The organism is Streptomyces shinuiensis (genome assembly GCF_043660855.1).
Lineage (GTDB): Bacteria > Actinomycetota > Actinomycetes > Streptomycetales > Streptomycetaceae > Streptomyces.
The window spans coordinates 2,497,501-2,554,252 of sequence record NZ_JBIHML010000001.1; the positions used below are offsets into that span (position 1 = coordinate 2,497,501).

The following is a 56,752-nucleotide window of genomic DNA, read 5'->3' on the forward strand; positions in this document are numbered from 1 at the left end:
ACCACCGGAAGGAATGATTCCGGCGGGTGCGCAGCGTCCTCGCTGTGTGTTTCAAAGGAACCTCGCCCCCGGACGACCCTGCGGTCCCGGGAACGGGGCATCAACATATCTGGCGTTGACTTTTGGCACGCTGTTGAGTTCTCAAGGAACGGACGCTTCCTTCGGCACCCCTTCCGGGGCCCCTCCGGGCGCTTCCCTTCGGTGTCTCCGACTCTATCAGATCCCTTTTCGGTCTCCGAATCCCCGGCCGGCGGGGTCCTGCTTTTCCCTCTGCGCCGTTTCCGGCGCCTCCACCACCGTAGCGGATTCCCCGTCCGGCTCCTAATCGAGCCGCCCGGAGCGGAATTACGGCACGCCGCAATTCACCCCCGGAAGGGATTCACACCGAGTGAGTGGTCGCCGCCGAAGGCGACAGAAGAGCTGCCCGGCGTCGAATCGACTCCGTGGCAGCTCGGAGAACAGTACACGACCGCGAGCGGTCCATCAAACAGCACTAGCCGTTGCCGCCGGAGGCCAGCTCGCGGCTGCGGTCACGGGCCGCTTCCAGTGCCGCGATGAGGGCCGCGCGTACGCCGTGCCGCTCCAGTTCGCGGATGGCGCTGATCGTGGTGCCCGCCGGAGAGGTGACCGCCTCGCGGAGCTTGACCGGGTGTTCCCCGCTGTCCCGGAGCATCACCGAGGCGCCCACGGCCGCCTGGACGATCAGGTCGTGCGCCTTGTCCCGGGGGAGGCCGAGCAGGATGCCCGCATCGGTCATGGCCTCCACCAGGTAGTAGAAGTACGCCGGACCCGAGCCGGAGAGCGCCGTGGCGGCGTCCTGCTGGGACTCGGGTACGCGCAGCGTCTTGCCGACCGGCTGGAAGATCTCCTCGGTGCGGACGAGGTGGGCCTCGGTGGCGTGGGTGCCGGCCGAGATGACGGACATGCCCTCGTCCACCAGTACCGGGGTGTTGGGCATGACGCGGACGACCGGAGCGCCCTGGGCGAGGCGTTCCTCGATGAAGGCCGTCGGGATACCGGCGGCCGCGCTGACGACCAGGCGGTCGGCGGGCACGTGGGGGGCCAGTTCGCCGAGGAGGGTGGCCATGTCCTGCGGCTTGACCGCCAGGATGAGTGTGTCGGCCGTCTTGGCCGCCTCGGCGTTCGTGACCGCGGTGACGCCGTGGCGGACACGCAGTTCCTCGGCGCGCTCCGGCCGGCGGGCGGTGACCAGGAGGTCGGACGGGGACCAGCCGGCGCGGATCATGCCCGACAGCAGGGCTTCGCCGATCTTGCCGGTTCCGAGTACGGCGATCTTCTGGCTCATGGGACGGCTCACCTTGTCCGGGTCCGGTACGTGCGTGCTGCGCTTGCGTGTGTGCTGCGCTGCAATCCTCGCACTCGCGGCGGCGGCGCCGCCGGTTCGTCCATCTGGCGGTCAGGGGGTGCGGCGGCGGAGGGTGGCCGCGCCGAGGAAGAGGACGAGCAGGGCGCTTCCGGCGACGATCGCGATGTCGCGGGCGAGGTCGCCGGTGACATCGGGGTTGCGCAGGACCTCGTTCATGCCGTCCACCGCGTAGGACAGGGGCAGGACGTTCGAGACGGCCTCCAGGACGGGCTGCATGGTGTCGCGCGGTGTGAGCAGGCCGCAGAGCAGGAGCTGCGGGAGGATCAGCGCGGGCATGAACTGGACAGCCTGGAACTCGGTGGCGGCGAAGGCGGAGACGAACAGGCCCAGCGCGGTGCCGAGCAGGGCGTCGAGCAGGGCGATGAGCAGCAGCAGCCAGGGGGAGCCCGCGAAGTCCAGATCCAGGAACCAGATGGTCACCCCGGTGGCCAGGGCCGCCTGGGCGACGGCGAGCAGACCGAAGGCCAGTGCGTAGCCCAGGATCAGGTCGGCCTTGCCCAGCGGCATGGACAGCAGGCGTTCCAGGGTGCCCGAGGTGCGTTCGCGCAGGGTGGCGATGGAGGTGACCAGGAACATCGTGATCATCGGGAAGATGCCGAGCAGCGAGGCTCCGACGCGGTCGAAGAGTTCGCGGTCGTCGGCGTAGACGTAGTACAGCAGGACCGTCAGCAGCACGGGGACGAGCAGCAGCAGCGCGATCGTGCGGGGGTCGTGCGCGAGCTGGCGCAGTACGCGGCGGGCGGTGGCCAGGGTCCGGAGCGCGCTCACCGGGTCTCCTCTCCGTCGGTCTTCTCGTTCTTTCCGCGGGCGGTGCCGACCAGGTGGAGGAAGGCGTCCTCGACGGTGCGGGTGCGGGTGCGGGTCCGCAGGGCGTCGGGGGTGCCGTCGGCCAGGAGACGGCCGGCGCGCATCAGCAGCAGGCGGTCGCAGCGGTCGGCCTCGTCCATGACGTGGGACGAGACGAGCAGGGTGGTGCCGCGCTCGGCCGCGAGGCGGTGGAAGAGTCCCCACAGGTCGCGGCGGAGGACGGGGTCGAGGCCGACGGTGGGTTCGTCGAGGACCAGCAGTTCGGGGGAGCCGAGCAGGGCGACGGCCAGGGAGACCCTGGAAAGCTGCCCGCCGGAGAGGTTGCCGGCGAGGGCGTCGGCGTGGGTGGTGAGGTCGACGTCGGTGAGGGCGCGTTCGACCTGTCCGCGGCGGTCGGCGCGGGGCAGGCCCAGGACGGAGGCGAAGTACTCCAGGTTCTGGCGGATGGTCAGGTCGGTGTAGACGGAGGCGGCCTGGGTGACGTATCCGACGCGGGAGCGCAGCGGTGCGGCTCCGGCCGGCCTGCCGAGCACGTCGAGGGTGCCGGTGACCTTCGCCTGGGTGCCGGCGATGGCGCGCATCAGGGTGGACTTGCCGCAGCCGCTGGGGCCCAGCAGGCCGGTGACGGTGGAACGTGGGACCTCGAAGGAGAGGCCGTCGACGACGGTGCGGCCACCGCGGACGACGGTGAGGCCGTCGGCTCCGACGGCCGGCCCCGCAACAGAATTCATCATGCGTTGAATAATGCTCCCGTGCCGGTCCGGGCGTCAAGCGGAGTGGGGCCGGACATGCCGACGCCCCCCGTCCGGGACGGACGGGGGGCGTTGCCGGTGGTGTCGCGGGGCGGGCGCTCCGGCCCGCTTCCCTTCAGCGCCTGCGGCCGGGCCTCCCGGAGCCGCGGCGGGCGGCCGGGTTGCCGCGGCGCGCGGCACGGGCGGCGCCGCGGCGCTCGTACCGTGCGACGGCCCGGTCGTACTCGGCGCGCCGCAGCTTCTCGCCGGGGGCCTCGACCAGGCTGCGCGCGGCGTAGGCGAGCAGGACGCCGAGGAAGCCGATCATCTTGATCGGTCGCATCGCGGCGTCGTCGGAGCGGGCCTCGCCGGGCTCGCGGGTGTAGTCGGTGAGGGTGCGGCTGAAGGCCATGGAGCTGGACAGGCCCAGGGCGACCACGAGCAGGACGCCGATCACACCGCCGTCCGCGAAGGTGCTTCCCCCGTACGCCAGCCGCAGCACCCAGGCCCCGGCGGCGGCCAGCAGCAGCGCCCCGAGTCCGAGGGCGATCCGGCGCAGGAGGTAGCCACCGGAGTGGTCCACCCAGGTGGTGCCGTAGAACCGGATCGGCTCGGGCTCGGGGTGCTCCCGCTTCTCGCTCATGGTGTCGATTATGCGGGCGGGTGCCCGGGAGGCGTCGTGGGCGGGGTCAGCCGAGCTTGGTGACGTCCCGCACCGCGCCCTTGTCGGCGCTGGTGGCCATGGCCGCGTAGGCGCGCAGGGCGGCGGAGACCTTGCGGTCGCGCGCCGCCGGCGCGTACCGGCCGCCGAGCGCCTCGCGGCGGGCGGCGAGGGTGGCCTCGTCGACCTTCAGCTCGATGGTGCGGGCGGGGATGTCGATGCTGATCAGGTCGCCGTCCTCGACCAGGGCGATGGTGCCGCCCGCGGCCGCCTCCGGGGAGGCGTGGCCGATGGACAGCCCCGAGGTGCCGCCGGAGAAGCGGCCGTCGGTGATCAGCGCGCACTCGGCGCCCAGCCCGCGGCCCTTGAGGAAGGAGGTCGGGTAGAGCATCTCCTGCATGCCGGGGCCGCCCCTGGGGCCCTCGTAGCGGATGACGACGACGTCGCCCTCCTTGACCTGCTTGCCCAGGATCTTCTCGACGGCCTCCTCCTGCGACTCGCAGACCACGGCCGGGCCGCTGAAGGTCAGGATGGACTCGTCGACGCCGGCGGTCTTCACCACGCAGCCGTCGACGGCGAGGTTGCCGTGCAGGACGGCCAGTCCGCCGTCCTTGGAGTAGGCGTGCTCCACGTCGCGGACGCAGCCGCCGGCCGCGTCGGTGTCCAGGGACTCCCAGCGCTCGGACTGCGAGAAGGCGCTGGCGGAACGGACGCAGCCGGGGGCGGCGTGGAACAGCTCGACGGCCTCGGGCGACGGGGAGCCGCCACGGATGTCCCAGGTCTTGAGCCATTCGGCCAGGGAGTCGGAGTGGACGGTGCGGACGTCCTCGTTGAGCAGGCCCGCGCGGTACAGCTCGCCCAGGATGGCGGGGATGCCGCCGGCCCGGTGGACGTCCTCCATGTAGTACGAGCCGTTGGGCGCGACCTTGGACAGGCACGGCACGCGGCGCGAGATGGCGTCGATGTCGGTCAGCCCGAAGTCCAGCCCGGCCTCCTGCGCGGCGGCGAGCAGGTGCAGGATCGTGTTGGTGGAGCCGCCCATGGCGATGTCGAGGGCCATGGCGTTCTCGAAGGCGGCGCGGGAGCCGACGGCGCGCGGCAGGACGGTGGCGTCGTCCTGCTCGTAGTGGCGCCTGGTGACCTCCACGACCGTGCGGCCGGCGTTCTCGTACAGCGCCCGGCGGGCGGTGTGGGTGGCCAGCACCGAGCCGTTGCCGGGCAGGGAGAGGCCGATGGCCTCGGTGAGGCAGTTCATCGAGTTGGCGGTGAACATGCCCGAGCAGGAGCCGCAGGTGGGGCAGGCGTTCTCCTCGATGAGCGCCATGTCCTCGTCGGAGACGGCTTCGTCGGCCGAGTCGGCGATGGCGCTGATCAGGTCGAGCTTGCGGACCGTGCCGTCGACGAGTGTGGTGCGGCCGGACTCCATCGGCCCGCCGGAGACGAAGACCGTGGGGATGTTCAGGCGCATCGCGGCCATCAGCATGCCCGGGGTGATCTTGTCGCAGTTGGAGATGCAGATCAGGGCGTCGGCGCAGTGGGCCTCGACCATGTACTCCACGGAGTCCGCGATCAGGTCGCGGGAGGGCAGGGAGTAGAGCATGCCGCCGTGCCCCATGGCGATGCCGTCGTCCACGGCGATGGTGTTGAACTCGCGCGGAACACCGCCCGCCTCCTTGATCGCCTCGCCGACGATCCGGCCGACCGGCTGGAGGTGGGTGTGCCCGGGAACGAACTCGGTGAAGCTGTTGGCCACCGCGACGATCGGCTTGCCGAAGTCCTCGCGCGCTACGCCGGCGGCCCGCAGGAGGGCGCGGGCGCCCGCCATGTTGCGGCCGTGGGTGACGGTGCGGGACCTCAGCTGGGGCATGGTGCTCCACTCCTTCGTGAACCGTGGGAAGACCGTCGGGCGCGGCCTTCGGGCCATGGCTGCCGAGCGTACGCCTCCCGCTCAAGATCTGGACGAAAAGTCCGGATCGTAAGACATGGGGGATGCTGGATTCACCCTCCGCGCAAGTGTTCGCCGGCTGCTCGGGCCGGGCCGTCCGGGGCGCCCGGCCCGGCGGGTCCGGTCAGATGGTGCTGGACGGCCGGTGCGAGGCGGGCGATCAGCTCCTCGGGATCCGCGGAGGCCAGCGGCTCGATCTCCAGGACGTACCGCATGATCGCCACGCCCACCATCTGCGCGGCGGCCAGCTCCACCCGCAGCCGGCGGTCCGGGGCGTCCAGCCGGCGTGCCACCCGGGCCATCAGCTGCCGCGTCACCATGCCGCGGAAGAGCCGGGCGGCGGTCTCGTTGCTGAGCGCCGAGCGGACGACGGCCAGCAGGGGCGCGCGGCCGGCCGGGTCCTCCCAGACGCCCAGGAAGAAGCGGACGAGTTCCTCGCCCAGGCCGTCGGGGCCGTGCGGGGCGAGGTGGCCCAGGCCCTCGGCGGCGGGGGCGAAGGAGACCTCGGCGGCGGCCTCGAAGACCCGTTCCTTGGTCCCGAAGTAGTGGTGGACCAGGGCCGGGTCCACCCCGGCGCCGCGGGCGATGGAGCGGATGGAGGCCTTGTCGTAACCGCGCCCGGCGAACTCCGCGCGGGCCGAGGCCAGGATGCGGTCGCGTGCCGCCTCCCCCGCCGCGGCGCGGTCGGCCGACGCGGGGCGGCCGCGGCGGCGCGCGGGCCGGGCGTCGGCGTCCCGGCCGCTCACGGTCCGGCCTTCCGGGGAACGGGGGCCAGGTGGCGGCGGGTGAAGGCCAGGGCCTCGGCGAGGTCGGCCTCGCGCTCGGCCGACGACATCGCCCGGCGGGTGTTGACCTCGACCACCACGTGCCCGTCGAAGCCGCCCGCCGCCAGGCGCTCCAGGACCTCCGCGCACGGCTGGTCGCCGCGCCCGGGGACGAGGTGCTCGTCCTTGGCGGAGTCGGTGCCGTCGGCGATGTGGATGTGCGCCAGGCGGTCGCCCATGCGGTCCACCATCGCCAGGGTGTCGTTGCGGGCGGTGGCGGTGTGGGACAGGTCGAGGGTGAAGTGGCGGTAGTCGTCCTCGGTCGGGTCCCAGGCGGGGGCGTAGGCGAGCATCTCGCGGTCGCGGTAGCGCCAGGGGTACATGTTCTCGACGGCGAAGCGGATGCCGGTCTCGTCCGCCATCCGCCACACGCCGCGCACGAACTCCCGCGCGTAGGAGCGCTGCCAGCGGAACGGCGGGTGCACCACGACCGTGCTCGCGCCCAGCTTCTCGGCGGCCTCGCGGGAGCGCTGGAGCTTGGTCCAGGGGTCCTTGGACCACACGCGCTGGGTGATCAGCAGGCAGGGGGCGTGGACGGCGAGGACCGGGACGCCGTGGAAGTCGGAGAGCCTGCGCAGCGCCTCGACGTCCTGACTGACCGGATCGGTCCACACCATGACCTCCACCCCGTCGTAACCGAGGCGTGCGGCGGTCTCGAAGGCCGTCGCCGTGGTCTCCGGATAGACGGAGGCCGTGGAGAGGGCGACCTTCGGTGCCGGAAGGGACAGCTCTGGATCGACCACGCACAACAGCCTACGGCGAGCGGGAGGGCGTTACGGAGGTCGTCGTGGGGCCCACGGGGCGGGGTGTGGGGAAGGTCACGGGGTTCCGTTGCCGGACAGGGTGTCCAGCCGGCGCAGGATGACGCCCTCGCGCAGCGCCCAGGGGCAGATCTCCAGCCGCTCCACACCGAACAGGTCCATGGCGCCCTCCGCCACCAGCGCACCCGCCAGCAACTGCCTGGCCCGTCCCTCGGAGACGCCGGGGAGGGCGGCGCGTTCGGCGGTCGGCATGTCGGCCAGCCTGGGCACCCACTCCTCCAGCGACGCGCGTACCAGCTCGCGCTGCGTGTAGGGGCCCTCGGCGGAGCGGGGGGCGCCCGCCAGCCGGGCGAGCTGTTTGAAGGTCTTGGAGGTGCCCACCACGTGGTCGGGGGCGCTCAGCCGGCTGAAGTCCCCGACGACCCGGGCGATCTCGTGCCGCACGTGGCGGCGCAGCGCGCGGATGTCGGCGGGGGCGGGCGGATCGCCGGGCAGCCAGGAGCCCGTGAGACGGCCGGCGCCCAGCGGCAGCGAGGCTGCGGCGTCGGGCTGCTCGTCGATGCCGTACGCGATCTCCAGCGAGCCGCCGCCGATGTCGAGGAGCAGCAGCCGTCCGGCCGACCAGCCGAACCAGCGGCGGGCGGCGAGGAAGGTCAGCCGGGCCTCGTCCTCGCCGGAGAGCACTTTCAGCCCCACGCCCGTCTCGGCGGCGACCCGCTCCAGCACGTGGTCGGCGTTGGCGGCGTCCCGTACGGCCGAGGTGGCGAACGGCAGCAGGTCCTCCACGCCCTTGTCCTCGGCGACGACCATCGCCTCCCGGACGGTCGCGGCGAGTTTCTCGACGCCGGCCGGGCTTATGGAGCCGTCCTCGTCGAGGAGTTCGGCCAGGCGCAGTTCCGCCTTGTGGGAGTAGGCGGGCAGGGGGTGGGCACCCCGGTGTGCGTCCACCACCAGCAGGTGAACGGTGTTGGAACCCACGTCGAGGACACCGAGTCTCATGGGGGGCCACGCTACTGCGGAAGGACGGTGATCTGGAGCCCGCCCCGTGGTGCATACCCTGGGTGCGTGGCGAAGACGAAAACGGTGAAGCCGGACAAAGAGGCGAACGCGGGCGGGAAGCGGCGCCGGGCCGCGGGCGAGGAGGTGGAGCTGGACCACACCCGGATGTGGGTGGAGTTCCCGGACCCGGCGGACGACGAGCAGGTGTTCCGGTGCGACCTGACCTGGCTGACCTCCCGCTGGGGCTGCATCTTCGGCCAGGGGTGCCAGGGCATCAGCGCGGGGCGCGCGAGCGACGGCTGCTGCACGCTGGGCGCGCACTTCTCGGACGAGGACGACGAGAGGCGTGTTGCGGCGCACGTGGCGCGGCTCACGCCCGAGAGCTGGCAGTTCCACGCGGAGGGTTCCTCCGGGCGCGGCTGGGCCGAGGTGAACGAGGACGGCGAGCGCCAGACCAGGCTGCACCGGGGCGCGTGCATCTTCCTCAACCGCCCCGGCTTCTCCGGCGGGATCGGCTGCGCACTGCACACGATGGCCCTGCGGGAGGGCCGCGAGCCGCTGGAGACCAAGCCGGACGTGTGCTGGCAGCTACCGGTCCGGCGGACGTTCGAGTGGGTGGAGCTGCCGGACGGCGAGCAGCGGCTGTACGTGTCGATCGGCGAGTACGACCGCCGCGGCTGGGGTCCGGGCGGGCACGACCTGCACTGGTGGTGCACCGGCGCGCCGTCGGCGCACGGGGCCGGCGAGCCGGTGTACGTCTCGTACCGGCCGGAGCTGACGGAGCTGATGGGCCCGGCCGGGTACGCGCGGCTGGCCGAGCTGTGCGAGGAGCGGCTGGCGGCGGAGCTGCCGCTGGTGGCACCGCACCCCGCGGACGGGCCCGCGGGCGGTCCCGCCAAGGGTGCCGCGGGACCGCCCGCGGGCCGTGCCGAACCGGGACGTGCGGAGCCGGGGCACCCGATGCCGGGGTGAGAGGCGCCGACCCGCGGGCGGCCGCCGGCCCGGGCCGCTAGTCCGGCTGCCCCGCCGGGGGCGGTGAGGGCTCCGCGGGCGGTGTGCTCGACGGCGGCTCGGGGGTCGGTTCGGGCGCGGGCGGCTCGGACGGCTCAGGCTCCGGGGGTGGGGAGGGACGCGGTTCGGCGGGCTCCGAGGCGCCGTGCCCCCGGAGGGTGATCACCGCCTTCGCCGGGGCGACCGAGATCCGCGCGGTCCACGCGCCCGCCGGCTCCCGCGACCGGTCCACGGTGACGGTGATCACGGCCGACTCACCGGGCCGCAGCGTCCCGTGCGCACGGTCCAGCCGCAGCCAGAGGGCGTCCACCGAGGCCGTCCAGTCGACCGGGGAACCGCCGGAGGCGACGAGGGTGACGACGGTGGCGTCCCCGGACGGCTGGGCCTCGACCGTCAGCCGGCCCGGACCCGTGCCGGCGTCCCCGCGCGGCGGGCCCTCATCGTCCGCTCCGTCCGGGCGGCCCGTGCCGGAGGACGGGGCGTCCCGCCCTTTCCCGCCGTCCGTGCCGGCCACGTCGACGCGGACGCCCGATCCGTCGCGGGAGGCTCCGGCGCCCCCCGTCCGGCCCCCGTCGCCCTGGGGGCCGCCGTACGAGCCGCCCGGATCGCGTCGCTCGGACGCCGAGACGGGGGCACCGCCCGGGCCGCCGTCCGCCGGCGCGCCGCGGTACGCGGCCCACAGCGCCAGCAGCGGCGCGGCGACGACGGTGGCGACGACCGTGGTGGTCACCGCCCGGCTGCGCAGCCGGTCGAAGCGCTCGGCGCGGTCCCGGGTGGTGACGGGGAAACCGCGCCGGTCGAAGCGCGGGGTGTGCTGGGCCCGCGCGCGCTGCGCGGCGAGCATCGCGGCGTGCACCTCCGCACGGGGGGCGGGCAGCACGGTGAGCGCGCCGACGTCCGCGGGGGCGGTGCCCGGCCACGGGCCGCCCGCCAGCACCCGTTCGGCGGTGCGGCGGCACTCGGGGCACTCGTCCACGTGCCGCACCAGCTCCCGGCGGAGCGCGCTGCCCAGCAGCACCTCCCGGTCCCCGGCGAGCCGGGCGACTGCCGGGCAGCCGCCCCGGTCGACGACGGCGAGCGCGGTGCGGGTGCGCTCCACCTCGCAGGCCGCGCTGGACAGCAGCAGTTCGGTGCCGTCGTGGTCCGTGCCGAGGACGGCGGCGACCTCGTGGACCGGCAGATGGTGGCGTACGGCCAGCTCCAGGGCCTCGCGCTGCTCGGGGCCGGTGCCGGCGGCCTCCGGCCAGGCGAGTGCGGCCAGCGCGCGGCGGCGCGCGGTGGCCAGGGGGCCGGGAAGCTCCGGGGGCTCGGGGCGGACGCCCTGCCGCTCGGCCAGGAGCCGCAGGCAGGACCAGCGGGCCAGCGCGTACAGCCAGGGCCGGTGCAGCGCCGTGTCGGCGGGGGTGCGGCCTCGGCGGCGCTGCCGCTCGGCGACGGCGAGGGCCTCGCCGAGGACGGAGACGGCCGCCTCGTGCTCGCACATGACGGACAGGCAGTAGGTGAACAGCCCGTCCAGGTGGTCCCGGTAGGGGTCGACGGGCACCGGCGGCCGGGCCGCGGCGCGGTGCGTGCCACGGTGCGCCCGGTGTACGCCGGCGGTGTGCGTGGGGTGCTCGCGCCGAGTGCTCATCACCCAGCCGACCGTAGGCGGAAGGCCGGGCATCGCTGGTGATGCTTGCATGGGTTTAACCCTTACGGGTGACGATCTGCGGTAAAACGCACAAACGCTCAGCGATGGGTGGCAAGGGGGTGTGCGAGGGCGCACGGAGACCGGGAGCGTACGGTGTCCGCCGCCCCACCGGCCCGATCTGCCCCATGCCCGTCCGGTACCCGCCCCGCACCCTGCCTCGCGTCCCGCCTCACGCCCGCCGGGCCCGGTTGTCAGAGGCTCCGGCTACCGTGAGGCCCATGGCTGCCCGCAAGTCGTCCGCCAAGGACCGCCCCGCCCACCGATGCACCGAGTGCGGCTACACCACCGCCAAATGGCTCGGCCGCTGCCCGGAGTGCCACGCCTGGGGCACCGTCGAGGAGACCGGCGGCACCCCGGCCGTCCGCACCACCGCGCCCGGCCGGGTCTCGTCCCCCGCGCTGCCCATCGGCCAGGTGAACGGGCAGGTGGCCACCGCGCGCAGCACGGGCGTGCCGGAGCTGGACAGGGTGCTGGGCGGCGGGCTGGTGCCGGGCGCGGTGGTGCTGCTGGCGGGCGAGCCGGGAGTGGGGAAGTCCACGCTCCTGCTGGACGTCGCGGCCAAGGCCGCCGACGCCGACCGCCGCACGCTCTACGTCACCGGCGAGGAGTCGGCCGGGCAGGTGCGGCTGCGGGCGGACCGGATCGGGGCGATAAGCGATCACCTGTACCTGGCGGCCGAGACGGACCTGTCGGCCGTCCTGGGCCATCTGGACGAGGTGAAGCCCGCACTGCTGGTCCTGGACTCGGTGCAGACGGTCGCCTCCCCCGAGATCGACGGCGCGCCCGGCGGCATGGCGCAGGTGCGGGAGGTGGCCGGGGCGCTGATCCGGGCCTCCAAGGAGCGCGGGATGTCCACGCTGCTGGTGGGCCACGTCACCAAGGACGGCGCCATCGCCGGTCCGCGCCTGCTGGAGCACCTGGTGGACGTGGTCCTGCAGTTCGAGGGCGACCGGCACGCCCGGCTGCGGCTGGTGCGCGGAGTGAAGAACCGCTACGGCGCCACGGACGAGGTGGGCTGCTTCGAGCTGCACGACGAGGGCATCACCGGTCTGGCCGACCCGTCGGGCCTCTTCCTCACCCGCCGGGACGAGCCCGTGCCCGGCACCTGTCTGACCGTCACCCTGGAGGGCCGCCGCCCGCTGGTGGCCGAGGTGCAGTCGCTGACGGTGGACTCGCAGATCCCCTCCCCCCGGCGCACCACGTCCGGGCTGGAGACCTCGCGCGTGTCGATGATGCTGGCCGTGCTGGAGCAGCGGGGCCGGATCAACGCGCTGGGCAAGCGGGACGTCTACACCGCCACCGTCGGCGGGGTGCGGCTGTCGGAGCCCGCGGCCGACCTGGCGATGGCGCTCGCGCTGGCCAGCGCCGCCAGCGACACCCCCCTCCCGAAGAACCTGGTGGCCATCGGCGAGGTGGGCCTGGCCGGCGAGGTCAGGCGGGTGACGGGTGTGCAGCGCCGGCTGGCGGAGGCCGCGCGGCTGGGTTTCACCCACGCGCTGGTGCCCACCGACCCGGGCAGGGTGCCGCCGGGGATGCGGGTGCGGGAGGTGGCGGACATAGGGGAGGCGCTGCGGGTCCTGCCCGCCCGGCCGCCCCGGTCCGGGCGTTCCGAAAGCTCCGAACGGTCCGATCGTGACGGGGCCGATCGGAGCACGCCACACGAGGGCTAGTACCGCCGGTAGACTTTGCCCTGGTCTCGCCCGTACGTACGCATGACCCGAAGGAGTGCCGTGGCAGCCAACGACCGGGCAGCAACCGGCGCCGACGGCCTGTTGCGCGCCTCACTGAGCGCGGTCGCGCCCGGTACGGCCCTGCGCGACGGCCTGGAGCGCGTCCTGCGGGGGAACACCGGCGGACTCATCGTCCTGGGCATGGACAAGCACGTCGAGGCGCTGTGCTCGGGCGGTTTCGTGCTGGACGTGGAGTTCAGCGCGACGCGGCTGCGCGAGCTGTGCAAGCTGGACGGCGCGCTGATCCTCGACAAGGACATCACCAAGATCGTTCGGGCGGGCGTGCAGCTCGTACCGGACGCCTCGATCCCGACGGAGGAGACGGGCACCCGGCACCGCACCGCGCAGCGGGTGTCGATCCAGACCGGCTTCCCGGTGGTGTCGGTGAGCCAGTCGATGCGGCTGATCGCGCTGTACGTGGACGGCCAGCGGCGCGTGCTGGAGGACTCGGCGGCGATCCTGTCCCGGGCCAACCAGGCGCTGGCGACGCTGGAGCGGTACAAGCTGCGCCTGGACGAGGTGGCGGGCACGCTCTCCGCGCTGGAGATCGAGGACCTGGTGACGGTCCGGGACGTCTCCGCGGTGTCGCAGCGGCTGGAGATGGTGCGGCGGATCGCCACGGAGATCGCCGAGTACGTGGTGGAGCTGGGCACGGACGGGCGGCTGCTCTCCCTCCAGCTCGACGAGCTGATCGCGGGTGTGGAGCCCGAGCGCGAGCTGGTCGCGCGCGACTACGTGCCCGAGCCGACCGCCAAGCGGTCCCGCACCGTCGGCGAGGCGCTGACCGAGCTGGACCGGCTGACCCACACCGAGCTGCTCGAACTGCCCACGGTGGCCAAGGCCCTGGGGTACAGCGGCTCGCCGGAGACGCTGGACTCGGCCGTCTCGCCGCGCGGTTACCGCCTGCTGGCGAAGGTGCCGCGGCTGCCGAACGCCGTGATCGAGCGGCTGGTCGAACACTTCGGCGGGCTGCAGAAGCTGCTGGCCGCGAGCGTGGACGACCTGCAGACCGTCGACGGGGTGGGCGAGGCGCGGGCCAGGTCGGTCCGCGAGGGCCTGTCGCGGCTGGCGGAGTCGTCGATCCTGGAGCGGTACGTCTGACGCGTTCGGACGGGCCGGGCCGACGGGCGCGGCGGCCCGGCCCGTCCGGTCCGCGGCGCGGACGGTTCACGGCCGCGGCTCAGTCCTTGGTGAGGACGAACGAGGTGCGCACCTTCTCCAGGCCCTCCACCTCGGCCTCGACCAGATAGGTGCCGGTCTTCGCCCTGGCCCCCGGCGTACCGCACTCGGGTGTGCTGTGCCTGCGGTCCCACTCCAGGGTGCGGACGGCCGTACCGCCCGCCGGGACCTTGTAGAGGGCCGAACGGGCGCCCTTCGGGCAGTGCTCGGACTTCCAGACCTTCTCGTCGCCGTCCTCGGTCTCGATGATGGTGAAGGCCGCGGCATCGGTGCCGAAGTCGACCTTGCAGGCGCCGCCGCCCTCGTTCCGCACGGTCAGCCGGAAGACCGGTTCCTCGCCGGGCGCGTACCGGTTCTCCTCACTGCGCAGCGTCAACTCGACCGAGCCGGGGCGGCAGTCGGGTAGGGCGGAGTCGGCCGGCACGGCCTCGACCCCGCCCGAGGCGACACCGGCGGAGCCGCCGCCCGCTCCCGCGGCACCCGGACCGCCCGAACCGGAACCGTTCGCGCCGCCTTCGCCCTCGCCGTCCGCGCCTCCGCCGCCGGTGCCCCCGGGGCCTCCCGACCCGTCCGATCCGCCCGAACCGCCGGTGCCTCCGCCGGACTCCTCACGCCCGCCGGGGCGTTCGCTGATCAGGGACTCGGACGAGGACGGCCCGGGTGTGATGGTGCCCGGCACCTCGCTGCCGCCCTGTTTCCCGCCCTGATCGCTCCCGCCGCCTCCAGCCGGCCCCCCGGACCTGACGGCCCATATGACGAGCAGTGCCAGGACGAGCAGGAGCACAAGCACGACCGCCCTTCGCCTCCAGTAGATGGAGGAGGGAAGGGGCCCAACCGGATTGCGCAGAGATCCCACGCGCAAACCTTACGAGACATCATGTGCCCCATACGGTCTTACCCGCCGCACAGGAGACCAACTTTTATGATGAACGGCCCGCCGGAGCCCGACGACCATCAGGGGTGACACCCGACTGTCGCGGGGAGTGACCGTACGCTTCCTTTTCGTACCGTTCACGCATGAGCAGTGATCTTCGAAGCGATCCCCCGGACGCCTCCCGGGACGGCCTCCACAGCGACCTCTACCGGGACGTCACCGGCTTCGCGCACGACACCCCGGGCTGGGTGCACTCGCTCGCCGAGTACGGCACCGAGGGCGGGCTGCTGGTCCTCGCCGCGCTGCTGGCTGCGGCGTGCTGGCGGGTCCGGCGCGCCGAGCCGGGGATCCTCGCGCGGGCTCTGCTGGGCGGGGCGGCGGTGGCGGCGGCGTACGGCGTCAGCGAGGCCGTCAAGCTGGTCGTACGGCAGGAGCGGCCGTGCCGGGCCGTGGCGGGCGCGCCGGCCCCGATCGCCCCCTGCCCGGAGCCGGGCGACTGGTCCTTCCCCAGCAACCACGCCACCATCGCCGCCGCCACGGCGGTGGCCGTCGTACTGGTCTGGCGGGCGGCGGCCTGGCTGGTGCTGCCGCTGGCGGTGCTGACGGCCTTCTCCCGGGTGTTCCTCGGGGTGCACTACCCGCACGACGTGGTGGCGGGCGCGTTGCTGGGCGCGGCCGCGGTACTGCTGGTGACCCGGTCGGCGGCGGGACCGGCGACCGCACTGACGGACCGGGTACGGGCCAGGCTCGGCCGCGCCAGACCCGCCTCGTAGGCGGCGATCGCCGCCGGTCCGCGTCACCGCCCGAAGCCGGGCGGCACTCCCCTCGGACGAAAGGGGCGCATCGGGACGGGTGGTGCCTGCCGCCCATCGGCGCGGGCCGCTTCGCTGCCGCGCCCCTCCGTGTCAGGATCGGAGACGCCATGACTGCGACCACATCCGAGCACAGCGCCACCGGTCTGACCGCGACCGGCCTCCGTCCCCCCGAGTCCCCCGCCCCCTCCGATCTCCACGGACCGGTCATCGACTGGTTCGGCGAACACGCCCGCGACCTGCCCTGGCGCCGCCCCGAGGCGGGCGCCTGGGGTGTGATGGTCAGCGAGTTCATGCTCCAGCAGACACCCGTCAGCCGGGTGCTGCCCGTGTACGAGCAGTGGCTCGCCCGCTGGCCGCGCCCCGCCGACCTGGCCGCCGAGCCGCCCGGTGAGGCGGTGCGCGCCTGGGGCCGGCTGGGTTATCCGCGCCGGGCCCTGCGGCTGCACGGCGCCGCCGCCGCCATAACGGAACGGCACGGCGGCGACGTACCCAAGGAGCACGCACAGCTCCTGGCGCTGCCGGGGGTGGGCGAGTACACGGCGGCGGCCGTGGCCTCCTTCGCCTACGGCCAGCGGCACGCGGTGCTGGACACCAACGTCCGGCGGGTCTTCGCCCGCGCGTTCGGCGGCCGCGAGTTCCCCCCGACCGCCACCACCGCCGCCGAGCGCAGGCTCGCCCGGGCCGTCCTGCCCGAGGAGGACGCGACGGCAGCGCGCTGGGCCGCGGCCACGATGGAGCTGGGCGCCCTGGTGTGCACGGCCCGCAAGCCGGACTGCGAGAACTGCCCGATCATGGACCTGTGCGCCTGGCGCCGCGCCGGCTCGCCCGCGCACGACGGCCCGCCGCGCCGCGGCCAGAGCTACGCGGGCACCGACCGCCAGGTGCGCGGCAGACTGCTGGCCGTGCTGCGCGAGGCCGTCGGGCCGGTGCCGCAGGCCGCGCTGGACGCGGTGTGGGACGAGCCGGTGCAGCGGGCGCGCGCGCTGGACGGGCTGGTCGCGGACGGCCTGGTCGAGCCGCTGGAGAACGGCGTCTACCGGCTGCCCCAGGGCCGGGGACCGGCCATGTGAGGCGGGGTGCGGCGGCCGTGACCGCCGCACCCGCCCGCCGCCCCGCGGCGGGGCCCCCGGGGATCAGTCGCAGACCTCCGACCACTCCCGGCTCAGGACCGGCCCGCTCTCGTGCCCCTCTGCCAGCGAGTACCGGTTGCCGGACTCGTCCCGGAAGACCGCCTCGGTGCCGTGGGGCCCCTCGCGCGGCTCCTGGAGGAACTCCACGCCCCGCTCCACCAGCCACTCGTACGCGGAGCGGCAGTCGTCCGTCCGCAGCACACCCGCTCCCAGGACCCCCTTGCGGACCAGCCCGGCCAGCGCCTCGGCCGACTCGGGGTCGATGCCGGGGCCATGTGCCGGTATCAGCGTCAGCCCGACGTCCGGCTGGCCCCTGGCCCCGACGGTGACCCGGCGCGTTCCGTCCTCGGTGACGTCGCCGCGTACCTCGAAGCCGAGCTTCTCGGTGAAGAACCTCAGATCCCGCTCCTGGTCGGTGGACCAGACGGTGGCTGCGGCCAGACCCTTGATCACGGTGCCTCCCATGGTCGCGGACGTGCGGTCCCACCGTGGGCAGCGCGCCCACCGGCCCGTCCCTCCAGGATCGCGCCGTGTGCGGCGGTCCGTCCACAGTGCGGTGCGGCGCCACGGTGCGATCTACGAAACCCCTTACCTATCAAAGGAGTTGGCCTAGCCTTGGGAGCGAGCGGGGCGGGTGCCCGCCGAGCCGCCCGCCACCGCACAACGCCGCACAACGCCGCAGACCACAGGGCCATCGGGGGAGGGCCGAATGGAAGCCGTCGCGAGAATCCCCTCGGCCAGGGCCGCGCCCCTGGTCCGCGAACTGTTCGCCGACCTCCCGCCGGCCTGCGACAGCCCCCGGCTGGTGGCGGGACTGGTGTCGTTCCGGGGCCTGCGGCCCGAGCGGACGTACGACGACGTGGCGCGGATCGCCCGGGAACTGGTGCGGCTCGCCCGGCCGGGCGGCGGCGCCGGGGCGGCACAGGACCCGGCCGACCGGCCCGTGGCCGTGGTCCTGGGGCGGACCCTGGCCGCGCTCGGCGAGCTGGACCTCGACGACGCGGAGGCCGTCGGCATGGGACCGCAGGACTGCGCGCGACGGCTGCGCCGGGCCGTCCCCGGAGCCGACCGGGAGCTGACCGGCGAGCAGGCCTGGTTCCACGACCAGCTGCTGGACAACGTCTGCCTGCACGTCCTGCACTTCCTGATCCGGCGCTCGCCGTACGTCGCCGGGAACCTGGCCGAGCAGAGCCACCGCATACGGCAGCTCGTCGACCTCAACGACGCCGACGCCGTGCGCCGCCCCCGCCCCTCCCCCGAGGACATCGCCTTCGAGGAGGAGTACGCCGCGTTCCTCGTCCGGCGGCACAACCGCCTGACCATCCACGGCATCGACCTGCCCAACGCCCCCGGCAGCTGGCCGCTGGACGCCACCTACCTGAGTCTGGGCGCCGAGTTCGCCACACCCGTCGAGGGGGCCTCCGGGCAGCCGGCGCTGCCCGCCGACCGCGCCCTGGCCGGACAGGAGCGGGTGCTGCTGCGCGGGGTGGCGGGATCGGGGAAGACCACGCTGGTGCAGTGGCTGGCCGTGGCGGTCGCGCGGAACGACCTGCCGGGGGAGCTGGCCGCGCTGCGCGGCCGGGTTCCCTTCGTGCTGCCCGTGCGGCACTTCGCACGCGAGGGCTTCCCGGCGCCCGGGGAGTTCCTGTCCGTGGGGCGCTGCCGGACGGCCCTTCGGGGCGGCGAGCCTCCCGGCTGGGCCGTCCGGGTGCTGGTCGAGGGGCGGGCGCTGCTGCTGGTGGACGGGATCGACGAGGCGCCCGAGGCACGCCGGGAGGAGCTGCGGGCGGGGCTGCGCAGACTGCTGCACATCCACCCCGGCACGGTCTGCCTGGTCACCACCCGGCCGTCGGCCGTCGAGCCCGACTGGCTGGCCCGGGAGGGGTTCGGCGAGCTGATGCTGGCGCCGATGAGCCGCGACCAGGTGGCGGGGTTCATCCGCCACTGGCACCGGGCCGCCCGGCACGACGGCGGCGGTGACCGGGACCGGCTGGCCGGCTACGAGCAGCGGCTGCTGCACTCGGTGCGGGTCTACCGGGAGTTGCGCCGGCTGGCCACCAACCCCCTGATGTGCGGTCTGATCTGCGCGCTGAACAGGGACCGCGCCGGGACGCTCCCACAGGGCCGCAAGGAGCTGTACGACGCGGCCATGGACATGCTGCTCCAGCGCCGCGATCCGGAGCGCGACGTGCTGCACGCCGACGACGTCGAGCTGCAGCGCGCGCCGCGCGAGCGGCTGTTGCAGAAGCTCGCCCACCGGATGCTGACCGAGGACCGCACGGACCTGGACCGGGAGACCGCCGTCGCGGTGCTCGACTCCCATCTGCCCGCCATCCCGGCCGCCCGCGGCCAGGGGGACGCGGAGAAGATCTTCGGCCATCTGCTGCACCGCACCGGGCTGCTGCGCGAGTCGGACGACGGCCGGGTGGAGTTCGTGCACCGGACCTTCCAGGACTATCTGAGCGCCAAGGAGATCGTGGCGCGGGGACGGTTCGAGGATCTGGTGGACCACGCCCACGAGGCGGGGTGGGAGGAGATAGTCCGGATGGCCGCCGCCCACGCCCGGCCCGACGAGTGCGCGCGCTTCATCGAGCGGCTGCTGGCTCCCAGCGGGCATCTGAAGACCTCCGAGACCAAGCACCGCAGGCTGATGGCGGCGGCCTGTCTGGAACACGTCACCGAGCTCGACCCGGAGACGCGGAAGCTGGTGCGCGACCGCACCGAGAAGATCGTCAACCCGACCGATCCGCTGGGCGCCCGCAACCTGGGGTGGATCGGGCCCGTCGTGCTGGAGCTGCTGCCCGACCCGGCGGCTGTTCCGGACGACAAGGCGTATCTGCTCGCCGTCACGGCCACGCGGGTGCGGGACGAGGCGGCCGTCGACTACCTGGTACGGCTGCGGGACCGGTCGTCGCTGAGGGTGAGGGCGGAGCTCGCCCGGGCCTGGCGCAACTTCGACACCGCCCGCTACGCCCGTGAGATCGTCTCCCGGCTGGATCCGGAGGGGCTGTACTTCCCCGTCTCCGACCTCTCCGAGCTGCGGGCGCTGCGCGACATGGGCGGCCGGGACCGCGTCCAGATCGCGGGCGGCTTCACTCCGGAGGAGCTGCTGCGGGACACGGTGCTCGACCGGCTGACGCATCTGTGGCTCGCCTACGACCTGGGGGTGGACATGGGGTGGCTGAGCGCCTTTCCGCGGCTGCACACCATCCGGGTGAACCCGCGGCTCCCCCGGGTCGGCGGGGTTCCGGAGGGCATCCGGATCATCGCTCGCTGAGCCGGCCCCGCGCGGGCGCCCTCACGCGCACGGGCGCGGCCCGGGACCGTACGACGGTCCCCCGGGCCGCGCCCGTGCGGCTGCCGCGTGGTGTGCGGCTCGGTGGAGTGGTGCCGTGACGGCTCCCGCCTGCCGGCGGGAGCCGCTCACACGTCCCCGCGCCTCACGCGTCCTTGGAGAGGTTCGGGCCGCCGCCCGCCGCCGACTCCACCGGAGGGGCGTCCGGCAGGGCCGACTTCTCCTCGCCGCGGAAGGTGAACTTCTTCGCCTCGCCCTCGCCCTCGGTGTCGACGACCACGATGTGGCCGGGGCGCAGCTCACCGAAGAGGATCTTCTCCGACAGCACGTCCTCGATCTCCCGCTGGATCGTCCGGCGCAGCGGCCGGGCGCCCAGGACGGGGTCGTAGCCCTTCTTGGCGAGCAGCTTCTTGGCCTCACCGCTGAGCTCGATGCCCATGTCGCGGTCCTTGAGCCGCTCGTCCACCTTGGCGACCATCAGGTCGACGATCCGGATGATGTCTTCCTCGGTGAGCTGGTGGAAGACGACGGTGTCGTCGACACGGTTGAGGAACTCGGGCCGGAAGTGCTGCTTGAGCTCCTCGTTGACCTTGGCCTTCATCCGCTCGTAGCCGGTCTTGGCGTCGCCCTGGGCGGCGAAGCCCAGGTTGAAGCCCTTGGAGATGTCCCGGGTGCCGAGGTTGGTCGTCATGATGATGACGGTGTTCTTGAAGTCCACGACCCGGCCCTGGGAGTCGGTCAGGCGACCGTCCTCCAGGATCTGCAGCAGCGAGTTGAAGATGTCCGCGTGGGCCTTCTCGACCTCGTCGAACAGGACGACCGAGAACGGCTTGCGGCGGACCTTCTCCGTGAGCTGGCCGCCCTCCTCGTACCCCACGTAGCCGGGGGGCGAGCCGAAGAGCCGCGAGACGGTGTGCTTCTCGCTGAACTCCGACATGTCGAGGGAGATCAGGGCGTCCTCGTCACCGAAGAGGAACTCCGCCAGCGTCTTGGACAGCTCGGTCTTACCGACGCCGGACGGGCCGGCGAAGATGAACGAGCCACCGGGACGCTTGGGGTCCTTCAGGCCCGCCCTGGTGCGGCGGATGGCCTGGGAGAGCGCCTTGATGGCGTCCTCCTGCCCGATGACGCGCTTGTGCAGCTCGTCCTCCATCCGCAGCAGGCGCGAGGACTCCTCCTCGGTGAGCTTGAAGACCGGGATGCCCGTGGCCGTGGCCAGGACCTCGGCGATCAGCTCCTCGTCCACCTCGGCGACGACGTCCATGTCGCCGGCCTTCCACTCCTTCTCCCGCTTGGCCTTGGCCGCCAGGAGCTGCTTCTCGGTGTCGCGGAGGGAGGCCGCCTTCTCGAAGTCCTGCGAGTCGATCGCGGACTCCTTCTCCCGGCGCACGTTCGCGATCTTCTCGTCGAACTCGCGCAGGTCCGGCGGTGCGGTCATCCGGCGGATGCGCATCCTGGAGCCGGCCTCGTCGATCAGGTCGATCGCCTTGTCCGGCAGGAAGCGGTCCGAGATGTAGCGGTCGGCGAGCTGCGCGGCGGCCACCAGGGCGGCGTCCGTGATGGACACGCGGTGGTGCGCCTCGTAGCGGTCGCGCAGACCCTTGAGGATCTCGATGGTGTGCGGCAGCGACGGCTCGGCGACCTGGATGGGCTGGAAGCGGCGCTCCAGGGCCGCGTCCTTCTCCAGGTGCTTGCGGTACTCGTCCAGCGTCGTCGCGCCGATGGTCTGGAGTTCCCCGCGGGCCAGCATCGGCTTGAGGATGCTGGCGGCGTCGATCGCGCCCTCGGCGGCGCCCGCACCCACCAGGGTGTGGAGCTCGTCGATGAACAGGATGATGTCGCCGCGGGTGCGGATCTCCTTGAGGACCTTCTTCAGGCGCTCCTCGAAGTCACCGCGGTAGCGGGACCCGGCGACCAGGGCGCCCAGATCCAGCGTGTACAGGTGCTTGTCCTTGAGCGTCTCGGGCACCTCGCCCTTGACGATGGCCTGGGCCAGGCCTTCGACGACCGCGGTCTTGCCGACGCCGGGCTCGCCGATGAGGACCGGGTTGTTCTTGGTACGGCGGGACAGCACCTGCATGACCCGCTCGATCTCCTTCTCGCGCCCGATGACCGGGTCGAGCTTGGACTCGCGGGCCGCCTGGGTGAGGTTGCGGCCGAACTGGTCCAGCACCAGGGAGGTCGAGGGAGTGCCCTCGGCGGGGCCGCCCGCGGTGGCCGCCTCCTTGCCCCCGGAGTAGCCGGAGAGCAGCTGGATGACCTGCTGCCGCACCCGGTTGAGATCGGCGCCGAGCTTGACGAGGACCTGGGCGGCGACGCCCTCGCCCTCGCGGATCAGGCCGAGCAGGATGTGCTCGGTGCCGATGTAGTTGTGGCCGAGCTGAAGGGCCTCGCGGAGCGACAGCTCCAGGACCTTCTTGGCACGGGGGGTGAAGGGGATGTGGCCGGACGGGGCCTGCTGGCCCTGGCCGATGATCTCCTCCACCTGCTGGCGGACCGCCTCGAGCGAAATCCCGAGGCTCTCCAGTGCCTTAGCGGCGACACCCTCACCCTCGTGGATCAGGCCCAGGAGGATGTGCTCGGTGCCGATGTAGTTGTGGTTGAGCATCCGGGCTTCTTCCTGAGCCAGGACGACAACCCGCCGCGCGCGGTCGGTGAACCTCTCGAACATCGTTAATCGCTCCTCAGAGCGGTCAGGCAGTAAGGGGTCGGTCCCCTCCCTGTCCTTCCGCAGCTTAGTCCCGCAAGCGGGGACCGCTCATTCCAACTGCCGACACCCGTCCGGATCGCTCCCGCGCTGGCGGGGAGGAGAGCCCGTTGCCTCTCGCTCTCGTCCCGAACAGCCGACAACAGTTCCAACCCGATGGTGCGAGACGATGTTCCCGCAGGCCAGACATATCCGCCCGCTTCCACTACGCCGACGGCGAACGCTCCTGGGCCGCCACGTCCGTCCACCGCTCCATCGCCGGTGCCGCACCCCCGTTCCACGTGGGATTTCTTCACCGACTTCTTACCCCGGGACACCGACAGTCCATGCCGGGCAGGGTGGGTGCATCCGCTACTGGCGAACACCCTTGCGTGAGGTGCCGCACCTTCCCCACCCGCCCGCCGGGCACCTGGAGTAGCGGTTCGTCACCTTTTGTGACCGGCATGCGGGCCGGTGCGCGGCCCGTTCGCGGACCGGTGTCCGCGCCGCACACGGTGCATGTGACGCACACGACGCGCACGGGCACTCCCGAAGGCGCCCGGCGGCCGCCCGGAGGGCACGGCCCGGGAGGGCGCGGCGGGACGGGACGCGGGCCGGCGCCGTCCGGACCGGGACGGGACGGGCCCGGCAGCACACGCCCCCGGGAGGCCGCGGCACGGCTGCGGCCTCCCGGACGGGGCACGAGTCGGATCTCGCCGGTCCGGCGAGCGTGGCGGCGGCGGAGCGGAGCGCCACCGCACGCGGCTCGCCCGCGCGACTCAGGCGTTCGCCTTCTCGTAGGCCTCGCGGATGTTGGCGGGGACACGGCCGCGGTCGTTGACCTCGTAACCGTTCTCCTTCGCCCAGGCGCGGATCTTCGCGGTGTCCTGGCTCGCACCGCCGCCGGCGGACGGGCGGGACTTGCCACGAGCCGAACGGCCACCGGTGCGGCGGCCGTTCTTGAGGTAAGGCTCCAGCAGACCGCGGAGCTTGTCCGCGTTGGCGGTGGTGAGGTCGATCTCGTAGGTCTTGCCGTCGAGAGCGAACGTCACGGTCTCATCGGCCTCGCCGCCGTCGATGTCGTCGACAAGAAGGACCTGAACCTTCTGCGCCACCGGTTACTCCCATTCGTCGTGTGCGGTCAGTCACCGAAAACCGATTACTGATACTGACGGTGAAAGCAAACCGCTTTTCCCGGGAAAACACAAACCCTCCGGGAACATTGCCGGGCCGGTCCGGCCGGATTGGAGGGACCTTTCGGACATAGGGCGCACGAAGCGGGTGCCTCATAGGTCCAGCAGCATCCGCGTGTTGCCCAAGGTGTTGGGTTTCACTCGTTCGAGACCCAGGAACTCGGCTACACCTTCGTCATAGGAACGCAGCAGCTCGCTGTAGACATCCCCGTCCACCGGCGTCTCGCCGATCTCGGTGAAGCCGTGCCGGGCGAAGAAGTCCACTTCGAAGGTGAGGCAGAAAATGCGCCGGACTCCCAGCCAGCGCGCGGTCTGCAGCAACTTCTCCAGCACCAGGTGCCCCACTCCCGTGCCCCTGAGCGCGGGGTCGACCGCGAGCGTGCGGACCTCGGCCAGGTCCTCCCACATCACGTGGAGGGCCCCGCAGGCGACGACCTCGCCGTCATGGTCCCGTTCGGCGACCCAGAACTCCTGGATGTCCTCGTAAAGCGTCACCGTCGCTTTGTCGAGGAGGATGCGGTCGCGCGCGTAGGCGTCGATGAGACGGCGCACGGTGCGCACATCACTGGTTCTCGCCCTGCGGACGGTGACCTCGCTTACGGGGCTCGCGGGGCTTACGCGACTTACGGCTTCAGGCATGTCGGGGACGCTATCGCTCCGGAGAACCACGGCTCTCGGCGGGGGCACCGGGGCGCGTGTCGTCGAGATGCGCGACGCGCAAGGCGTCCCGCAGTGCTTCCGTCTGTTCCGGCGACATCATCCCGAAGAAGGCCACCAGTGCCGCCGCGGGGTTGTCACTCGCCGCCCAGGCATCGTTCATGAGTGCCGCGGAGTAGGCGGCCCGGGTGGAGACGGCTTCATATCGATAGGCCCGGCCCTCGCGCTCTCGCCGCAGCCACCCCTTCTCCCGCAGGTTGTCCATTACGGTCATGACCGTGGTGTAGGCGATCGGCCGTTCACGCCGGAGGTCGTCGAGCACTTCTCTCACCGTGACCGGGCGGTTCCACTGCCACACCCGCGTCATCACCGCGTCTTCCAGCTCTCCCAGTGGCCGAGGCACACCAAGAACGATAGCCGCATTTGAACGGCATTGAGCGCTTTGTTTTGGCCGGACGGTAAACAAAGAGGAGCGCACGCCGGGGAGGTGAACCTCCCGGTGTGCGCTCCCGCGCCGCCACGGCATCCGCCGTCCGGCGGTACGCGCCGCCGGTGCGCCGCCTAGCCCCTGGACGCGCCGTCGGCCGGCGACGCGGCGCGCGCGGCCTCGGCCCGTGCCAGGGCTCTGTCCACCGCGGCGTCCTCCTTGGACTTGTTGGCACCGCCCTGACTCTTGACGATCGTCACGATGAGAGCGGTGAAGGCCACGGCCATCACCACGGACGGGGTGAGTGCGGCGATGTACTCCATGCCGGATCAGCCTCCTTGGATACCGGACCTCCAGCGTACCGGCGGCTCCGCCGGGGCCCGCGGGGGCCCGCCCGGCTGTGCGCGGGGCCGGGAACGCGGGCCGCGGGCGGGCCGCGCGTCAGGCCGGGAGCGCCTGGCGGCACGCCCGGGACGGGCCGCGGGGCGGGAAGACCTCGGCCGGGGTGGGGACCGGACGCGGTACGGCGGCCGGCCGGCCGCGGCCCGGGGGTTCGAGCGCCCGGGAGGGCTCCGGAGGCGCCGCCAGTCGTTCGCAGCGCCGCAGCAGCACGGCGCGGCGCCTCGTCTCCGCCTCGCCGGTCCTGTGGGCGCACAGCTCGCGCAGCGCCCTCAGGTCCTCCGTGCGCGGCGTGCAGCCCAGCGTGACGGCCTCCTCCAGCCGCGCGAGGTACCCCGGGGCCGAGCCAGGCAGTGCGGCGCGATAGCGGTCGAGGTCCGCCGGAAGGAAGGCCCCCAGCCGGTCCGACTCACGGCTCGCCTCGTCCAGCGCGTCGGCCAGCCACAGACACGCGCGCACCGCCTCGGCGCGCCCCTCCACCGGCCCCTCCGGGTGCCGGGCGCCGGAGTGCGCGGACGGCTGGGCGCGGACTGGGTGGAGGACGAGAGCGAGGGCACTGCGCAGGACGCACAGCTCGTCCGGGCCGAGGACCATGGCGCCTCGGGAGCCATAGGGTGTGGGCATACGGCGACATTACGTCAGAAATCAGCAAAACAGACATATCGCCGTCTACTGTGTCCCCGGTCCCGTGCTCAGCCCCGTGCCATGTTCCGCTCGTAGACCAGGCGCAGTCCGATCAGCGTCAGCCACGGCTCGTGCTCGTCGATCCCCGTCGCCTCGCCCAGCACCATCGGGGCCAGGCCGCCGGTGGCGATGACGGTCACGTCGTCCGGGTCGTCGGCCAGTTCGCGGGCCATCCGCTCCACCACGCCGTCCACCTGTCCGGCGAAGCCGTAGAGGATGCCGGACTGCATCGCCTCGACGGTGTTCTTGCCGATGACGCTGCGCGGTCTGGCCAGCTCGATCTTGCGCAGCTGCGCACCGCGTACGCCGAGCGCCTCGACGGAGATCTCGATGCCCGGGGCGATGACGCCGCCGGTGTACTCCCCCCGCGCGGAGACCGCGTCGAAGGTGGTGGCCGTGCCGAAGTCCACGACGATGCTCGGGCCGCCGTACAGCTCGACCGCCGCCACCGCGTTGATGATCCGGTCCGCGCCGACCTCCTTGGGGTTGTCCATCAGGATGGGCACCCCGGTCTTGACGCCCGGCTCGACGAGGACGGAGGGGATGTCGCCGTAGTGGCGGCGCGTCACCTCGCGCAGCTCGTGCAGGACGGAGGGGACGGTGGAGCAGATGGCGATGCCGTCGATGCCGTCGCCCAGATCCTCGCCGAGCAGCGGATGCATGCCCATCAGTCCCTGGAGGAGGACGGCCCACTCGTCGGCGGTGCGGCGGGCCTCGGTGGAAATCCGCCAGTGCTCGACGATCTCGTCGCCGTCGAACAGGCCGAGGACGGTGTGGGTGTTGCCGACGTCGATCGTGAGCAGCATCAGTCGCGCTCCTGTCCGCCCGCGCCGCCGCGGGCCTCGTCACGCAGGTCAAGGCCGATGTCGAGGATCGGGGAGGAGTGGGTGAGCGCCCCGACCGCCAGGTAGTCCACGCCGGTGTCCGCGTACGCGCGGGCGTTCGCCAGGGTGAGGCGGCCGGAGGACTCCAGCTTCGCCCGGCCGGCGACCAGTGCGACCGCCTCGGCCGTCTGCCCGGGGGTGAAGTTGTCCAGCAGGATCAGGTCGGCTCCCTCGGCGAGGACGGGCTCGATCTGGTCCAGCCGGTCCACCTCCACCTCGATCGGCACACCGGGGAACTCCTCGCGCACCCGCTTGAACGCCTCGGCCACCCCGCCCGCGGCGATCACGTGGTTGTCCTTGACCAGCGCGGCGTCCGACAGCGACATCCGGTGGTTGACCCCGCCGCCGCAGCGCACCGCGTACTTCTCCAGGGCTCGCAGCCCGGGGGTGGTCTTGCGGGTGTCGCGGACGGCCGCGCCGGTGCCCCGGAGTGCGTCGGCCCATGCGCGGGTGGCGGTGGCGACACCGGACAGCCGGCACAGGATGTTGAGGGCGCTGCGCTCACCGGTGAGCAGATCGCGGGTGCGGGCGCGCACCGACAGCAGGCGCTGTCCCGACTCGACGCGGTCGCCGTCCTCGACGTGCCGCTCGACCTCGAACTCCTCGGTGCAGACCACCGACAGCACCGCCTCGGCGATCCGCAGCCCGGCGACGGTGCCCGCCTCCCGGGCCGTGAAGTCGGCGGTGGCGACGGCGTCCTCGGGGATGGTCGCGACGGTGGTGACGTCCACGCCCTGGTCGAGGTCCTCCTCGATCGCCATGTGCGCGATGTCCTCGACCTGCACCGGGTCCAGGCCGGCCTCCGCGAGCAGCGCGGCCAGGTCCGGGTCCAGGCCGCACTCCAGCGGATCCAGGTCGGGTCCGTCTTCCGCACCGCCGCAGCCGCAGGCGTCGCCGCAGCCCCCGCCGGTGCCGTTCACCGCCTCGCCGGGACGGCCGAAACCGATCTGGAGCAGCGGAAGTTCGTCGGGCGTGGGGCTGTTCACTGCATCTCCTCGTGAGCTTCTCCACCCACGCGGCACAGCGGCGCGGGCATCGTGATGACATACGGCCCGGCGGCCGCGCGCGCGACGCTCACCGCGCCTTCCCCGTGAGCTTCTCCGCCCGCGCGGCACGAAAGCGCGACTCCGCCCACCGTCTGCGGCCCGGCGGCCGCGCGCGCGACGCTCACCGCGTCCCCCCGCCTGTGACCGGGGGAAACGCGGTCGAGCCGGTCGTGCGGACGACGAGCGCGGAGCCCTCGGCCGTGGGACGCAGGGCGACGACCAGGTGTCGGCGCCAGGACTCGTCGTCCCGTTCGGGATGGTCCTCGCGCCAGTGGCAGCCGCGGGTCTCGGCACGGCGCAGGGCGGCGGCGACCAGAACCCCGGCGACGAGGTGCAGGTTGGCCGCCTCCCAGGTCTCGACGCCGGGCTCGGCCGGCTTGCCGGCCGCGTCTCCGGCCTCGTCCGGGGCCAGCTCCGCCAGTTCCGCCGCGGCCCGGGTCAGGCTCTCCGCGGAGCGCAGCACCCCGGCCCCGGCGGTCATGGTGCGCTGGACCGCGCACCGCGCCTCGGCCGGCGGCAGTGGAACGGTCCGCGTGCCCGCCGGATCGGCGGGATCCGCGGGCACCGGGACGCGCGCGGGGGTGCGGGCGATGTCGGCGGCGATCCGCTCGGCGAAGACCAGGCCCTCCAGCAGGGAGTTGGAGGCAAGCCGGTTGGCGCCGTGCACGCCCGTGCAGGCGACCTCGCCGCAGGCGTACAGGCCGGGCACGGTGGTACGGCCCGCCAGGTCGGTGCGCACCCCGCCGGAGGCGTAGTGCGCGGCGGGCGCGACCGGGACCGGCTCGGTGACCGGGTCGATGCCGTGGGCGCGGCAGGCCGCGAGGATGGTGGGGAACCGCTCGCGCCACATCCGCGCGCCGAAGTGCCGGGCGTCCAGGTACATGCAGTCGGCGTCCCGCTCGCGCATCCGCCGCATGATGCCCTTGGCGACGATGTCACGCGGCGCCAGCTCGGCCAGTTCGTGCTGCCCGGCCATGAAGCGCTCGCCGTCCGCGTCGACGAGGTGCGCGCCCTCGCCGCGCACGGCCTCCGACACCAGCGGCTGCTGACCCTCGCTGCCCGGGCCCAGGTAGAGCACGGTCGGGTGGAACTGGACGAACTCCAGGTCGGAGACCTCCGCGCCCGCCCGCAGCGCCAGTGCGACGCCGTCACCGGTGGAGACCGGTGGATTGGTGGTCGCGGAGAACACCTGGCCCATGCCGCCGGTGGCCAGCACCACCGCCGGGGCGTGGACGGCGCCCACGCCGTCGTGCCGCCCCTCGCCCATCACATGGAGGGAGACGCCCGCGGCGTGCCCGTCGGCGTCCTTGAGCAGGTCCAGGACGAGGGCGTTCTCCACCGTCCCTATCCCGGCGTCGCGTACGGCCGCCACCAGGGCGCGGGATATCTCCGCGCCGGTCGCGTCGCCGCCCGCGTGGGCGATGCGGCGGCGGTGGTGGCCGCCCTCGCGGGTCAGGGCGATCTCGCCGGTCTCGGCTGAGGTGTCGAACCGAGCCCCGGCGCCGATCAGCCGCCGTACCGCGTCCGGCCCCTCGGTGACCAGGGCGCGCACCGCCTCCTCGTCGCACAGGCCCGCGCCCGCGACCAGGGTGTCGTCCAGATGCTGGCCGGGGGTGTCGCCCTCACCCAGCGCGGCGGCGATCCCGCCCTGCGCCCAGCGTGTGGAGCCGGCGTCCAGCCGGGCCTTGGTGACGATCACCGTCTTCCGGCCGGAGGCCGCGCAGCGCAGGGCGGCGGTCAGACCGGCCACTCCGGAGCCGACCACCACCACGTCCGCCGCGATGGCCCAGCCGGAGCGCGGCGCGTCCAGCCGCAGGCCTGTCATCCCGTTCACCGAACCCCTCCGGGGCGTCCGAGGCGCAGCCGGACGTTGTCGATCAGTCGTGTGGTGCCCACCCGCGCCGCCACCGCGAGCACGGCCTCGCCCTCGTACGCGCCGGGCTCCGCAGGGACCTCCGTGAAGTGGGCCGGGTCCACCAGCGCCAGGTAGTCCAGCACCAGCGGCGGCCGTGCCCGCCCGGCCTCCGCCAGTACGGCCCCGGCGGCCTGGCGTACCTCCCGCGGGCCCGCCCCGCCCGCGGCCACCGCGTCGCGTCCGGCGAACAGGGCGCGCGAGAGGGACAGGGCGGTGGTGCGCTCGGCGTCCGACAGGTAGCGGTTGCGGCTGGAGAGGGCCAGGCCGTCGGGCTCGCGCACGGTGGGTACGCCCTCGATCTCCACGGGGAAGTTCAGGTCGCGGACCATCCGGGTGATCAGGGCGAGCTGCTGCGCGTCCTTCTCCCCGTAGAGCGCCAGGTCGGGGGTGGTGAGGTGGAGCAGCTTGGCGACGACGGTGAGCATCCCGTCGAAGTGGCCGGGGCGGCTGGCGCCCTCCAGGCACTCGCCCATCGGGCCCGCGCCGATCCTCACCTCCGGCTCCCCTCCGGGGTAGACCTCCTCCACCGGCGGCGCGAAGACGGCGTCGGCGCCCGCGCCCGCGGCCACCACGACGTCCGCGTCCAGGGTGCGCGGATAGCGGTCCAGGTCCTCGCCCGCGCCGAACTGCAGCGGGTTGACGAAGACGGTGACCACCACCTGCCCTTCGGGCCCGGCCTTCTCCCGGGCGGCTCGGACCAGGGCCGCGTGACCCTCGTGCAGGGCGCCCATCGTCATCACCACCGCCCGCCGCCCCCGGCGCGGCAGGGCGCGCAGCCCGGCGGCGGTGTGCAGGACGGGCACGGGCGCGGGCGCGGGCACGGCCGGGCTCCTGTGGCCGGCGGTCGGCCCGGTCACCGGGTGTCCCCGTCGGAGAGCACTTCCAGCAGGTCCTCGGCCAGCTCCGGCCTGAGCAGTCCGCCGGCCAGGGCCCGGTCGGCGGTGGTGCGGGCCATCGCGAGGTAGCCCGCCACCGCCTGCGGGGCGTGGCGGCGCAGCTCGGTGATGTGGGCGGCGACCGTGCCGGCGTCGCCCCGGGCGACCGGGCCGGTCAGTGCGGCGTCGCCGGAGCGCAGGGCGTTGTCCAGGGCCGCGCCGAGCAGCGGGCCGAGCATCCGGTCGGGTGCGGAGACCCCGGCGGTGCGCAGCAGTTCCAGGGCCTGGGCGACCAGTGTGACCAGGTGGTTGGCGCCGAGGGCCAGAGCCGCGTGGTAGAGCGGGCGGGCCTCCTCGGCGACCCACTCGGGCTCCCCGCCCATCTCGATGACCAGCGCCTCGGCGGCCAGCCGCAGCTCCTCGGGCGCGGTGACGCCGAAGGAGCAGCCCGCCAGCCGCTGCACGTCCACGGGTGTGCCGGTGAACGTCATCACCGGGTGCAGCGCAAGCGGCAGTGCCCCGGCCCGCGTCGCGGGTTCGAGCACGGCGGTGCCGTAGCGGCCCGAGGCGTGCGCCAGCAACTGGCCGGGGCGTACGGCGCCGGTCTCGGCCAGGCCCGTGACCAGGCCGGGCAGGGCGTCGTCGGGGACGGTGAGCAGGACGAGGTCGGCGCCGGCCAGGACCTCGGCGGGCTCCACCAGCGGCACCCCCGGCAGCAGGGCCTCGGCTCGGCGGCGGGAGGCGTCGGAGACGCCGGAGGCGGCCACCGGGCGGTGCCCGGCCAGCCCGAGGGCCGCGGCCAGGGCGGGGCCGACGCGGCCCGCGCCGACGACGCCGACGGTCAGGCGCGCGGGACGGTCCCCGGCGGCGCCGGAGAGAGGTTGGTTCACGTGAGTTCGGCCTTCCGTTCCAGTCCGCAGGACCCGGTACCGGACGATTACCGCCATGCTACGCGGACTCGCCGGCTCGCCGTCCCGCCCGCCCGCGGGGTGGGACGGGTGGGGGCGGGACTCCGCGGGACGGGCTCGGGAGGGGCGCGGGGCGTGCACGGGCCGGACACGAACCGGGAGCCCTGCCGGCCGACGGCCGGTTCGGCAGGGCTCGCGCCGCCGGGCCGGCAGCGCCGGCGCAGGCGCGTGAGGAGCGGTACGGCGGGGCGGTGGCCGGCCCGCGCGTCCGGGAGCGCGTCCCGGAACTCCCGGACGGCGCGCGGGCCGGCCAGGCCGGGCAGGAGCCGCGGCTCCTGCCCGGCCGTTCGGCGGCGCGGTACCGGGCGGCGGACGTCCTGTGGCGCTCCCCACACTCCGACACCCTGCTGCCCGGCCGCTCCCGGCCCGGTGCCACGCCCGCCGGGGAACCGGACCACGTCGACGCGATGGACGACGAGCGGTGCGTACGGGTCGCGCTGGAGATCAACTCCTCGGCCGACTACAGCGAGGGCGGACCGTCCCCGCTGGTCGACGAGGAGGCCCGGCGGCGGGCCCTGGAGCGGGCCGCCGCACGCGGGCCTGGATACGGCGGCTGCCGGAGGACTGCGGCCGGGCGCTCTTCGCCGACACCTGGCAGCGGGTGCGCGGGCAGCTCGCCGCCGACACCCGGCACGAGACGGACCTGCTGCGGCACAGGGGACTGGTCGGGGCACTGGCCGCCGCGTCCTCCGCGATCGTCGTGGAGGAGGGCGGCGACGGGTGGCGCGTGGTCGTAGACAAGCCGGCGCAGAGCCGGACGGCGGCGGTGGACCCGGCGGGGAAAGGACCGGCGCCGGACCTGCGCGGTGGGGGATCATCGGGCGCATGACCGCTGACGAGGGAACCGGGGAAGCAGAGGCAGCGCACGAGGACTCCGATACCGGGGACGAGCGGGCCCGCAGGCTCGCGGCGTGGACCGCGGCGCGGCGGAAGCTGTCCGACGGCCCGGTGGACGGGACGATCGCCGGGCGGCTGACCCGGCTCGCGGAGGAGGGCGCCGAGGTCTGCGACCTGGACGGCAGCCCCGACATCTACGGCGACGGGATCGTCGCCCGTCTGGAGGAGCGCACCGCCGCCGCACTGGGCTGCGAGGCCGCCGCGTTCTTCCCCACCGGCACCATGGCCCAGCAGGTCGCCCTGCGCTGCTGGGCGGGCCTTACCGGCAACCCGGTCGTCGCCCTGCACCCGGTGGCGCACCCCGAGCGCCACGAGCGGGGCGCGCTGGGGCGGCTGAGCGGGCTGAGCACCGTGCACCCCACCGCCGAGCCGCGCACGCCCACCGCCGAGGAGGTGCGGGAGCTGGAGGAGCCCTTCGGCACGCTGATGCTCGAACTCCCGCTGCGCGAAGCCGGTTTCGTGCTGCCGTCCTGGGAGGAACTGGTGGCGGTGGTGGAGGCCGCGCGGGAGCGGGACGCAGTGGTGCACTTCGACGGGGCGCGGCTGTGGGAGTGCGCCGCGCACTTCGGGCGCACGCTCCCGGAGATCGCCGCTCTGGCCGACAGCGTGTACGTCTCCTTCTACAAGTCACTCGGCGGCCTCTCGGGCGCCGCCCTGGCCGGTCCCGCGGACTTCGTGGCACAGACGCGCGCCTGGCGGCACCGCTACGGCGGGCAGGTCTTCCAGCAGTGGCCCGCCGCGCTGTCCGCCCTGGTGGGGCTGGAGCGGGAGCTGCCCCGGCTGCCCGGCTACGCCGCCCACGCCAAGGCGGTCGCGGCGGCGCTGCGGGAGGGGCTGGCGGAGGCCGGGGTGCCGTGGTTCCGGATCCATCCGGCCGAGCCGCACACCCACCAGTTCCAGGTGTGGCTGCCGTACGGCGCCGACGGACTGACGGAGGCGGGGGTGCGGCAGGCGGAGGAGGAAGGGACGGTGCTGTTCCGCGTCTGGGGCGCGCCGGGTACGCCCGGCCCGCCGGGGACGGCCGTGACCGAGGTGACGGTGGGCGCTCCGGGACTGCGCTGGGGGCCGCGGGAGGTGCGCGACGCGCTGTACGGCTTCCTCGCCCGCGTCCCGGAGCGGGGACGACCACCGGGACCCTGAAATGCCTGATGCGGCTCCCGGGCCCTCAGGCGCCCCTGCCGCCCGCCCGCACCAGCCCCGTCTCGTACGCCAGTACCACCGCCTGCACCCGGTCGCGCAGTTCCAGCTTGGTGAGGATGCGGCCCACATGCGTCTTGACGGTGGCCTCCGAGAGCACCAGGCGTCGGGCGATCTCGCCGTTCGACAGTCCCTGGGCGACCAGCAGCAGCACCTCGTGCTCGCGGTCCGTCAGCCGCTCCAGCTCCTTGGGGACGGGCCGGCCGGAGGCTGCGGGCAGCAGGGAGGCGAAGCGGTCGATCAGGCGGCGGGTGGTGGAGGGCGCGACCACCGCGTCGCCGCTGTGGACGGCGCGGATCGCGGCCAGCAGCTCGCCGGGCGGCACGTCCTTGAGCAGGAAGCCGCCGGCCCCGGCCCGCAGGGCGGAGAAGGCGTACTCGTCGAGGTCGAAGGTGGTCAGGATCAGCACCCGGGGGCTGCCGGGGCCGCCCTCGCCCCCCTCGCAGATGCGGCGGGTGGCCTCGACCCCGTCGAGACGGGGCATCCGCACGTCCATCAGCACCACGTCCACGGCCGTGGCGCGGAGCTTCTCCAGCGCCTCGGCGCCGTCCCCGGCCTCGGCGACGACCTCCATGTCCGGCTGCGCGTCCAGCACCATGCGGAAGCCGGTGCGCAGCAGCGCCTGGTCGTCGACGAGCATCACGCGGACGGTCATGATCTCCCCTGAGGTGGCGTCGTGGGGCGGGACGGCGGCGGGCGGCACGGGGGCGAACGGTCCGCCGGCGGGCGGCGCGCTCCGCGCGGGGCCGTTCACACGGTGCTCTTCAGCGGCAGCACCGCGCTGATCCGGAAGCCGCCGCCGGGCCGCGGCCCGGCGTCCAGGCTGCCGCCGACCATGCCGACGCGCTCGCGCATGCCGATCAGCCCCTGGCCGAGCCCGTCCAGTCCGCCGACCTCGTACAGCTCGCGCTGCGCGCCGCGGCCGTCGTCCTCGGCCAGCAGGGTCAGATCGTCGGCGCCGTAGGTCAGCCGCACCGTCGCGCCGACGTCGGGGCCGCCGTGCTTGCGGGTGTTGGTCAGCGCCTCCTGCACTATGCGGTACGCGGTCAGCTCGACGCTGCTGGGCAGCGGGCGGGGGGTGCCCTCGATGCGGAAGTCCACGGTCAGACCCGCGCCGCGCACCTGCTCGACGAGGTCGGCGAGCTGCTCGACACCGGGCTGGGGCACGTACTCGCCGCTCTCGGAGTGCTCCCCGGTGCGCAGCACGCCCAGCAGTCTGCGCATCTCCGACAGCGCCTGGCGCCCGGTGCCGGAGATGGTCTCCAGCGCCTGCCGGGCCTGCTCGGGCGCGGTTTCCATGACGTAGGCGGCACCGTCGGCCTGGACGACCATCACCGAGACGTTGTGCGCGACCACGTCGTGCAGCTCGCGCGCTATCCGGGCCCGCTCGGCGGCGACGGCCACCTTGGCCTGCGCCTCGCGCTCGCGCTCCAGGCGGGCGGCCCGCTCCTCCAGCTGTGCGTAGTAGGCGCGCCGGGTGCGCAGCGAGTCGCCCAGCACCCAGGCCAGCAGGAAGGTGGCGGTGAGGAAGACCGTGCCCAGCACCGTGCCGGTGGTGCCCTGGCTCTCGTTGGGCCAGCGCAGCGTGTGGACGGTGGGTGCGGCCAGTGCGCCGGCGAGGGCGAAGCGGGAGGCCCAGCGGACGTTGCGGGAGGCGTTGGTGAAGACGATCACCAGCAGGGCGAAGTTGGCCGGCACCGGGAACGCGCCCGTCACCACCTCCGCCAGTCCCACCCCGGTGGCCAGCAGCAGCATCTTCTCCGGCGCCCGGCGCCGCAGGGCCACCACGGTGCACAGGGCCAGGACGACCGGGACGGAGGCGGCCTGCTGCACGTCCCCCTGCCCCAGCGACCGGGCCGGCTGCGGATGCGTCATGACCCCGACGAGCCACACGGCCGACATCACCAGCAGGACGGCGGCCCACGCCCCGTCGACGAGGGTGGGGTGCCTGCGTAGGAACTCGTAGAGCCGGTGCACATAACCCAGCGTAGGCAGCCCCGGCACGCGCCGGGGTCAACCGGACGGCCGATCCCCCGCCTCCCCGTGTACTCCCCAGGGTGGAGGCAGCGGGATCCCGCGGGGCTGGAGCAGCCATGTGAAGGCGCCCAGGCCCGCCGGGTCGGTCAGCTCGGCGGCCTCGCCCGCACGGCCCAGGAGCCGTACGTACGCGGCCGGGTCGTCCGACGCCAGGGCGAGCGGCGGCCGCGCGCCGCTCACACCCAGGGCGTGCAGCGCCTCGCGCTGGGAGAGCGGCAGACCCGCGCCGGTCCCCGGGGCACCGGCGCGCCCGGCCGCCGCCGCGCAGGCGTCGAGGGCGACATGGGCGGTCAGGTCGCGGCTGCCGTCGGGGACGGGCCGCACCTCGCGGCCGCCGCGGTAGCCGGTGAGGGTGCCCAGCGGGGGGCGGGCGGCACGGGTGTGGGCGTAGTCGACGGCGACGGCCAGCCCGCGCTCCAGACAGGACACCGCCCGCGCCCAGGCCGCGTCACGGGTGCGGCCGATCTCCGCGCGCAGCCCCGGCTCGGGCTGCAGAGGCCACCAGCGGGCCAGCCACCCGGCGTCCTCGCCGCCGACCGGCTCGCCCAGGTGCTCGGTGCCGTCGGCGTCCACCAGGACGTGGCGGGGGACGCCGTCCTCGTCCGTCTCGGCGATGTCCACGGGGATGTCGTCCAGCCACTCGTTGGCGAACAGCAGCCCGCTCACGCCGCGCGGCGGGTCGGCGGACCAGGCGACGGCCGGGTCGAGCCCGTCCGGGCGCCGGGCGCGTTCGACGGCGTGGAGGCGTACCCGGGCGGCCAGATCGCCGGGGAGCGCGGGCAGCGCCGCCAGCACACCGGTCAGCAGCTCACCCCGGCCGGCGCCGTAGTCGATCAGCGCCAGTTCGCCGGGGTGCCCCAGCACCTCGTCCACGCGCCGCAGCAGCTCGGCCACCGCGCCCGCGAACAGCGGCGAGGCGTGCACGGAGGTGCGGAAGTGGTCGGCGGGGGCGTGGCGCACGAAGAAGCCCGCCGGGCCGTACAGCGCCTCCTCGGCCGCCTCCCGCCAGCGCCGCGGGCCCCTAGCCGGTCCTCTCGCCGGTCCCGTCACCTGTCGATTCACTTGTCGATGTCGCCGACGACGAAGAACAGCGACCCCAGGATCGCCACCATGTCGGCCACCAGCGTGCCCGGCAGCAGCTCGGAGAGCACCTGGACGTTGTTGTACGAGGCCGAGCGGAGCTTGAGCCGGTACGGGGTCTTCTCCCCCTTGGAGACCAGGTAGTAGCCGTTGATCCCGAGCGGGTTCTCCGTCCAGGCGTAGGTGGCGCCCTCCGGGGCCTTGAGCACCTTGGGCAGCCGCTGGTTGACCGGGCCGGGCGGCAGGCCGGCGAGGCGGTCCAGGCAGGCGTCGGCGAGGTCGAGGGAGTTGCGGGTCTGCTCCAGCAGCACCTCGAAGCGGGCCAGGCAGTCCCCCTCGGTGCGGGTGACGACCCGCAGCACGTCCGCCAGCTCCCCGTAAGCCAGGTAGGGCTCGTCGCGGCGCAGGTCGAAGTCCACGCCGGAGGCGCGGGCGACGGGACCGCTCACCCCGTACGCGTGGACGGTCCCGGGGGCGAGCACACCCACGCCGCGGGTGCGGCCGCGGAAGATCTCGTTGCCCAGGACGAGCCGGTCGTAGGTGCCCAGCTTCGCGCGGACGGCGGCCACCGCCTGCCGGGTGCGGCCGAGCCAGCCCGCCGGGAGGTCCTCCTTGAGGCCGCCGACCCGGTTGAACATGTAGTGGATGCGTCCGCCGGAGACCTCCTCCATGACGCGCTGGAGGTCCTCGCGCTCGGTGAAGGCGTGGAACACGGGCGTGATGGCGCCCAGCTCCAGCGGATAGGAGCCGAGGAACATCAGGTGGTTGAGGGCCCGGTTCAGCTCCGCCAGCAGGGTGCGCGCCCACACGGCACGCTCGGGGACCTCCATGCCCAGCATCCGCTCGACGGCCATGACGACGCCGAGTTCGTTGGAGAAGGCCGACAGCCAGTCGTGGCGGTTGGCCAGGACGATGATCTGCCGGTAGTCACGCGCCTCGAACAGCTTCTCCGCGCCGCGGTGCATGTAGCCGACCACCGGCTCGGCCGAGCCGATCCGCTCCCCGTCCAGTACGAGCCTCAGCCGCAGCACGCCGTGGGTGGAGGGGTGCTGGGGGCCGATGTTGAGCACCATGTCGGTGCTCTCCGCCGCGCCGCCGATGCCGACGGTGGTCACGGCCGCCGTGTTCCCGGCGGACTCGGGGCGCTCGGCGGGCACGGCGGACTCGGCGGTGGTACCGGGGTCACTCATGGGCCTCAGTCTGGCAGCTTCACCGGGAGGGCGGCCCCTCTCCCCGTCCCTCTGCCCCGTTCCCTCCTCCCCGCGGTGGATACGCACTGTCACCACCGCCGCCTACCCTTGCCTTATGAGTCAGCTGACAGGGGGGTCGCCGTCCGACGGGGAGACCGGGGGAACCGGGCAGCACGGGCAGACCCCGCAGGCCCCGCGGACCGGACAGGCCGGACAGGCCGGACAGGCCGGGGGGCCGGAGGGCGCCGAGCGGTGGCGCGGCGTCGAGCGCGGGCTGCTGCGGATGCGCAGGACGCTGCTGACGGCCGTGTCCGTGCCGCTCGTCGCGGTGCTGGGGCCGGTCCTGTGGCTGGCCGCCGGCCCGTGGTGGGCCGTCCTCGCCGCGGCGCCGGCGGCGGCGTCGCTGTGGGGGTGGCGGGCGGTCGCCCGCAACTGGGCCTCCTGGCGGTACGCCGAGCGCGACGACGACCTGCTGATCGCACGCGGGGTGGTGTGGCGCGGGCTGACCGTCGTGCCCTACGGCCGGATGCAGCTGGTGGAGGTCACCTCGGGGCCGCTGGAGCGGTACTTCGGACTGGCCCGGGTGCAGTTGCACACCGCCGCGGCGACGACCGACGCGCACATACCCGGGCTCGCCCCCGAGGAGGCCGAGCGGCTGCGCGAACGGCTCACCGAGCTGGGCGAGGCCCGTTCGGCGGGGCTGTGACGTGCCCGGCCGGGAGAAGGGGGCGGCCGTGACGTCGCTGCTCCAGCGCCCGGAGGGCAGGCGGCTGCACCCGGTCACCCCGTGGCGGCGGGCGTGGGCGCCGCTGGCCGCGCTGTTCGCCTTCGCCGCGCAGGACCCGGAGCGGGCCCGGCAGGGCGTGGAGTCCCTGACGGCCGGCCGGCTGCTGGCGGTCCTGGTGCTGCTGCTGCCCGCGGCGGCCGCGTACGGCTTCCTGTCCTGGTGGATGACGAGCTACACGGTCACCGAGACCGAGCTGCGCATCCGCACCGGCCTGCTGTTCCGGCGTGTGGCCCACATCCGCCTGGACCGCCTCCAGGCGATCGACGTGGGGCGCCCCCTGCTGGCCCGTGTCGTAGGTGTGGCCAAGCTCAAGCTCGACGTGGTCGGCACGGACAAGAAGGACGAGCTGGCGTTCCTGGGCGAGCGGGACGCCGTCGCACTCCGCGCCGAGCTGCTGGCGCGGGCCGCGGGGATGGCGCCCGAGGCCGCCGCGGAGGCGGGCGAGGCGCCCGCCCGGGAGCTGGTGCGGGTCGGCACGCGGATGCTGGTCGTCTCACTGCTGCTGCTCGGCACCGTCTGGGGCACGCTGGCCGCGGCCGTGGCCGTGCCCGTGCTGATCTGGTGGGCGAGCGGCAGCCTCTGGCCGGCCCTGGCGGTGGCGGTGCCGCTGCTCAGCGGTGTGTGGCGCAGCGGTGTGGGCCGCTTCCTCACCGAGTTCGACTGGGTCGTCGCCGAGTCGCCGGACGGAATGCGGCTGGACCACGGGCTGCTGGACCGCGCCCACGCCACCGTCCCGCCCGGCCGCGTCCAGGCCGTCCGGATCGTCGAGCCGTGGCTGTGGCGGCGGCGCGGCTGGGTCCGGGTGGAGCTGGACGTGGCCGCCGGGGGCAACGAGGGCGGCCTGCTGCTGCCGGTCGCCACCCGTGAGACGGCCCGGGGCGTACTGGCACGGGTGCTTCCCGGCGTCGATCCGGCCGAGGCGGCGGCTTCCCTGGCACCGGTGCCGCGCCGGGCCCGCTGGGTCGTCCCGCTGTGGTGGCGGGGATACGGCCACGGGGTGACGGAGACGGTGTTCGCCTCCCGCAGGGGGCTGCTGTGCCGCACGCTGTCGCTTGTCCCGCACGCGAAGGTGCAGAGCGTCCGTCTCACCCAGGGCCCCTGGGAGCGGGCCTTCGGGCTGGCGGACGTCCATGTCGACCACGGTGCGAACGGCACGGTGGCGGCCCGGCTGCGGGCGGTGGAGGAGGCCCGTGCGGTGGTGTCCGCCCAGGCCGGGCGCTCCCGCACCGGGCGCCGCCGGGCGCGTCCGGAGCGCTGGCTCACGTAGGCGCGACGGACGGGCGGGCAGGGGGCGGACCGGGCGGGTCAGGCGGACCGGGCTCGGCGCAGGCCCCTGAACGGGCCCGTCGGCCGCGGTGTGCCGTCGGCGCCCGTGCCGCCGTTCCCGTCCCCGTCCGCGGGAGCGGAGCCCCCGTCATCACCCTCGCCACCGCCTGGCTCGCCCAGGTCGATGACCTTGCCCGCGACTGCGGGCGACGGGGTGCGGGCCGGGGCCTCCGGGGCGGCGCCGGAAACGGCGGCGTCACCGGAGTTGCCGGTGCGGGCCCGGTCGTCCTCCTGATCGGAGGAGGACCCGGCCGCGGGGCCCTGTGTACCCGGCGCCCTGCGCCGCTTCCGGGTGCCCTGGGTGCCGAAGAAGTCGAATCCGCCGCGCTTGGGGGCGCCGCTTCCGCGGCTCCCGGAGCCCTGCCCGTACGGCTCCCCCGCCCCCGGCGTGCCGCCCCGCTGCGGTGCCTGCTCCGGGCTCGGCCGCTGGGGCTTCGGGGGCTGCTGGGGAGCGCCCGGCCCGGGAACCGTTACGGCCGCGGCCTCGCCCCGCTTCTCCCGCTCCTCATGCTCCCGCTCCCGCTCCCGCTGCCGGGCGGCGTTGAGCCGCAGCCGCCCGAGCGCCTCGTCCGCCTGGATGTAGGTGAGCGGTGTGGGCGCGCCCGACGCCCTGCGGTGGTCGGCGGCCCCGGTGGTGAGCGCCTTCGCGGGTCCGGCGGCCTCCAGGGCGAGCTGCCGCCGCCCCTCCAGGGCACTGGCCCGCTCGGTCTCGGCGGTGGCGTACCGGCGCAGCAGCGCGGCGTGCTCGGTGCGCAGCCTCTCCAGTTCGGCGCGCTCACGCCGGAGCGTGTCCTCCGCCTTCCGGCGTATCTCCAGGGACTCCTCCAGCTCGGTCTCCAGCTCGGCCTGGCGTTCCTCGGCCCGCCACTCGGCGGTGGCCCTGGCCGCCCTGACCTCGCCGACCCGCCTGCCGGCCTCCCGGTCCCACCGCCGCAGCAGTACGGCCCCGGTGACGGCCGCCGCGGCGGCCGCGGCGGCCAGGAGGCGCGGTGCCACCGCCCCGGGTTCGTCCGCGTCCCCGATCAGCCATGAGACCGCCGCGCTGATGAGCGCGACGGCCGCCACGGCGGACGGCGCGAGCATCCGGTGCAGGGGCGGCGCATGGCGGTGGCGTCCTCGTGGCATGGTCTGGAATTTACCCTGCGTGCCGTCTCCGGGGAGGTGTCCGCCCGCATTCGTTGCGTGTTCGCAGTCCAACCGAATGCCGTGGCTTACCGGACCGCGCTCGCGGGTACGGGCGGACCGCGGGCCATCGGCCGCGGCCGTCGCCCGTCCTGGCAGGTCGGTCGTCCCGGACGACACCGGCAGGGGGTTGCGCGTGGTACCGGCCGTACCTGAGGAGGCAGGGCCCCATGGCGTACAGAGAACCGGACGGAAGCGGCGGAAGCAGGGAGCTGACCGAGGACGACGCCGAAGAGCGGATCGCGGGAAGATGCTTCAGGACCGGTCCTCCCCGCCGCGTCGGCGTGGAGCTGGAGTGGCTGGTACACGACCGGGACGACCCGCGGCGCCCTGTGCCGGCCGAGCGCCTCACCGGAGCCGTGGCCCCGCTGGAGCTGCCCGGCGGCCTGCCGGGCGGGAGCGCGCTGACCCATGAGCCGGGCGGCCAGCTCGAACTCAGCTCCGCCCCGGCCGGCTCCCTGAACGAGTGCCTGGCGGCCGTGGCGACCGATCTGGACGTCCTGCGACAGTCCGTGGAGCCGTCCGGACTGCGGCTCGTCGGGCGCGGCGTGGACGACGTCCGTCCGCTCGACCGGGTGCTGGACCACCCCCGGTACCGGGCGATGGAGTCCTTCTTCGCCCGCTCGGGCCCGTGGGGCCGGGTGATGATGTGCGGAACCGCGTCGGTCCAGGTGTCCCTGGACTCCGGCGACGACACCGGGGGGACCTCGGGTTTCCGGTTCCGCTGGGAACTGGCGCACCGCCTCGGCCCGGTGCTGGTGGCGGCCTTCGCCAACTCCCCGTTCTGGCGGGGGCGCCCCTCGGGCTGGCGCTCGACCAGGCAGGCGGTCTGGGCACGCCTCGACCCGGGCCGCACCCGCACGCCACGTGGCGGCGACCCCCGTACGGCCTGGGCCCGTTACGCACTGGACGCGGAGCTGATGTGCCTGCGCCGCACCGGCGCCGACTGGGCGGCGCCGCCGGGGCTGAGCTTCCGCGCCTGGCTGCGCGATCCGCGCGGGGAGCGGTCTCCCACCGCCGAGGACCTGGACTACCACCTCAGCACGCTGTTCCCGCCCGTCCGGCCGCGCGGCTGGCTGGAGCTGCGGATGATCGACGCCCAGCCCGGTGACGGCTGGATCGTACCGACCGCGGTCACCGCCGCCCTGCTGGACGATCCCCTCGCCGCCGACACCGCGCTCGCGGCCACCGAATCCCTCGCCCCGCCCGGGGAACTGCCCGCCACGGCCGTGTGGCTGCGCGCGGCCAGGCTCGGCCCCGCCGCCCCGGAGCTGGGCAAGGCCGTACGGGCCTGTTTCACCGCCGCCGAGGCCGCCCTGGCCCGGGCTCGCGTGTCCGCCGGAGTGCGCGACGCCGTCGCCCGCTTCGCCGAGCGCTACGCGGACCGCGGCCGCTGCCCCGCGGACGACCTGCTGGACAGCACCCACCGGAGCACGGCAACCGCACACCGGAAGGAGACGCAGTGAAGTACGACCACGGCGGCCCCGTCGGCGCCACGGCGACCGCCGCCCCCGCCCAGGCCGCCCCTCCGGCCGAAGCCGGCTTGCGGACCCGGGCGCTGGAGGCGCTCCGGGCCGCACGGCGCAGGACGCTGGCCCTGACCGACTGCCTCGGCGACGACGAGCTGATGGCTCAGCACTCGCCGCTGATGTCCCCGCTGGTCTGGGACCTGACTCATGTGGGCAACCAGGAGGAGATCTGGTCGCTGCGCGCGGCCGGCGGCCGGGAGCCGCTGCGCGCGGACCTCGACCCGCTCTACGACGCCTTCCGCAACCCCCGCGCCGACCGCCCGGCGCTGCCCCTGCTGCGTCCGACGGAGGCCCGGCGCTACATCGCCGAGGTGCGCGAGCAGGTGCTGGGGGTACTGGCCGAATCCCCGCTGGGGGGCTCACCCCTGCTGGAGAACGCCTTCGTCTTCGGCATGACCGCCCAGCACGAGCAGCAGCACTGCGAGACGATGCTGGCCACCCACCAGCTGCGCCGGGGCCCCGCGGTGCTCGACGCCCCCGCGCCGCCTGCGGCGCCCGCCGGTGCGGCGGACCTGCCGCGCGAGGTGCTGGTGCCCGGCGGCCCGTTCACCATGGGCACCTCCACCGACCCCTGGGCGCTGGACAACGAACGGCCCGGTCACACCGTGGACGTGCCCGCCTTCCACCTGGACACCGTCCCGGTCACCTGCGGCGCGTACCGGGAGTTCATCGACGACGGCGGATACGACGACCCCCGCTGGTGGACTCCGCAGGGCTGGTCGTACCGGCGGGAGGCGGGGCTGTCCGCCCCGCTGTTCTGGGAACGCCGCGACGGCGTCTGGCTGCGCCGCCGGTTCGGCCGCACCGAGCCGGTGCCACCCGACGAGCCCGTGATGCACGTGTGCTGGTACGAGGCCGACGCGTACGCCCGCTGGGCGGGCCGCCGGCTGCCCACCGAGGCCGAATGGGAGAAGGCCGCCCGCCACGACCCGGCCACCGGCCGTTCGCTGCGCCACCCCTGGGGGGACGCCGAGCCGGACCCGGGGCTGGCGAATCTCGGCCAGCGGCACCTGCGGCCCGCACCGGCCGGGGCGTATCCCTCGGGGGCCGCGCCGTGCGGGGCGCGGCAACTGCTCGGCGACGTGTGGGAGTGGACCTCCTCCGACTTCGCCGGCTATCCCGGCTTCGCCGCCTTCCCCTACCGGGAGTACTCCGAGGTGTTCTTCCCCGGCGGCGGGAACGACGGGCCGGCCGGGTACAAGGTGTTGCGCGGCGGCTCCTTCGCCGCGCACCCGGTAGCCTGCCGCGGCACCTTCCGCAACTGGGACTTCCCCGTCCGGCGGCAGATCTTCTGCGGTTTCCGCACCGCCCGGGACGCCGCCCCCTCGGGGAACGGGGGCCGGTAGATGTGCCGCCACCTGGCCTATCTGGGCCCCTCCCTGAGTCTGCGCGAGCTGCTGATCGACCCGCCCGGGGGTCTGTACACCCAGTCCTGGGCCCCGCGCAGGCAGCGGTACGGCACAGTCAACGCCGACGGGTTCGGCATCGGCTGGTATCCGGAGGACGGGGCGCCGCCCGCGCGCTACCGGCGCGCGGTACCGGTGTGGGCCGACGGCAACCTGCCCGACCTGGCCCGGACCGTGCGCAGTGGCGCGGTGCTGGCGGCGGTCCGGTCGGCCACACCGGGCACCACCCAGGACGAGTCGGCCGCGGCGCCGTACCGGGACGGGCGGTGGCTGTTCAGCCACAACGGCGCCGTCCCCGACTGGACCCGCGCACTGGCCAGACTCGCGGGGGACCTGGCGACCGACGACCTGCTGGCGGTGGAGTGCCACTGCGACTCCGCGCTGCTGTGGCTCCTGGTGCGCCACCGCCTGCGGGCCGGGCAGACCGCCGGGCGGGCGCTGGCCGACGTCGCCGCGCGGACCGCGTGGGCGTGTCCGGACGCGCGGGTGAACCTGCTCCTCACCGACGGCCGGAGCATCGCCGCGACCCGCTGCGGCGACACCCTGTGGTACCGCACGGCGCCCGGTGCCGTCCTCGTCGCGTCCGAGCCTTCCGACGATGAGCCCCCCGGCGGGGACGGCTGGCTGGAAGTCCCCGAGCACTCCCTGCTGCGGGCCACGGCGGAGACCGTCGAGGTCGCCCCGCTGCCCGCCGCGCCCACTCCCCGTCCCTCCCCTTCCGTTTCCGCGCCCGAGAGGATGCCCGCCTCATGAAGTCCCGGTTCACCCTCGACCGTCGGCTCCCCGAGCACCACCTCGCCGAGTCGCTGCGTGCCGATGTCCTCGCCGGGCTGACCGCACCCCCCAGGACGCTGCCGCCCAAGTGGTTCTACGACGCCCGCGGCAGCAAGCTGTTCGACGAGATCACCCGGCTGCCCGAGTACTACCCGACCCGCGCCGAACGGGAGATCCTGCGGCTGCGTGCGGCCGACGTCGCGGAGCTCACCGGCGCCCGCACCCTGGTGGAACTCGGCTCGGGGTCTTCCGACAAGACCCGCCTCCTCATCGACGCGCTCCTGCGCCGCGGGACCCTGGAGGACTACGCGCCCGTCGACGTCAGCGAGTCCGCCCTGTCCGCGGCGGGCGAGGCTCTGTGCCACGAGTACTCCGGGCTGCGCATCGCGGCCACCGTCGCCGACTTCGGCAGCCGGCTGCACCTGCCGGCCGGTCCCGGTCCGCGGCTGGTCGCCTTCCTGGGCGGCACCCTGGGCAACCTCCACACGGCGGAGCGCGCCGCCTTCCACGACCGGCTGCGTTCCTCCCTCGTCGCGGGGGACGCCCTGCTGATCGGCGCGGACCTGGTCAAGGACGAGGACGTCCTGGTGCGCGCCTACAACGACGCGCAGGGGGTCACCGCGGAGTTCAACAAGAACGTGCTGCGGGTGCTCAACCGCGAGCTGGGCGCCGACTTCGACCCCGGATCCTTCGACCACCTGGCCGTGTGGAACCGGGGGGAGGAGCGCATGGAGATGCGGCTGCGGTCCCGGACCGAGCACACCGTGACTCTGCCCGTGCTCGGTGTGGAGATCCCGTTCGCACGCGGGGAGGAGGTACGCACGGAGATCTCGGTGAAGTTCCGCCGAGCCGGACTGACCGACGAACTGCACCGGCACGGGTTCGCGGTGACCCGCTGGTGGACCGACCCCCAGGGGCGTTTCGCGCTGCTGCTGGCCGTGCCCCGCTGACATGCCGGCGGGCCGGGAGGGTACCCGGGGCGCCCCGACCGGAAGGAGACAGCGATGCGTCCACTGACCCAGGGACTGGTGGCCGGATCCGTCGGCACGGCCGCTCTCAACATCACGACCTACGGGGACATGCTGCTGAGGGCACGGCCCGCCAGCTCCGTGCCCTCCGATGTCGTCGACCGGCTCGCCGAGCGCACTGGTGTCGAGCTGGGCGGGGGCGAGGAGGCGTCGAACCGCAGGGAGGCGGCCGGGGCGCTGCTGGGCTTCGTCACCGGCCTCGGCGTCACGGCGGCCTACGCACTGGTGAGCGGCCGTCGGCGGACGCCGCCCGTGTCGGTGACCGCGCCGCTGCTCGGAGCAGCCGCCATGGCCGGCAGCGACGTGTCCGCCACCGCGCTCGGCGTCACCGATCCCCGCTCGTGGAGCCGCTCCGCGTGGCTGTCGGACATCGTGCCGCATCTGGTGTACGGCCTCGCCGCCGGCACGACGCTCCGGGCGCTGCGGGGGCGCGCTCCCCGGTGAAGGAGCCGTCGGCGCACGCATCACGCCTCTCCGGGCATGCGCACCACCAGGCCCGCGCTCTCGGCCGCCCGCACCACCGAGACGAGCAGCGCCTCCCCGCCTCCGGCGGCCGCGATCTGGAGCCCGGCCGGGCAGCCGTCACCGGTGAAACCCGCCGGGACGCTGACCGCCGGATGGCCGCTGAGGTTGAAGGCCCAGGTCAGTGCCGTGCTGTACCGATCGCCCGGACCGTCGTGGCCGTGGGGCCGGTTGGGGGTGGCCGGGGTCAGCAGCAGCCGGGCGCCGGCGAGGAGCGCGTCGAGACGCGCGTCGTTCCCCGCCCGCGTCCGCTCCGCCGCCGCCCGGTCCCCGTCCGGGGCGCGCAGGGCGAGCCACGCCGGGCCGGGGTCCAGCAGTACCGCCTCCCCCGCCGGGGGTTCCAGTCGTACGGCACCCGCCGCGGCCAGCCTGTCCACCGCCGCCCTCGCCACCCGGACGACCTCCGGATCGCTCTCCGCGAATCCCAGATCCGGCGACCACACCGCCGCCACCGGCTCCCCGGCCCCCGCGCCGGCATCCCGGGCGGGCACACCGGACACGCACTCCAGCCATGCCGCGAGGTCCGCGGCGCACCGGACGAGGACGCCGGGCGCGGCCAGGCCCGAACGGTCCGCCACGGGCAGCAGCCCGTTGGTCGTCTTCAGCCCGAGCACCCCGCACCACGCGGCCGGGATGCGCACCGAGCCGGCGCCGTCGGCCCCGGTCGCCATCGGCACCATCCCGGCCGCGACCGCCGCCGCCGAACCCGCGGACGAGCCTCCCGGCGACCGGTCCCGGCGCCAGGGGTTGGCGGTGCGGCCACCGGCACCCAGACCCCAGGTCCGCCACGGCGTACCGGGCCCGGGGACGGAGGTCGACCCGACCGGTACGCATCCGGCCGCCAGCAGCCGCCGGACCGGACCGGACCGCGCCCCGGCCGGGCCCGCGGCCCCCGCCTTCACCCCGACCGGCACCCCGGCCAGCGGCAGCCGCTCGCCCGCCGCCACCCTCCGGTCCACCTCGGCCGCCCGCGCCCTCGCCCCGTCCGCCCACACCTCCCGGAAGGCGCGCAGCGACGGCTCCAGCCGGGCGATCCGCCCCAGTGCCGCCTCCACCACCTCGGCGGCGGACACCCCGCGCCGCGCCACCGCACCGGCGATCGCCACCGCCGGCAGCTTCGCGTACGCCTCCCCGTCGATCGCCGGCCCCCGGATTCCCAGGTCCCCGGACCTCCCGGATCCCTCAGGCCGCCGCGGCCGCCGGGGGCGGGGGCTCCTCGTCGTCCTCCGGGAGCCTGCAAACCCGCTGCAGGAAGACGGCCGCCACCACCACCGCCGCGCCCGCCAGCACCGACAGGCCCGCGTAGACCGCCTGGTCCCGGCGGGCGGGCACGTCCATGCCGCCGAAGAGCAGATAGACGCCCGCGCCGCCGTACGCGCCCGCGGCCAGGGCGGCCACCAGCGCACTGGCCTGCCCCAGGACGACGGCGCGGGCGGCCATCATCGGCTCCACGCCCTTCGCACCGGGCCGCCGCTCGCGCTGGGCGCGCAGCCGGGCGCGGATCGACAGCGCGGTGGCGGTCAGGACCGTGGCGATCACCGCGAGCACGATCGGGGCCGCGACGGGCACGGCGGGCAGGGTGCCCAGCGCGTCCCACATCCGTGCCCCGGCCCAGGACAGCACCAGCGCGAGCGCGAAGATGCCGACCAGCGTTCTGATACGTAGTTCCCTCACGGGACTCCCCACGTCACTCGGCGCCCCCCAAAGACGGCACCGCCCAAACAGCATCGTCGAAACCGCGTCGAAGCCACATCAAAGCGGCGCCGAAGCCGTCGGAGAAACTTGCCCGTACGGCGCCGTCCACACTCCTGGACCCGGTGGTCCGGCCGCGCCGCGGCCGGTCACTCCGGCAGGCTCAGTCCCAGGTCCTCCCGGCGTGCCACGCCCTCCCGGCCCACGGTGCCCAGGAGGTCCGCCACCGGGCCGTGCCCGGGGACCTCGGCCTCGGGATCCACATCGTGCCACGGCGCCAGGACGAAGGCGCGCTCATGGCACCGGGGGTGCGGCAGTGTCAGTTCCGGGTCGTCGGAGACGACGTCCTGGTACGCCAGGATGTCCACGTCGATCGTCCGCGGACCCCAGTGCTCGTCGCGGGCCCGTGCGTAGGCCTCCTCGATGGCGTGGGCCCGCTCCAGCAGCGAACCTGGCGGCAGGGTGGTCCTGAGCAGGACGACGGCGTTGAGGTAGGAGGGCTGGCTGCCCGGCTCCACGCCCCACGGCTCGGTCTCGTACACCGGCGAGACGGCCTTGACCCGCGCCCCCGGGGTCTCCTCCAGCGCGTCGATCGCTCCCTGGAGCGTCTCCATGCGGTTGCCCAGGTTGCTCCCGAGCGAGAGGACGGCGCACTTGGGGTTGTGCAGGGTCACATCGGCCGCGTCCACCTGGTGCACCACCGAGGCGGGCACCGGCTGTACGGTCGGGTCGCTGTTCGGCGTCATACGCGGCTCCGCTTGATGGTGATGGTCACGTCGTCGAACGGGACGGTGACGGGGGCCTCGGGCTTGTGGACGGTGACCTCCACCTCACGCACCGCGTCGTGCGTCAGGCACTGGTCGGCGATTCGCTGGGCGAGGGTCTCGATCAGGTCGACAGGCTCGCCCCCGACGATCGAGGCGACCTCCTCGGCGACGATGCCGTAGTGCACCGTCCTGGTGAGGTCGTCCCCGGCGGCCGCGGGGCGGGTGTCCAGGCCCATCGCCAGGTCCACCACGAAGGTCTGTCCCTGCTCCCGTTCCCGCTCGAACACCCCGTGATGCCCGCGGATCCTCAGTCCGCGCAACGCGACACGGTCCACGCGCTCTCACTCCCGTCGGTCGTACGGATGCGGCGGCGGGCCGGTGGCCTCCACGCCCCGCGCCCTGGTGTCCGGTGGGACCGGCGGCGGCTTCAGCCGCCGCCGGTCCCACCGGACACCAGGGCCACTCTCTCAGACCGTCGCTCAGAGCACGGTCCCGCCCTCGCCGTCGACGCCGTCGATCCCCTCGTCCCCACCGTCCCCGTCGTTGTCCTCGCCCTCGACGAGGACCGGGGAACCGTGGTGCGCCCACACCCGCCACCGGCCGTCCTCCGCCCTGCGGAAGACATTGGTGGCGACCACCAGCCCGCCGACCAGGGGCCCGGCCGAGCCGTCCTCCTCCGCGGGGCCGCCGCTGAGGATGTTCTCGGTGCAGGTGACCAGGGCGGTGTCGCCGGCCACGGAGACCTCGACATCGGTCAGGAAGAACTGGATGTACTCGGTGTTGGCCATGATCAGCGCGTACGAGCGCAGCACCTCGTCGCGCCCGGTGAGCACCGGCCAGCCCGGGTGCACGACGCTGACCTCGTCGTGCAGCCAGTTCTCGGCCAGGGCGTCGAGATCGCCGCGCTCCACCGCGTCGTACAGCGCGGCGTTCGCCGCCTCCACGGCCTCGACGTCCGTACGGGCCTCTCCGCTCACCTGGCTCCCTCCAGCGCCCGGGCCACCCGGACCGCGTCCGCGCTCGCCCGCACCTCGTGCACCCGTACCGCCCAGGCGCCCTCGCGCGCCACGAGCGCCGACACCGCGGCGGTCGCCGCGTCCCGCTCCCGGGCGGGCGGCATCTCGCCGCCGTCGCCCGCCAGCACCCGGCCCAGGAACCGCTTCCGGGAGGCCGCGACCAGCACCGGCCGTCCCAGCTCCCGGCGCAGCCGGGCGATGGCGTCCACCAGGGCCAGGTCGTGGGCGGCCTGCTTGGCGAAGCCCAGCCCGGGATCGACGACGATCCGCTCCGGGGCGATCCCGCCGGCCACCGCCCGGTCCAGGGCGGCGCGCAGTTCGCCGATCACCTCGGTGACGGTGTCGGTGTAGACGGCCCGGTCGTTCATGTCGATGCTCTGGCCGCGCCAGTGCATCACCACGTACGGCACCGCGGCGGCGGCGACCACCGGGACCATGCGCGGGTCCGCGCGCCCGCCGCTGACGTCGTTGACCAGCCGGGCACCGGCCTCCACCGCCCGCTCGGCGACGGACGCCCGCATGGTGTCCACGCTGATCACCGCGCCCTCCCGGGCCAGTTCGCGGACCACCGGGATCACCCGGCGCAGTTCCTCGGCCTCGTCCACGCGGGTCGCGCCGGGCCGGGTGGACTCGCCGCCCACGTCGATCAGGTCGGCGCCCTCGGCGACCAGGGACAGACCGTGCTTGACCGCGGCCCCGGTGTCGAACCAGCGGCCTCCGTCGGAGAAGGAGTCCGGCGTGACGTTCACCACGCCCATGACCGCGCACCGGTCCCATGCCGGCAGCCCGGCCACTTCCCCGCGGGGGACGCGCAAGGTACTCATGCGGTCCAGCGTAGGCGTTCCACGGGCGCCTTCCCTCCACCGCCCCGTCGGGCGGCACGTGGCCGGCCGGCGGGCAGCCGGCGGTCAGTCGGCCATGATCAGGCTCATCGCCTCGGCGCGGGTGGTGGAGTCGCGGAGCTGGCCGCGGACCGCGGAGGTGATGGTCTTGGCGCCGGGCTTGCGGACGCCGCGGACCGTCATGCACATGTGCTCGCACTCGATGACGACGATCACGCCGCGCGCCTCCAGGATCTTCATCAGGGAGTCTGCTATCTGCGTCGTCAGGCGCTCCTGGACCTGGGGGCGGCGGGCGAAGACCTCCACCAGCCGGGCGAGCTTCGACAGGCCGGTGATCTTGCCGGAGTCGGCCGGGATGTAGCCGACGTGCGCCACCCCGTGGAAGGGCAGCAGGTGGTGCTCGCAGGAGGACAGCAGCTCGATGTCCTTCACCAGCACCATCTCGTCGTGACCGAGGTCGAAGGTGGTGGTCAGCACGTCCTCCGGCCGCTGCCGCAGGCCCGCGAATATCTCCCGGTACGCCCGGGCCACCCGGGCCGGGGTCTCGCGCAGGCCCTCGCGGTCGGGGTCCTCGCCGACCGCGATGAGCAGCTCCCGTATGGCGTTCTCGGCACGCTTCTCGTCGAACTCTCCGGCGGGACCCTCGCCCTCCAGCGTCACCGGGTCGATCATGTGATCCTCTTTCTCGATTGCGGATGGCGAAAAGCCGCGCCCCTCCGGTAGTCAACCGGAGGGGCGCGGCGGGCATTCCTCGGGGCCTGCCACCACCGGCCCGGGGGCCGGCGCCGGGGAGCCTCGGTCAGCTCTCCGGCCGGGGCTCGTCGGACGGCAGGCGGGTCTCCTTGGAGAGCGCCGTGTCCGTCGGGCCGATCTCCTTGCCCTTCTCCTGGCCGGGCTGCGAGCCGTTGGTGAGAGCCAGCTCCTTGGGGGTGGAGACCGGCGGGCGGGTGGAGGGCATCCGGCGCGCGGAACCCGTCCAGGCCGGGCGCGGCGGGCGCTTGACGATCGGCCGGAAGATCTCGGCGATCTCCTCCTTGCCGAGGGTCTCCTTCTCCAGGAGGGCCAGCACCAGGTTGTCCAGGACGTCCCGGTTCTCGACGAGGATCTCCCACGCCTCGTTGTGGGCGGTCTCGATCAGCTTCTTGACCTCCTCGTCCACCAGCCCGGCGACCTCCTCGGAGTAGTCGCGCTGGTGGCCCATCTCCTTGCCCAGGAAGGGCTCGGAGTTGTCGGAGCCGAACTTGATCGCGCCCAGCCGCTCGGTCATGCCGTACTGCGTGACCATGGCGCGGGCCGTGGCGGTCGCCTTCTCGATGTCGTTGGCGGCGCCGGTGGTCGGGTCGTGGAAGACCAGCTCCTCGGCCGCGCGCCCGCCCAGCATGTACGCGAGCTGGTCGAGCATCTCGTTGCGCGTCGTGGAGTACTTGTCCTCGTCGGGCAGGACCATCGTGTAGCCCAGCGCCCGGCCGCGGGAGAGGATGGTGATCTTGTGGACGGGGTCGGAGTTCGGTGAGGCCGCCGCGACCAGGGCGTGGCCGCCCTCGTGGTACGCGGTGATCTTCTTCTCCTTGTCGCTCATGATCCGGGTCCGCTTCTGCGGTCCGGCCACGACGCGGTCGATCGCCTCGTCCAGGAAGTGGTTGTCGATCAGCTTCTTGTCACTGCGCGCGGTGAGCAGCGCGGCCTCGTTGAGCACGTTGGACAGGTCCGCGCCGGTGAAGCCGGGAGTGCGGCGGGCGACCGCGGACAGGTCCACGTCGGGCTCCATCGGCTTGCCCTTGGCGTGCACCTTGAGGATCTCCAGACGTCCCTGCATGTCGGGGCGGTCCACGGCGATCTGCCGGTCGAAACGGCCCGGGCGCAGCAGTGCCGGGTCGAGGATGTCCGGGCGGTTGGTGGCGGCGATCAGGATGACGCCGCCCTTGACGTCGAAGCCGTCCATCTCGACCAGCAGCTGGTTCAGCGTCTGCTCGCGCTCGTCGTGGCCGCCGCCCATGCCGGCGCCGCGGTGGCGGCCGACGGCGTCGATCTCGTCGACGAAGACGATCGCCGGGGCGTTCGCCTTGGCCTGCTCGAACAGGTCGCGCACGCGCGAGGCACCGACACCGACGAACATCTCGACGAAGTCGGAGCCGGAGATCGAGTAGAACGGGACGCCCGCCTCGCCCGCGACGGCGCGCGCGAGCAGCGTCTTGCCGGTGCCGGGCGGACCGTAGAGCAGCACGCCCTTGGGGATCTTCGCGCCGACGGCCTGGAACTTGGCGGGCTCCTGGAGGAACTCCTTGATCTCGTGGAGCTCCTCGACCGCCTCGTCCGAGCCGGCGACGTCCGAGAAGGTCGTCTTGGGGGTGTCCTTGGTGATCAGCTTCGCCTTGGACTTCCCGAAGTTCATCACCCGGGAGCCGCCGCCCTGCATCTGGTTCATCAGGAACAGGAAGACGATCACGATCAGTACGAACGGCAGCAGCGAGAGCAGCATCCCCAGGAACGGGTTCTGCTTCTGCGGCGAGACGGTGTAACCGTCCTCGATCTGCCCGTCCTGGTACTTGGACTGCAACTGCTTGGCCAGATCGACGCCCTGGTCGTCGATGTAGCTGGCCTTGATCTTGTCGCTGCCCTCGATCTTCGTGTCCTCGGCGAGCTCGACCTTGACGGTCTGCTCGTCGCCGGTCGTCAGCTCGGCGGACCTGACCTTGTTCTCGTTGATCGCCTGCACGACCTGGCCGGTGTCCACCGTCTTGTAGCCGCCGGACGAGCCGACGACGTTCATCAACACGACCACGGCGAGGGCGGCCAGCACGATCCACATGACGGGACCACGGAAGTAGCGCTTCACGTCCATCCACACGGGGCGGCGCGCGCCCCGTCCCTCCTGCCACAGTGAGGCACCGCGACCTCGGGTGAGATCGCCTGTGCGTACGGTGTATTACTCCGGCTTGCTCGGCCTACGAACGGGTTGCCTCAACAGACCGACCTTCGGACGGTACCCCAGGATCACAGCCCGAAGCACTGCCGAGGCGGGCGCCGCCGGCGAACGGTGAGCATCCCCGTTCGCCTGTTCCAACGCCGGGAGACCCCCCGAACGTTCCCGGGCGGCGCTCCGGGCCCGCCCGGGCCCGCCCGGGCCCGCCCGGGCCCGTCAGCCTCCGTAGACGTGCGGCGCCAGCGTCCCCACGAACGGCAGGTTGCGGTACTTCTCCGCGTAGTCCAGCCCGTAGCCGACGACGAACTCGCTGGGGATGTCGAAGCCGACCCACCTCACGTCGATCGCCACCTTCGCCGCGTCCGGCTTGCGCAGCAGGGTGCATACGTTCAGCGAGGCGGGCTCGCGCGAGCCGAGGTTCGACAGCAGCCAGGACAGCGTCAGGCCGGAGTCGATGATGTCCTCGACGATCAGGACGTGCCGCCCCTTGATGTCGGTGTCCAGGTCCTTGAGGATACGGACCACTCCGGAGGACTGGGTGCCCGCGCCGTAGGACGACACCGCCATCCAGTCCATGGTGACCGGTGAGGACAGGGCCCGGGCGAGGTCCGCCATGACCATCACCGCGCCCTTGAGGACCCCGACCAGGAGCAGGTCCTCGCCCTCGTACTCCGCGTCGATCGCCTCCGCCAGCTCGGCCAGCTTCGCGTCGATCTCTTCCTTGGTGATGAGCACCGACTTGAGGTCGGCGCCCATGTCCTTGTCGTCCACCCTGCTGCTCTCGGTCGGGGATCACACTTGCCGGATGACCAGTGTGCCACCCTGCCTCCGGGCGGCCACCCGGCCGGGCAGGCTGATGGCCCGCTGGCCGTGCCATCCGGTGACCAGCCGGTCCACCTCCTCGATGTGGCGGGCGAACAGCGAGCCCGCCGGGGAACCGGCCGCGACCGCCACGCGGCGCAGCACGCGCCGGCGGACGGCGGGCGGCAGGGCGCCGAGCCGGGCGGCGTCGAGGGCGGACCCGGACCCCCCTGTGAGATCCGCGACATCCGCGACATCGCCGCCTCCGCCGCCTCCGCCGCATCCGCCGCCCCGGACGGACGGGGACGGCGAGGACGGCGGGAGTTCCGCGCGGACCTCCCGCTCGGCCTCGCGGGCCCAGGCGTCGAGGGCGTCGGCGTCGTCCCGTGAGAGCTGCGCGGTGCGGGCCAGGGCCTCGACCACACCCTTGCCGAGCGCCTTCTCCAGGGCGGGCAGCGCGTCGTGGCGCACCCGGGAGCGGGTGAAGGCGGGATCGGCGTTGTGCGGGTCGTCCCAGACCGGCAGCGACTGCACCATGCACGCCTTGCGGGTGGTCTGCCGGTCCACGGCCAGGAACGGCCGCAGATAGCGGTGCCGGACGCCCCCGCGCCCGGCCGGCGAGCCGGATACGGCGGCCATCCCGGACAGCGAGCGGGTGCCTGAACCCCGGGCCAGGCCGAGCAGCACCGTCTCGGCCTGGTCGTCGCGGGTGTGCCCGAGGAGAACCGCGGCGGCGCCGAGGCGGTCGGCGGCCTCGTCGAGGGCGGTGTAGCGGGCGGTGCGGGCGGCGGCCTCGGGGCCGCCGTCGCGGCCGACGGTCACGGTGAGGGCCTCGGCCGGCTCGAGGGAGAGTTCGGTGAGGCGGCAGACGACCTCCCGGGCCCGGTCGCCGGATCCGGGCTGCAGGCCGTGGTCGACGGTGAGGCCTCCGGCCCGCAGGCCGAGACGGGGGGCTTCGAAGGCGAGGGCGGAGGCGAGCGCCATCGAGTCGGCGCCGCCGGAGCATGCGACGAGTACGAGCGGAGGGCGCCGGAGCGTGGCGGAGGAGCCGTCAGCGGCACCGGAACCGCCGGAACCGTCAGGGGCGCCGGGGGCGTCCTGGAGCTGGAGTACGTCACGGAGTGTGCGGCGAACCGCCAGGCGTATCGCGGCGACCGCGGGGTGGGGACCCATGTCCGTTCACTTCCTCGGGGAGTCGTGGCCGCGCAGTCGATGACTACGCTGAGTGCGTCGATGGTGACAGAGAAGTGCCGTATCCCTGAGCATCGCACGCGCGCCCGCCGCCCACGGTCCCTCGTAAGAGTGATTGTCCCGGCGTTCGGCGGTCATCAGTCCGCTTTACGGTGCACCCTCGCGATCCACTCCGCCGGCTCGGCGATCTCCGCCCTGGTGGGCAGCGTGTTGGGGGATGTCCACACACGGTTGAAGCCGTCCATCCCGACCTCTTCCACCACCGTCCGCACGAACCGCTCGCCGTCGCGGTACTGGCGCAGCTTGGCGTCGAGCCCCAGCAGCTTGCGCAGCGCCTGGTCGAGGCGGCCCGCACCGGCCGCGCGGCGCTTTTGGAACTTCTCCCGGATCTCGGCGACCGACGGCACCACCTGGGGGCCGACGCCGTCCATCACATAGTCCGCGTGCCCCTCCAGCAGCGACATCACCGCGGTGATGCGGCCGAGGACCTCGCGCTGCGCCGGGGTCTGCACCAGCTCGACGAGGCTGCGTCCCCCGTCCTGCTCCCCGCCGTCCCCGGGCTCCGGGCGGCCGCTCCCGGCCAGCGACTGGAAGGCCTCGCGCAGCCGCTCCAGCAGCGCGGAGGGCTCTATCTCGGTCTCCCCGAGGAAGGCGTGGATCTCCCCCTCGATGTGGTCGCGCAGCCACGGCACGGCGGAGAACTGGGTGCGGTGCGTCTCCTCGTGCAGGCACACCCACAGCCGGAAGTCGTGCGGGGCGACGTCCAGCTCCCGCTCGACGTGCACGATGTTCGGCGCGACCAGCAGCAGCCGCCCGCCGCCCTCGCCCGGGGCACCCGGCAGATCGCGGGTGGGCGGGGCGAAGGTCTCGTACTGGCCCAGGACGCGCGAGGCCATGAACGACAGCAGCATCCCGACCTCGACGCCGGTCACCTTGCCGCCGACCGCGCCGAGCACCGCGTTGCCGGGGCCGCCGCCGCGCCGCGCCCGCAT

Annotated in this window: 52 protein-coding genes and 1 pseudogene (1 of these 53 cut by a window edge); 15 read left to right on the forward strand and 38 right to left on the reverse strand. The window is 74.0% G+C overall.

Going from position 1 to position 56,752, the window contains the following annotated elements; translation table 11 throughout:
• Positions 1-493: 493 nt before the first annotated feature.
• The 8 genes from proC to ACGRHY_RS11185 form a co-directional block, all read right to left on the reverse strand.
• A complete protein-coding gene (gene proC, locus ACGRHY_RS11150) occupies positions 494-1,306 on the reverse strand; it encodes a pyrroline-5-carboxylate reductase (RefSeq protein WP_394635204.1) in 813 nt (270 codons plus the stop codon).
• A 111-nt stretch (positions 1,307-1,417) separates the two neighbouring features.
• Positions 1,418-2,155, reverse strand: a complete 738-nt coding sequence (locus ACGRHY_RS11155) for an ABC transporter permease (RefSeq protein ID WP_394635205.1) — start codon at positions 2,153-2,155, stop codon at positions 1,418-1,420.
• The gene (locus tag ACGRHY_RS11160) at positions 2,152-2,928 is read right to left on the reverse strand and encodes an ABC transporter ATP-binding protein (RefSeq protein ID WP_394635206.1); all 777 of its coding nucleotides are present in this window, start codon (positions 2,926-2,928) and stop codon (positions 2,152-2,154) included. The genes ACGRHY_RS11155 and ACGRHY_RS11160 overlap by 4 nt, the downstream gene beginning before the upstream one ends.
• A gap of 133 nt (positions 2,929-3,061) precedes the next feature.
• Positions 3,062-3,568 carry a hypothetical protein gene (locus ACGRHY_RS11165; protein WP_394635207.1) on the reverse strand — a complete coding sequence of 169 codons (507 nt, stop codon included), beginning with the start codon at positions 3,566-3,568 and terminating at the stop codon, positions 3,062-3,064.
• A 46-nt stretch (positions 3,569-3,614) separates the two neighbouring features.
• A complete protein-coding gene (gene ilvD, locus ACGRHY_RS11170) occupies positions 3,615-5,453 on the reverse strand; it encodes a dihydroxy-acid dehydratase (protein WP_394635208.1) in 1,839 nt (612 codons plus the stop codon).
• A gap of 131 nt (positions 5,454-5,584) precedes the next feature.
• Entirely contained in the window at positions 5,585-6,277 is a 693-nt protein-coding gene (locus ACGRHY_RS11175; protein ID WP_394635209.1) for a TetR/AcrR family transcriptional regulator, read from the reverse strand.
• Complete coding sequence (locus ACGRHY_RS11180) at positions 6,274-7,098, reverse strand: sugar phosphate isomerase/epimerase family protein (protein WP_394635210.1); 825 nt, start codon at positions 7,096-7,098, stop codon at positions 6,274-6,276. Before ACGRHY_RS11180 ends, ACGRHY_RS11175 begins: the two co-directional genes overlap by 4 nt.
• 75 nt (positions 7,099-7,173) lie before the next feature.
• The gene (locus ACGRHY_RS11185; protein WP_394635211.1) at positions 7,174-8,115 is read right to left on the reverse strand and encodes a Ppx/GppA family phosphatase; all 942 of its coding nucleotides are present in this window, start codon (positions 8,113-8,115) and stop codon (positions 7,174-7,176) included.
• A 66-nt stretch (positions 8,116-8,181) separates the two neighbouring features.
• On the opposite strand from ACGRHY_RS11185, the gene ACGRHY_RS11190 reads away from it, so the two are divergent.
• Positions 8,182-9,087, forward strand: a complete 906-nt coding sequence (locus ACGRHY_RS11190) for a DUF3109 family protein (RefSeq protein WP_394635212.1) — start codon at positions 8,182-8,184, stop codon at positions 9,085-9,087.
• A gap of 37 nt (positions 9,088-9,124) precedes the next feature.
• Here ACGRHY_RS11190 and ACGRHY_RS11195 read toward each other — a convergent pair whose 3' ends face one another.
• Positions 9,125-10,756 carry a BACON domain-containing protein gene (locus ACGRHY_RS11195; RefSeq protein ID WP_394638002.1) on the reverse strand — a complete coding sequence of 544 codons (1,632 nt, stop codon included), beginning with the start codon at positions 10,754-10,756 and terminating at the stop codon, positions 9,125-9,127.
• A gap of 278 nt (positions 10,757-11,034) precedes the next feature.
• Here ACGRHY_RS11195 and radA point away from each other — a divergent pair, with 278 nt between their 5' ends.
• Entirely contained in the window at positions 11,035-12,486 is a 1,452-nt protein-coding gene (gene radA, locus ACGRHY_RS11200; RefSeq protein ID WP_394635213.1) for a DNA repair protein RadA, read from the forward strand.
• 60 nt (positions 12,487-12,546) lie between these two features.
• Positions 12,547-13,647 (forward strand): DNA integrity scanning diadenylate cyclase DisA, encoded by a 1,101-nt coding sequence (gene disA / locus ACGRHY_RS11205; RefSeq protein WP_394635214.1) that lies wholly within the window; start codon positions 12,547-12,549, stop codon positions 13,645-13,647.
• A 79-nt stretch (positions 13,648-13,726) separates the two neighbouring features.
• Here the strand turns inward: disA and ACGRHY_RS11210 are convergent, their stop codons facing one another.
• Positions 13,727-14,515: a hypothetical protein gene (locus ACGRHY_RS11210; RefSeq protein ID WP_394635215.1), complete on the reverse strand. Its 789-nt coding sequence runs from the start codon at positions 14,513-14,515 to the stop codon at positions 13,727-13,729.
• A gap of 227 nt (positions 14,516-14,742) precedes the next feature.
• On the opposite strand from ACGRHY_RS11210, the gene ACGRHY_RS11215 reads away from it, so the two are divergent.
• The gene (locus tag ACGRHY_RS11215; protein WP_394635216.1) at positions 14,743-15,372 is read left to right on the forward strand and encodes a phosphatase PAP2 family protein; all 630 of its coding nucleotides are present in this window, start codon (positions 14,743-14,745) and stop codon (positions 15,370-15,372) included.
• Between the two features lie 149 nt (positions 15,373-15,521).
• Entirely contained in the window at positions 15,522-16,484 is a 963-nt protein-coding gene (locus ACGRHY_RS11220) for an HhH-GPD family protein (protein ID WP_394635217.1), read from the forward strand.
• 63 nt (positions 16,485-16,547) lie between these two features.
• Here ACGRHY_RS11220 and ACGRHY_RS11225 read toward each other — a convergent pair whose 3' ends face one another.
• Positions 16,548-16,997, reverse strand: a complete 450-nt coding sequence (locus ACGRHY_RS11225; protein ID WP_394638003.1) for a VOC family protein — start codon at positions 16,995-16,997, stop codon at positions 16,548-16,550.
• A gap of 256 nt (positions 16,998-17,253) precedes the next feature.
• Here ACGRHY_RS11225 and ACGRHY_RS11230 point away from each other — a divergent pair, with 256 nt between their 5' ends.
• Positions 17,254-19,821 (forward strand): NACHT domain-containing protein, encoded by a 2,568-nt coding sequence (locus ACGRHY_RS11230; protein ID WP_394635218.1) that lies wholly within the window; start codon positions 17,254-17,256, stop codon positions 19,819-19,821.
• A 163-nt stretch (positions 19,822-19,984) separates the two neighbouring features.
• On the opposite strand, the gene ACGRHY_RS11235 is transcribed toward ACGRHY_RS11230, so the two are convergent.
• The 11 genes from ACGRHY_RS11235 to ACGRHY_RS11285 form a co-directional block, all read right to left on the reverse strand.
• Entirely contained in the window at positions 19,985-22,510 is a 2,526-nt protein-coding gene (locus ACGRHY_RS11235) for an ATP-dependent Clp protease ATP-binding subunit (RefSeq protein ID WP_394635219.1), read from the reverse strand.
• Between the two features lie 794 nt (positions 22,511-23,304).
• Positions 23,305-23,640: a histone-like nucleoid-structuring protein Lsr2 gene (locus ACGRHY_RS11240; protein ID WP_394635220.1), complete on the reverse strand. Its 336-nt coding sequence runs from the start codon at positions 23,638-23,640 to the stop codon at positions 23,305-23,307.
• A 171-nt stretch (positions 23,641-23,811) separates the two neighbouring features.
• A complete protein-coding gene (locus ACGRHY_RS11245; RefSeq protein ID WP_394635221.1) occupies positions 23,812-24,357 on the reverse strand; it encodes an amino-acid N-acetyltransferase in 546 nt (181 codons plus the stop codon).
• Positions 24,358-24,367: 10 nt separating this feature from the next.
• Positions 24,368-24,778, reverse strand: a complete 411-nt coding sequence (locus tag ACGRHY_RS11250) for a BlaI/MecI/CopY family transcriptional regulator (protein ID WP_394635222.1) — start codon at positions 24,776-24,778, stop codon at positions 24,368-24,370.
• 158 nt (positions 24,779-24,936) lie between these two features.
• Positions 24,937-25,125 (reverse strand): hypothetical protein, encoded by a 189-nt coding sequence (locus ACGRHY_RS11255; protein ID WP_394635223.1) that lies wholly within the window; start codon positions 25,123-25,125, stop codon positions 24,937-24,939.
• A gap of 118 nt (positions 25,126-25,243) precedes the next feature.
• Positions 25,244-25,825, reverse strand: coding sequence for a hypothetical protein (locus tag ACGRHY_RS11260; protein ID WP_394635224.1), 582 nt, complete (start codon positions 25,823-25,825; stop codon positions 25,244-25,246).
• A gap of 68 nt (positions 25,826-25,893) precedes the next feature.
• The gene (locus ACGRHY_RS11265) at positions 25,894-26,691 is read right to left on the reverse strand and encodes a type III pantothenate kinase (RefSeq protein WP_394635225.1); all 798 of its coding nucleotides are present in this window, start codon (positions 26,689-26,691) and stop codon (positions 25,894-25,896) included.
• Complete coding sequence (nadC, locus tag ACGRHY_RS11270) at positions 26,691-27,755, reverse strand: carboxylating nicotinate-nucleotide diphosphorylase (protein WP_394635226.1); 1,065 nt, start codon at positions 27,753-27,755, stop codon at positions 26,691-26,693. Before nadC ends, ACGRHY_RS11265 begins: the two co-directional genes overlap by 1 nt.
• Before the next feature lie 181 nt (positions 27,756-27,936).
• The gene (locus ACGRHY_RS11275; RefSeq protein WP_394638004.1) at positions 27,937-29,640 is read right to left on the reverse strand and encodes an L-aspartate oxidase; all 1,704 of its coding nucleotides are present in this window, start codon (positions 29,638-29,640) and stop codon (positions 27,937-27,939) included.
• A gap of 5 nt (positions 29,641-29,645) precedes the next feature.
• Entirely contained in the window at positions 29,646-30,551 is a 906-nt protein-coding gene (gene panC / locus ACGRHY_RS11280; protein WP_394635227.1) for a pantoate--beta-alanine ligase, read from the reverse strand.
• Between the two features lie 32 nt (positions 30,552-30,583).
• Entirely contained in the window at positions 30,584-31,495 is a 912-nt protein-coding gene (locus tag ACGRHY_RS11285; protein ID WP_394635228.1) for a Rossmann-like and DUF2520 domain-containing protein, read from the reverse strand.
• A 269-nt stretch (positions 31,496-31,764) separates the two neighbouring features.
• Here ACGRHY_RS11285 and ACGRHY_RS11290 point away from each other — a divergent pair.
• Both ACGRHY_RS11290 and ACGRHY_RS11295 read left to right on the forward strand, forming a co-directional pair.
• Positions 31,765-32,402: pseudogene (locus ACGRHY_RS11290) on the forward strand (DUF5937 family protein).
• On the forward strand, positions 32,399-33,610 hold the full coding sequence (locus tag ACGRHY_RS11295; protein WP_394635229.1) for a threonine aldolase family protein: 1,212 nt from the start codon (positions 32,399-32,401) through the stop codon (positions 33,608-33,610). Before ACGRHY_RS11290 ends, ACGRHY_RS11295 begins: the two are co-directional and overlap by 4 nt.
• Positions 33,611-33,635: 25 nt before the next feature.
• On the opposite strand, the gene ACGRHY_RS11300 is transcribed toward ACGRHY_RS11295, so the two are convergent.
• The 4 genes from ACGRHY_RS11300 to ACGRHY_RS11315 all read right to left on the reverse strand — a co-directional run bounded on the left by ACGRHY_RS11300 (position 33,636) and on the right by ACGRHY_RS11315 (position 37,857).
• Complete coding sequence (locus tag ACGRHY_RS11300) at positions 33,636-34,322, reverse strand: response regulator (protein WP_394638005.1); 687 nt, start codon at positions 34,320-34,322, stop codon at positions 33,636-33,638.
• 95 nt (positions 34,323-34,417) lie between these two features.
• Positions 34,418-35,644 carry a sensor histidine kinase gene (locus ACGRHY_RS11305; protein WP_394635230.1) on the reverse strand — a complete coding sequence of 409 codons (1,227 nt, stop codon included), beginning with the start codon at positions 35,642-35,644 and terminating at the stop codon, positions 34,418-34,420.
• 36 nt (positions 35,645-35,680) lie between these two features.
• Positions 35,681-36,754: an SAM-dependent methyltransferase gene (locus ACGRHY_RS11310; RefSeq protein ID WP_394635231.1), complete on the reverse strand. Its 1,074-nt coding sequence runs from the start codon at positions 36,752-36,754 to the stop codon at positions 35,681-35,683.
• Positions 36,755-36,762: 8 nt separating this feature from the next.
• Complete coding sequence (locus ACGRHY_RS11315; RefSeq protein ID WP_394638006.1) at positions 36,763-37,857, reverse strand: NADH-quinone oxidoreductase subunit D; 1,095 nt, start codon at positions 37,855-37,857, stop codon at positions 36,763-36,765.
• Between the two features lie 232 nt (positions 37,858-38,089).
• Here ACGRHY_RS11315 and ACGRHY_RS11320 point away from each other — a divergent pair, with 232 nt between their 5' ends.
• Positions 38,090-38,680 carry a PH domain-containing protein gene (locus tag ACGRHY_RS11320; protein WP_394635232.1) on the forward strand — a complete coding sequence of 197 codons (591 nt, stop codon included), beginning with the start codon at positions 38,090-38,092 and terminating at the stop codon, positions 38,678-38,680.
• Between the two features lies 1 nt (position 38,681).
• A complete protein-coding gene (locus tag ACGRHY_RS11325) occupies positions 38,682-40,028 on the forward strand; it encodes a PH domain-containing protein (RefSeq protein WP_394635233.1) in 1,347 nt (448 codons plus the stop codon).
• A 38-nt stretch (positions 40,029-40,066) separates the two neighbouring features.
• Here ACGRHY_RS11325 and ACGRHY_RS11330 read toward each other — a convergent pair whose 3' ends face one another.
• Positions 40,067-41,212 carry a hypothetical protein gene (locus ACGRHY_RS11330; RefSeq protein WP_394635234.1) on the reverse strand — a complete coding sequence of 382 codons (1,146 nt, stop codon included), beginning with the start codon at positions 41,210-41,212 and terminating at the stop codon, positions 40,067-40,069.
• A 227-nt stretch (positions 41,213-41,439) separates the two neighbouring features.
• On the opposite strand from ACGRHY_RS11330, the gene egtA reads away from it, so the two are divergent.
• The 5 genes from egtA (at position 41,440) to ACGRHY_RS11355 (ending at position 46,450) form a co-directional block, all read left to right on the forward strand.
• Complete coding sequence (gene egtA, locus ACGRHY_RS11335) at positions 41,440-42,735, forward strand: ergothioneine biosynthesis glutamate--cysteine ligase EgtA (RefSeq protein ID WP_394635235.1); 1,296 nt, start codon at positions 41,440-41,442, stop codon at positions 42,733-42,735.
• Between the two features lie 77 nt (positions 42,736-42,812).
• Entirely contained in the window at positions 42,813-44,144 is a 1,332-nt protein-coding gene (gene egtB, locus ACGRHY_RS11340) for an ergothioneine biosynthesis protein EgtB (RefSeq protein ID WP_394638007.1), read from the forward strand.
• A complete protein-coding gene (gene egtC / locus ACGRHY_RS11345) occupies positions 44,145-44,957 on the forward strand; it encodes an ergothioneine biosynthesis protein EgtC (protein ID WP_394635236.1) in 813 nt (270 codons plus the stop codon). It begins immediately after the preceding gene.
• Positions 44,954-45,928 (forward strand): L-histidine N(alpha)-methyltransferase, encoded by a 975-nt coding sequence (gene egtD / locus ACGRHY_RS11350; protein WP_394635237.1) that lies wholly within the window; start codon positions 44,954-44,956, stop codon positions 45,926-45,928. The genes egtC and egtD overlap by 4 nt, the downstream gene beginning before the upstream one ends.
• A 54-nt stretch (positions 45,929-45,982) precedes the next feature.
• Positions 45,983-46,450 (forward strand): hypothetical protein, encoded by a 468-nt coding sequence (locus ACGRHY_RS11355; RefSeq protein WP_394635238.1) that lies wholly within the window; start codon positions 45,983-45,985, stop codon positions 46,448-46,450.
• A gap of 20 nt (positions 46,451-46,470) precedes the next feature.
• Here the strand turns inward: ACGRHY_RS11355 and ACGRHY_RS11360 are convergent, their stop codons facing one another.
• From ACGRHY_RS11360 to ACGRHY_RS11410, 11 genes are all read right to left on the reverse strand, one after another.
• Positions 46,471-47,634, reverse strand: coding sequence for an amidase family protein (locus tag ACGRHY_RS11360; protein WP_394635239.1), 1,164 nt, complete (start codon positions 47,632-47,634; stop codon positions 46,471-46,473).
• A 76-nt stretch (positions 47,635-47,710) separates the two neighbouring features.
• Positions 47,711-48,202 carry a DUF3180 domain-containing protein gene (locus tag ACGRHY_RS11365; protein WP_394635240.1) on the reverse strand — a complete coding sequence of 164 codons (492 nt, stop codon included), beginning with the start codon at positions 48,200-48,202 and terminating at the stop codon, positions 47,711-47,713.
• 167 nt (positions 48,203-48,369) lie between these two features.
• Complete coding sequence (gene folK, locus ACGRHY_RS11370; protein ID WP_394635241.1) at positions 48,370-48,966, reverse strand: 2-amino-4-hydroxy-6-hydroxymethyldihydropteridine diphosphokinase; 597 nt, start codon at positions 48,964-48,966, stop codon at positions 48,370-48,372.
• Positions 48,963-49,322: a dihydroneopterin aldolase gene (folB, locus tag ACGRHY_RS11375; protein ID WP_394635242.1), complete on the reverse strand. Its 360-nt coding sequence runs from the start codon at positions 49,320-49,322 to the stop codon at positions 48,963-48,965. Before folB ends, folK begins: the two co-directional genes overlap by 4 nt.
• 144 nt (positions 49,323-49,466) lie before the next feature.
• Entirely contained in the window at positions 49,467-49,964 is a 498-nt protein-coding gene (locus ACGRHY_RS11380) for a nuclear transport factor 2 family protein (RefSeq protein ID WP_394635243.1), read from the reverse strand.
• A complete protein-coding gene (folP, locus tag ACGRHY_RS11385) occupies positions 49,961-50,827 on the reverse strand; it encodes a dihydropteroate synthase (protein ID WP_394635244.1) in 867 nt (288 codons plus the stop codon). Before folP ends, ACGRHY_RS11380 begins: the two co-directional genes overlap by 4 nt.
• Positions 50,828-50,911: 84 nt before the next feature.
• Positions 50,912-51,517, reverse strand: coding sequence for a GTP cyclohydrolase I FolE (gene folE, locus ACGRHY_RS11390; RefSeq protein WP_394635245.1), 606 nt, complete (start codon positions 51,515-51,517; stop codon positions 50,912-50,914).
• 127 nt (positions 51,518-51,644) lie between these two features.
• Positions 51,645-53,687 carry an ATP-dependent zinc metalloprotease FtsH gene (gene ftsH, locus ACGRHY_RS11395; protein ID WP_394635246.1) on the reverse strand — a complete coding sequence of 681 codons (2,043 nt, stop codon included), beginning with the start codon at positions 53,685-53,687 and terminating at the stop codon, positions 51,645-51,647.
• Between the two features lie 297 nt (positions 53,688-53,984).
• On the reverse strand, positions 53,985-54,524 hold the full coding sequence (hpt, locus tag ACGRHY_RS11400) for a hypoxanthine phosphoribosyltransferase (protein ID WP_394638008.1): 540 nt from the start codon (positions 54,522-54,524) through the stop codon (positions 53,985-53,987).
• 36 nt (positions 54,525-54,560) lie between these two features.
• Positions 54,561-55,742, reverse strand: coding sequence for a tRNA lysidine(34) synthetase TilS (gene tilS / locus ACGRHY_RS11405; RefSeq protein ID WP_394635247.1), 1,182 nt, complete (start codon positions 55,740-55,742; stop codon positions 54,561-54,563).
• 155 nt (positions 55,743-55,897) lie between these two features.
• A protein-coding gene (locus ACGRHY_RS11410; RefSeq protein WP_394635248.1) for a zinc-dependent metalloprotease crosses the window boundary here: on the reverse strand, positions 55,898-56,752 show its 3' portion. Its footprint extends 282 nt past the window's final position; the window shows 855 of its 1,137 coding nt (coding positions 283-1,137); its start codon lies beyond the right edge, outside the window; the stop codon is at positions 55,898-55,900.

Bases quoted from the DNA above. Each gene is read 5' to 3' on its own strand.
- ftsH (WP_394635246.1), bottom strand. From the start codon at position 53,687: ATGGACGTGAAGCGCTACTTCCGTGGTCCCGTCATGTGGATCGTGCTG.
- folP (WP_394635244.1), bottom strand. From the start codon at position 50,827: ATGAGTACCTTGCGCGTCCCCCGCGGGGAAGTGGCCGGGCTGCCGGCA.
- egtD (WP_394635237.1), top strand. From the start codon at position 44,954: ATGAAGTCCCGGTTCACCCTCGACCGTCGGCTCCCCGAGCACCACCTC.
- proC (WP_394635204.1), bottom strand. From the start codon at position 1,306: ATGAGCCAGAAGATCGCCGTACTCGGAACCGGCAAGATCGGCGAAGCC.
- ACGRHY_RS11330 (WP_394635234.1), bottom strand. From the start codon at position 41,212: ATGCCACGAGGACGCCACCGCCATGCGCCGCCCCTGCACCGGATGCTC.
- ACGRHY_RS11315 (WP_394638006.1), bottom strand. From the start codon at position 37,857: ATGGTGCTCAACATCGGCCCCCAGCACCCCTCCACCCACGGCGTGCTG.
- ACGRHY_RS11265 (WP_394635225.1), bottom strand. From the start codon at position 26,691: ATGCTGCTCACGATCGACGTCGGCAACACCCACACCGTCCTCGGCCTG.
- ACGRHY_RS11320 (WP_394635232.1), top strand. From the start codon at position 38,090: ATGAGTCAGCTGACAGGGGGGTCGCCGTCCGACGGGGAGACCGGGGGA.
- hpt (WP_394638008.1), bottom strand. From the start codon at position 54,524: ATGGGCGCCGACCTCAAGTCGGTGCTCATCACCAAGGAAGAGATCGAC.
- radA (WP_394635213.1), top strand. From the start codon at position 11,035: ATGGCTGCCCGCAAGTCGTCCGCCAAGGACCGCCCCGCCCACCGATGC.
- ACGRHY_RS11355 (WP_394635238.1), top strand. From the start codon at position 45,983: ATGCGTCCACTGACCCAGGGACTGGTGGCCGGATCCGTCGGCACGGCC.
- ACGRHY_RS11160 (WP_394635206.1), bottom strand. From the start codon at position 2,928: ATGATGAATTCTGTTGCGGGGCCGGCCGTCGGAGCCGACGGCCTCACC.
- ACGRHY_RS11165 (WP_394635207.1), bottom strand. From the start codon at position 3,568: ATGAGCGAGAAGCGGGAGCACCCCGAGCCCGAGCCGATCCGGTTCTAC.
- ACGRHY_RS11235 (WP_394635219.1), bottom strand. From the start codon at position 22,510: ATGTTCGAGAGGTTCACCGACCGCGCGCGGCGGGTTGTCGTCCTGGCT.
- ACGRHY_RS11230 (WP_394635218.1), top strand. From the start codon at position 17,254: ATGGAAGCCGTCGCGAGAATCCCCTCGGCCAGGGCCGCGCCCCTGGTC.
- ACGRHY_RS11260 (WP_394635224.1), bottom strand. From the start codon at position 25,825: ATGCCCACACCCTATGGCTCCCGAGGCGCCATGGTCCTCGGCCCGGAC.
- ACGRHY_RS11295 (WP_394635229.1), top strand. From the start codon at position 32,399: ATGACCGCTGACGAGGGAACCGGGGAAGCAGAGGCAGCGCACGAGGAC.
- folK (WP_394635241.1), bottom strand. From the start codon at position 48,966: ATGACGCCGAACAGCGACCCGACCGTACAGCCGGTGCCCGCCTCGGTG.
- ACGRHY_RS11215 (WP_394635216.1), top strand. From the start codon at position 14,743: ATGAGCAGTGATCTTCGAAGCGATCCCCCGGACGCCTCCCGGGACGGC.
- ACGRHY_RS11220 (WP_394635217.1), top strand. From the start codon at position 15,522: ATGACTGCGACCACATCCGAGCACAGCGCCACCGGTCTGACCGCGACC.
- tilS (WP_394635247.1), bottom strand. From the start codon at position 55,742: ATGGGTCCCCACCCCGCGGTCGCCGCGATACGCCTGGCGGTTCGCCGC.
- ACGRHY_RS11275 (WP_394638004.1), bottom strand. From the start codon at position 29,640: ATGACAGGCCTGCGGCTGGACGCGCCGCGCTCCGGCTGGGCCATCGCG.
- folE (WP_394635245.1), bottom strand. From the start codon at position 51,517: ATGATCGACCCGGTGACGCTGGAGGGCGAGGGTCCCGCCGGAGAGTTC.
- egtC (WP_394635236.1), top strand. From the start codon at position 44,145: ATGTGCCGCCACCTGGCCTATCTGGGCCCCTCCCTGAGTCTGCGCGAG.
- ilvD (WP_394635208.1), bottom strand. From the start codon at position 5,453: ATGCCCCAGCTGAGGTCCCGCACCGTCACCCACGGCCGCAACATGGCG.
- egtA (WP_394635235.1), top strand. From the start codon at position 41,440: ATGGCGTACAGAGAACCGGACGGAAGCGGCGGAAGCAGGGAGCTGACC.
- ACGRHY_RS11255 (WP_394635223.1), bottom strand. From the start codon at position 25,125: ATGGAGTACATCGCCGCACTCACCCCGTCCGTGGTGATGGCCGTGGCC.
- ACGRHY_RS11245 (WP_394635221.1), bottom strand. From the start codon at position 24,357: ATGCCTGAAGCCGTAAGTCGCGTAAGCCCCGCGAGCCCCGTAAGCGAG.
- ACGRHY_RS11300 (WP_394638005.1), bottom strand. From the start codon at position 34,322: ATGACCGTCCGCGTGATGCTCGTCGACGACCAGGCGCTGCTGCGCACC.
- ACGRHY_RS11195 (WP_394638002.1), bottom strand. From the start codon at position 10,756: ATGAGCACTCGGCGCGAGCACCCCACGCACACCGCCGGCGTACACCGG.
- ACGRHY_RS11185 (WP_394635211.1), bottom strand. From the start codon at position 8,115: ATGAGACTCGGTGTCCTCGACGTGGGTTCCAACACCGTTCACCTGCTG.